Genomic DNA, 57077 nt, shown 5'->3' on the forward strand with positions numbered 1-57077 from the left:
TACAACGTTGATAGGTCAGGTGTGTAAGGGTTGTGAGGCCTTGAGCTAACTGATACTAATTGCCCGTGAGGCTTAACCATACAACACCTAAATAGTTTTGAACTATGGAGTTATTGTGTGAAGACTGACAAAATGAATAAATCATCACGTACATATCGTGTTGAATAAGAGATTAAATGTATTTACGTCGCCTCCGCCATCCAGGGCTCTGGTCGACATTAGTGCATCCATGCACGTCAGCTTTCTAAGATTTTAAACGTAGAGATTGTACATCGTTCCTTGCCATCCATGGCATCACGATATTAGTACATCCTGTACGTTACTTTTTTGTCTAGCGACAATAGCGATGTAGACCCACCTGATCCCATTCCGAACTCAGAAGTGAAATGCATTAGCGCCGATGGTAGTGTGGGAGTTCCCATGTGAGAGTAGGACATTGCTAGGCTTCTAATACTGAAAGCCCGTTACTGATGTGACGGGCTTTTAAACTCTAGAATTTAAAGAATTTACTAAGTTTTTTAAATTCTAAAGTTTTGTTTAGCGACAATAGCGATGTAGACCCACCTGATCCCATTCCGAACTCAGAAGTGAAATGCATTAGCGCCGATGGTAGTGTGGGAGTTCCCATGTGAGAGTAGGACATTGCTAAACGTCTATTTCAACCTAGTAATAGGTTACCCCGTGGAGGGGTTCCCGAGTGGCCAAAGGGATCAGACTGTAAATCTGACGGCTCAGCCTTCGGTGGTTCGAATCCACCTCCCTCCACCATCTTTTCTTTTATGTTCATTATGCCTACTACTGAATTCTTATTTATTCCGCCTTACTCATACTGTAATAAATTCTGAGAAATTTAGTGGTTAATTATATACTCACTAAATTTTAAATAGTAATTTCATTACGTTTAACCTATCCCTAATATGTTCTCTTATCGAAACTACTTGTTCATTTAATTATTCTCTTCAATAACATCATCATATCTTTTTTTTAATTTTTGATATCTAAAATACGATTCAGAATTGACAGATAATTGATTAAATTCTCTTGTTAGGAGTTTTGCTTTGATTACATCTTTATCTCTAATTGTAGAGTGCTCCATCGATACAATAATGGCTTGATAGAGATTTAACTTTATTCCTATATGATAAGGAAATAACGTTAATGCCTGACTTAACTTATCAATTGCTAATTTATATTGGCCTGTTCTATATAAGTTTGTACCAATTTCTAATGCACTTTGTGCTTCTATTTTATTTTTATCTGTTATCGGTTGTTCAATAATCTTAGATATCTCAAGCATTAATTCTGTATCGTCGGGGGTTGACTCAGCTAAAGTGTGAATGAGGTTTTTTCCCATTTCTTTTTTATTAAGTGATATGAGATGTTTTGCTATCGACAATGTTCCTTTTGCAGAGTAATCACGGTCTTCTTTCTTCAGTAATCTTTCAGCCTCATTTAGCGCAGTTAAGGATAATGAAAAATCTTTTACTTTATTATGCAAGCGAGATGTTAATAGCAAAGACATAACTTTAATCTCTGGTTGCTTAAAATCGCGAGTCATTTTTTTTAATGCGTCAAACGCTTTATTGTTTAGCTGCTTGATTTGATATGTAGAAAGTTGATCTGAATATTCTAAAAGCGCTTCAGCAAAGTTTATTGTGTTTTCTGGTTTTCGATGAATAGAGTGATAGGCTAAATCATGTGTATTTTTATAAGCATTAGTTGCTTTTTCAAAATTTTGGTTTGATAAACATTGATCGGCGTATCTCTTTAAGCGAGGAACTGATCGTGGGGAAATACTGATCGCTTTCTCTAATGTTTCTTCTGCTTTAATTGGTTCTTCAAGTAATTGGTAGGTTTTTGCCAACCAGTCATAAGAAGAAAGGTAATGAGGATAATCTTCAATTAAAGCTTTTAGATAATTTTTTGCCGTTAAATAATCTTTGTTAATGATAGCTATTTTACTTAATCCGATAACAGCCCACTGGCAATTTTCTTGATTTTTATAATCTAAATATATCTCTTTAGCTAAATCGTATTGTTCTAGCTCGTAATACTGTCTTGAAATAATACCTAAACATTCGCTTCTATACTGAGGATTCATCTCTGCCATTGAAGTCGATAAGCTAATCACATCATTGTAGTTTTGATTGTCCATAGCATTATAGATTGGTGCCATAGCCTGTTTTTTTAGTAGGCATTTTTCTAGGCGTGAAGAGATCTCACCTAAAGTATACGGTTTTGTAAGGTAATCATCAGGTTTGTGTTCTAAAGCAGCTAACACCATAGATTGTGTAATTTCTGCAGTGATCATTATAATTGTACATTGGCGTGAAATTAGGTTTTTAACTCGGAGTTCTTCTAATATTTGTTGTCCGTTTTTACGGTTTTCACCTAAGTCATAACCTAATAAAATGACTTCGTAATCAATATTTTCACATTTAGAAATAATGTCAGGGGCGTGATGACTTGTATCAATACGTAAGGCATTAATACTTTGAGCAAATTGCTTTAATATTTCTCGAGATTGACGAATGCCATCAATAATTAAAATGTTTTTTTCATAACATACAGCATCAAGCATGAAATACCTTTAATATCATTAAGATAATGACGTGTAACAAATCCATTAGCTTAACTTTACCAGTTATTTGCTCGTAATATAAGTAACAGATTAACGTATATTGCAATATAGAATTAAATCCTTATCGTAGTAAGTAAATTGCCTTAACCACTACTATAATGTAAGCTTCAGCGCCGCAATTGGCGGTATCTAGTGAATTGAGTATATTATGAGTTTTACATCTTTAGGCCTTTCGACAGAAATTCTTACCGCTTTATCTGAAAAAGGTTATGAAAAACCTTCCCCTATTCAAGAACAAGCTATTCCTGCCGTATTGTCTAGAAAAGACGTTATGGCTGCTGCTCAAACTGGTACAGGTAAAACGGCAGGTTTTACCTTACCTATATTAGAGATCTTATCAAAAGGGAATAAAGCTAAGCCTAATCAAGCGCGTAGTTTAATCTTAACACCTACACGTGAGTTAGCTGCTCAAATTGCTGTCAATGTAGATACTTATAGTAAGTACTTATCACTCAGTTCTACAGTAGTATTCGGTGGTGTTAAAATTAATCCTCAAATGATGAGATTACGCCAAGGTGCGGATATAGTGATTGCTACGCCTGGTAGGTTGTTGGATTTATTTAATCAAAAAGCCATCCGGTTTGATCAGCTTGAAGTATTGGTATTAGATGAAGCTGATAGAATGCTTGATATGGGGTTTCTGCGAGATATAAAGAAAATATTGTCATTTTTACCTAAGCAGAGACAAAATCTACTTTTTTCAGCAACATTTTCAGACGATATTCGTGATCTTGCCCGTGGTTTAGTTAATAATCCTGTTGAAATTTCTGTTACGCCTAAAAATTCAGCGGCTGAATCAGTTTCACAATTGGTTTATCCGGTAGACAAAAAGAAAAAACCAGAGCTATTAACGCAGTTAATAAAAGATAATGATTGGCAGCAAGTGCTGGTATTTATGAAAACAAAACATGGTGCTAATAAGTTAACTAAAGTTTTAGAAGGTGCTGGCATTAAGGCTGCGGCAATTCATGGCAATAAAAGCCAAGGGGCACGTACAAAAGCTTTAGCTAACTTTAAAGAAGGTACTATTAGCGTGTTAGTTGCAACAGATATAGCAGCCCGCGGAATTGATATTGACCAACTACCACAAGTGGTTAATTTTGAATTACCTAATGTACCCGAAGATTATGTTCATCGTATAGGTAGAACAGGTCGAGCAGGTGCTAGTGGTCATGCTGTTTCATTAGTATGTGCAGATGAAATAGATTTACTTAACGACATACAACACGTTATGCAGAAATTTATTCCTCGTGAAATTTACGATGGTTTTGCCCCCTTTAACGAATTGCCAGAATCAAGAACGTTAAGACCATTAAAACAACAAAGATCTAAAAAGCCTAAGGCAAGCTTTGAGCATAAAGATGGTCAAAGATCAGCAGATAATGCGCGCGGGCATAAGCCTAAGAGTAAAAACCAAAATCATAAAGTAGGGAATAACCCACAAAGCCGTTCGGCTCGTAAAGCTAATCCACAAAAAGGTGCTTCAAAAGATCCCTATTCAGCATCAAGGTAAATCTATTCTTTGTGATTTGTAGCAAGCCATTTGTCTAAGTTGTTGGCAAAGGCTTGTCGATCATTTTGGCTAATTGGTGGTACTCCACCTGTTTGAATTCCGCTAGATCTTAAGGTATCCATAAAATCTCTCATATTAAGTTTTTGCTTAATATTGTGAGTTGTATACAGCTCACCCCTAGGATTTAAAGCAATACAGCCTTTTTCAACAACTTCTGCTGCTAGTGGTATATCGGCGGTTATCACTAAGTCTTTTAATTCCGCTCTTTTTACTATTTCATCATCAGCTACATCAAAACCAGAATTGACTTGAACAAAATTAATATACTTAGAAGGTGGTGTTTTTAAAAAGTGATTAGCAACAAGTGTTACTTCAATTTTTGCTCGGTCGGCAGCTCTAAAAAGAATATCTTTTATTACAGTAGGACATGCATCAGCATCTACCCAAATCTTCATTTATAATTCCTGTTATTATCATGCGATGCCTCTTTATGGTGCAATAGAAACACATTGATTTTTAATCGTTCAATTTTGTCTGTTTTAAAGCCATTATTAAAGCATTAAATAGGATAATCGCTATTTTGAGGTTATATTAAAGTGGAACGAAAACTGCTTAGTTAAATATATACTATTTATTAGCTATTCATTACAAAGAGAAATAAAGATGAACAAACCACAAAGAGATATCACCTTAAGATTTTTAGCTGAACCACAAGATGTAAATTTTGGTGGTAAAGTTCATGGTGGCGCCGTAATGAAATGGATCGATTTAGCCGCTTACGCATGTGCAGCAGGTTGGAGTGGTCGTTATTGCGTAACAGCTTATGCAGGTGGTATTAAGTTTGTTGCACCTATTCATGTGGGTAGTTTGGTTGAAGTCTCAGCTAAAGTTATTTATACCGGCACATCTTCAATGCACATAGCTATTGAAGTAAATGCTTGTGACCCTAAATCACTTATTCGTCGTAAAACTACGCATTGTATCGTTATTATGGTTGCGGTAGATGAACATGGCCAAAAAATGGGTATACCTGAATATATTCCAGAAACAGAAGAAGATATCGCTCAACACCAAACAGCAATTAAGCTTATGGAAATGAGAAAAAAAATAGGCGATGAAATGGAAATCTTTGCTATTTAACGTTTAAGACATTTTAAAAGGTTAGGAATATGGCTAACGAAGATAATTTACATAAAATAGTAAACCTTAATGACGAAAATAGAGTAACCTACTTTTTAAAAGAAGTACGTGAGAATCAAACTATTTGGATACTAACCGATGAACATGGTTGTGTCATGCTAAATACAGAAGATGAAGATTGCGTGCCTGTTTGGCCTTCAAAAGAAACCGCTGAATTATGGATTAATGGCGAATGGAATACATGTAAAGCGGAAACGATAGGCCTAAATAAATGGTATAGCCGTTGGACTCAAGGTTTGTTAGACGATGAACTTGCTATTGTTGTATTTCCTAACACTAACGAACAAGGTGTTGTGTTATACCCTGATGAGTTAGAAGATGAGTTAAGAAAAAAATAATGAAACCAAATGTTACTTTTTAGTCTGTAGTAACAAAATAAATAAGTTTACTCCCTAGCGTATATTAATTTAAGCTAGGGTAAGGTTCGTTTAATGAGGGATTTAATCAAAATGAAAAAAATATTAACAAGTATCGTTGTTGCATCTTCATTTGTTGTTGCTGCTTCAGCAATGGCAAACACGGCGAAGTCATTAAAACAGGCTGAAAAAGCGGCTCATACACGCCAAGCTGTATTTGGTTTACTAGGTACTAATATGGGGCCACTAGGCGCTATGGCAAAAGGTAAAATGCCATTTGATGCTAAAGCGGTAGAAAAACATGCTTTACGCATTAATCAATTATCATTAATGATTGCCGATTATATGAGTACTAATACATCAGGTTTTAAAGTTAAAACAGAAGCTTCAAATGATGTTTGGACCAAACCTGAATTATTTGAAAAGCGTACAGAAGCATTAGTATCAGCTTCAGCTGACTTATTAAAAGTTGCAAAGTTAGGTAATGAATCTGCTACTAAAAAAGCTATCGGTGAAGTAGGAAAATCTTGTGGCGGCTGTCATGATGATTTTAAAGTCGACTAAATAGTTTTTAAAAATGATAAAAAAGCGCTGCTATTAGAAATAATATCAGCGCTTTTTAGTATCTAAGTTTAAGTTGTCTATTTGATCCGTGAGTTAATAATATTCTTCTATTACGGGAGCATTTATAATAACTAACCAATATACAAAAGCCGCAACAGCTATAGCTGTGATAATCGCAATAATAATTTTTGAATGCTTTATTGCATCTTTTTCAGATACTTCTTCAGAGCTTTTCTTTCCTGTGATCATTGAAGTAACTAATGCTTTCTTTTTAACAATCTTATAAAAAATAATGGCCAGTATATGCAAGGCTATTGCTGCTAAAATTACATTAAAACTATTACGATGGAAAAAGGTAATAACTTTTTCAAGACTGCCAGTAACCTCTCCGTAATATGGGCCAGACGTAAATATGTCGTCATTCATAAATAAACCACTTATCGCTTGTAATAAAATTATTACCAACATAAATACAACCATTAAACTACCTAATGGATTATGTCCTGGATAAGTCACTGATTGTTGTTCGTTTTTATTTTTTATATAGTTTATTAGTTTGTTTGGTGTAGGAATAAAATGTTTAAATTTAGCATGGGTCGTACCTATAAACCCCCACAATATTCTAAACAGCATCAACCCCAGTGCGACATAACCAAAAATAAGATGATAATCGATTAAGTCGTTGTCTTGATCTGAGGTATACCAAGCACCTAATATTGTTAGCACTAATACCCAATGAAAAAGCCTAAGAGGTAAATCCCAAATTAAATATTTTTTTGCCATAATCATTCAACCTTTTTACAGAGGTTACATTATAAAAGGTTCAGTATAAATGGCTATTTATACTGAACTTTAATTGTAAAAATTCGCTACATTACTCAATGTTGAAACTTCTCTGATACAATAGCGACATTAAAAATTTATTGTTGTGAAATTGTATGAGCTTTACCTCTTTAGCGTTAAATCCTGCTTTATTAAAAGCAATTGAAGAGTCTGGTTATGAAAAGCCTACTCCCATTCAACTTGCCGCTATTCCTGTTATTTTAAAACACAATGATGTTATGGCTGGAGCACAAACTGGTACAGGTAAAACCGCGGCTTTTACACTTCCTATTTTGCATCATTTATTATCTCAAAAAACAACGCGTACTGTTAAAGCTCTTGTTTTAACACCTACGCGTGAGTTAGCCCAACAAGTATTTAAAAATATAGAGACCTACGCTAAATATACCGATATTAAATCAGTGCTTGTTTATGGTGGTGTAAGTATTAAACCGCAAACTGATGCTATAAATGCAGGTGCCGACATTATTGTTGCTACACCGGGTCGATTATTAGACCACTTAATTAATGGTTCGCTGACTTTATCTGATTTACAGTACTTAGTGTTTGATGAAGCCGATAGAATGTTAGATATGGGCTTTAAAGATGAAATAACTAATATTTTAAAAAGGGTACCTGCTAAGCGTCAAACTTTACTATTTTCAGCAACCTTTGACGACAGTATTTTTAAGCTAAGTAAAACCTTATTAAATGATCCTCAATTAATCGAAGTGGGTGAACGCAATACAGCAGCAAAAGATATTGAGCAAATTGTATATACCGTAGATGCAGACAGAAAACGCGAGTTAACTTCTTTTTTAATAGGTTCTAAAAATTGGCGACAAGTCCTTATTTTTACACGTACTAAACAAGGTGCAGATGAGCTTGCAAAAGAAATGTGTAAAGATGGGATTAAAACACAATCTATTCATGGCGATAAATCGCAGGGCGCACGAGATAAAGCCCTTGCTGAATTTAAAGAAGGTAAAACAAGAGCCCTTGTTGCGACAGATGTTGCAGCGCGCGGTATTGATATTATCGATTTACAATACGTTATTAATTACGAATTACCTTATGTAGCTGAAGATTATATTCATCGTATTGGTAGAACGGGTAGAGCAGGTAAAGCCGGTTTAGCTTTATCATTAATGAGCCCCGATGAAGACTGGCTGTTAAAGGCTGTGGAAGAAGTTCTTGATACACAATTGTTACCACAGTGGTTGCCGGGCTATGAGCCTGACCTGACTAAGCCCCCAAAAAGTGGCAGAAAAAAACAAAGTTCTCCGTCTAAAAAGAATGCTAGAAAGAAAGCGCTAGGTGTTCAGTCAAATCGTAGGAAACGATAATGTATACAATTATTATGTATTTAACTTTAGTACGCCAATTAAATTAGGGCTGTAGTGATTCATCTTTTAAGTAAAATAGGAATAGTCACATTCCTTTGCTATTTAACACTAAGTTGCGGTGGTGGGGGAAGTGAAGCTACAACTCCTGCAGCACCTACTCCGCCTATTATTGATAAACCCGTTGAGCTTCCCGTAGATCCATTTCAAAACATTCCTCTACAAAGCACTATTAAAAAAGTACAACCCATGACGGGGATTGTACTGTGGGATAATCATGAAGTATGGAGTTCATCAGAAAAAGAAGCAATGAGCAAGGCTATTTCATTAGAGTTTAGCTATATATCTATTAATCAAATAGTTACGGATAAAGGCGTATATAACTGGACCTATCTTGATAATAAACTCGCAAAAATTGCAGCGCGGAATCATCAGGCAATATTTAGGTTGTACTATGCTTATCCAGGACGAGAAACTACCGTACCTAACTATATTAAAAACTTACCTAGTTACAATGAAACTGTAGGAGAGTCAGAAGGATTAACCACATCTTTTCCTGATTGGAGTCATACTGAATTACAAAGGTTTACTCAAGAATTTCATACCAAATTTTCTGAACGTTATGATAATGATAACCGCATAGCGTTCTTACAAGTCGGCTTTGGTTTGTGGGGAGAATATCATATATATGATGGACCTAATATTTTAGGGCAAACCTTTCCTAGTAAAACCTATCAAAAAGTATTTTTAGCGCATCTACAAAAGACTTACGCGAGTTTACCTTGGTCTATATCAATAGATGCCTCAAATATTCAAAATACACCCTTCAATGATGCTAATGTTACGAATATACCTTTTGGTTTATTTGATGATTCATTTATGCACCAAGCGCATTCAGATTATAATGAAAGTGCATGGAGCTTCTTCAATTATAACGAACGATATAAGTCAGTACCTTTTGGTGGTGAATTTAGCTACGTTGAAACCACTGACCAGCGCAATGTACTTAAGCCTAATAGTGGAGCTTATGGTATATCGTACGAAGAGTTTGCCGAAAAATTTCATATTTCATACATGATAGGTAACGACACATATACTAATGGTTCAAATCAAGAACAACCTATAACTCGAATCAAAGAAGCCTCAATGGCTAGTGGATATCAATTTACCATAACGGGTTTTGCTGCTAACACAACACACACTAAAGTAACGATTGAAAACACCGGTATAGCGCCTATTTATTACGATGCTTTTTTGGTTATTAACGGTGTAAGGGCTGAAAAATCATTGAAAGGGTTGTTGCCAAACACTTCAGAAACCTTATCACTTGAAACAAAAGTTGAATTGCCGACGGTGACTATTGTAAGCGAACACCTTTTGCCAAATCAGACGATAGAATTTAACGCGGATTTATAATGAATAACGGTTTAAATTTATTCGTGTTTCTCACCTTCTATTCTCTATTGAAAAAATAACAGGAAAAGAAATACGCAATAGCTATCAAACGTCTATACAGCACCATAATAAAGAAGGTGATTACAACAACATCTACTCAGCATTTTCAGGACGTGGTCTTTTTATAGAAGCCAAACGTTATGCGCGTTGTATGCCATCAAATCAACAAATAGTAACGTTTATTTTAGTGGGGATTCTGGTTATTTCGATGGCTTTAAAGAAATAGGTAAAAATTTGATCTTACTTTGATTGAAACGGGGGCTTATGATAATAATTGGTCCAGATACATATGATTCCAGAACAAAGCATGCAAGCTCATATTGATCTACAAGGTAGTGTTATTATACCTATACATAATGGGGCAAATTTTACCCATTAACTCCATCATAAAAACTCACCAATGGTGCTTGACTAGTTGCACTCATTGTAATTAATCGTTCTCATTACTAACTTATACGTTGCGCTAAGCGATTAAACTTATCCACACAATTGGCGCAAATACAGCTTTTATTTTTTTTATTTGCAGGTACTTGTGCAATTAATGCTGCAGGGATTTTTTTTGTTGTACACCAACAGGGTTCCACTGCGTTAATAGCACAGTAGTTACTTTGTTGGCATAACGGGCATATAAATTCGTTTTTTGTCATTGGTAACTTTTCTTATCATTATACTTGCGGTTAGCGATGTACCGTATTGTATAACACATCATTTATTTATAGCTTTATATAAGTATTATTTTTAACAGAAAGCTTTTTTAGTCAAAAAAAATATACGTAACCATAAATATCTATTTATGGTTACGAAGAAAAAACAATCAATTCAAATCATATTAACACTATAAAATGTAACAACTTATTTAAATCTCCTTATATGTTTTAGGTAACTTAATTCTTTGCTTATTGTGTATTGTTAACAAAAAAAGATTGACAAGTGTGTTGGGGCGGCACTAGAGTGGTATTAGTAGTTAATCTCAAATGATCATGATGGGATTGCCGAACATTTACAAAAACTAGAAGAATTATAAACAGAATATCTACGGGAGATACGATAGTGAAAGCAAGTAAAAAGTTTAAACTTAATGCTGTTTGCTTAGCTGTTTTTTCAGTTTTAGGGGCTAGTGCTAACGCACAAAATGCTGTTGAAGACGAAAAAAAAATAGCTGAAGCAAATGCTGAACAAGAACAGATAGAGGTTATTGAAGTTACTGGTTTACGCGGTAGTTTAATTAAATCAATAAACGATAAAAGGTTTTCATCTAACGTAGTTGATACCATTAATGCTGAAGACATAGGTAAAAGTACCGACCAAAATATTGCTGATGCATTAGGTCGTATTACCGGTGTTTCAATTGTACAAAATCAAGGCGAAGGCTCTCAAATTACCATTCGTGGTGCAACTTCACAACAAAACAATATCACTTTAAATGGCCAACAACTAGCGACAACTGATTTTAGCCAAGCGGTTGATTTAAGTTCTTTTTCTGCGGATGCTCTTTCAAGGCTTGAAGTGGTTAAAACACCGAGTGCAGACCATGATGAAGGTTCATTAGGTGGCAGTGTAAACCTAGTCACTATTAAACCTTTAAATCGTGCTGATAAAGACCCAATTCGTGCACTTGAGGTGCAAGGTCGATACAACGAATTTGCTGATAAAACAGACAGTAAAGTTCAGTTTACGGTTACTGAAACATTTTTAGATGACAGTTTGGGTTTAGCTCTTTCTGCTTATAAAGATTCAAACAGTACACGACGTGATCAATATAGAGTGGGTGACTTTATTGAATCAAGTGCTTATCCAAGTGCTACAGATCAAAATGGCGACGTAATAAGTGACGTTATTGCGATTAAACACGGTAATACCTCTTACTCACTTCATCAAGACGAATCTGAGCGAGCTGGCTTAACTTTAGGGCTGCAATGGATACCAACAGATCAAACCGAAATAACCTACGATCTTACGTATAGTGAACAAGACCGCCATAGAACATTTGATGAAATAAAAACACGTAATAATATCAGCCCTGGTTTAATAGAAGGCGAGCGTAATGTTGCTAACTATGCGACAGAAGAATATGAATCACAATTTACTGACCCATTTGCCAATTGGTTTACTGTTGATACAACGACTAATACTGTAATAAAAGATATCAGTCGTTTTGGTGCTGGTGATATTAGCCGTTCGAACACGGATACTGAAGAAAGTAATTTAAGTACGACCTTAAAGATTGAACACTATATTACTGATGATTTACAAGTGAGTTTATCGTTAGGACACTCTCGTAGTGAAAGTCAAAGTGGTCCAGACAACGCATATACCAATATGCAAAATTTTCACCAAGTTCCAGGTCCATTATTATTCAACGCTGGGCGAGATGTTATTCCTACAGGGTACGATTGTACTACCGGGCAGTGTGAAATTATTACCGGGGACACTTTTGTTGATTTAGGAGAAAACATCTTTGCATATACAGATGAAGAAGGTATTGCTAGATCACAATGGTACGATAATACGAATGTGTTAACGGGCTTTAATCCTGCAGATTTAGACACCTTTCACTTAGGTTTTATTTCGCAAACAGATGTTGCCGTAAAAGATACAATCAACAATGCACAACTTGATTTTGACTGGTCAGTTGAGCTTGGGCCTATTACTAAATTTGAATTTGGTGCTAAGGTCAGTCAACGTGAAAAATTTGTTGATAATCAAAACTATCAATTTACCTCAACTAGCCAAACCATTGTATTAGAAGATTCAGAAACAGGCCAATTAACTGTTATTGATAACGGTGATATTTCTGGTATCCGTGGTAGTTTAATCGCGAGATCTGAAGGTTTAGGTGTTGACGATTTTATGGAAAGTTTAGGTTATGATCAGAATCATATTACAGCTGGCTTAAGTCCTATAGATGTCAGAAAAGCGCTTAGCTTAATTCATGGTAATGATAATGTTGTTAGAGATGTAAACGATACAGAAACTCGCTCAACAGACTTAGATACTAAAGCCGTATATTTTAAAGCTAATTTCGAATTTTTAGATGGCGCTTTAACCGGTGATGTTGGTATGCGCTATGTTGAAACTGAAGTTGAAGCTAAAGGTGCTGCTGGTGCTCAGTGGTGGAGCCATACAGGAACAAACCTTGCTCGCGAATTTAGTTATACCAAACTTGAAGAACTACGCGATAAAAGCTTATCAGCTTGTCCAATTCCAGATCCAAGCGATAACGGTTATGCCAAAAAATTCGGTCGTGTTGATGGTTTAGGTTGGGATACATCTGCAGGACCAGATCCTTCAGGTTGGACTCGTATACCTGATGCAGGGCCATGTCATGATCCTGATTATGCTGATTGGTTCGAAATCGTATCAGCTGATCCAAACGCTGATGCATTCCCAGCAGGTCATGCACGTGAAGGTGAGGAGTTTAATGCTCCAACATGGACAAGTATGTGGCGCTATGCTGATATTAGTGGAACACATTATGATGAGTTTGGAGATCCTAGCTCAACCACAGCACCAGTCACTTGGGATGGTTCAACTCCTACAGCAAATAGTACTGTTGGCTTTATTGCTGATTCAGTTCGTAGTAATCGTGTTTCTTCGTTTGCAGCTTCAGGTACAAATAAATATACCAACTTTTTACCGAGCTTAAATTTAAATTATGCCATTACGGATGATCTTGTAGGGCGCTTTGCCATTTCAAAAACAATGACAAGACCTGAAATTGACCAATTAAGACCGGGTTTTTCTTTAAACCAAGGTGCTTACTGGTCAGGTGAAGATTCAAACGTTGGAAGCAGTATTACGCAGTTTAATACTAAGTTAAAACCTTTAGAATCTAGAAACTTAGATTTATCTTTAGAGTGGTACTTTAATCCTACGTCTATGTTAAGTGTTGCGTTTTATCAAAAAGATATGAGTAACTTTGCGGATACGGAATCTTTCAGAAGTTACGTGCGTGACTTTAGAGAAGATGAAACAGTTGATGCAGATACCATTTATCTTGACGCTGCGGATACAGGCTCGTGTTTATCATTAAATGGTACAGCTGATTTCCCGTTTAACAAAACCTTAGCACCTACATTATCAAGTGATCCAAATTTACTATGTGATGAATACAACGTAGCTAAATACATTAATGGTGATGGCGCTAAAATCAATGGTATTGAGATAGGTTATTCTCAAACTTATGATTTCTTACCTGGCTTTTTAAGTGGTTTAGGTGTTTCGGCTAACTATACCTACCAAGACAGTAAATACGATGCTCAACTATCAGAAGTGACTGGGCTAGCACTACCAGAATACCCTGTTGCAGATACTCCAAAACATTCTTATAACTTTACAACCTTTTGGGAGCAAGATGGCCATCAAATACGTTTAAGTTATCGAGGTACTTCAGACTCTCTTGTTGGTAGAGACTGGAATACCAGCCAAAATGGACGTACATGGAATCAAGGAAGTATTTGGAATGAAGGACGTGATTCATTAGATTTATCAGCGTCTTATAAAGTTAATGATAATGTGACTATAAGTTTGCAGGCTGTGAATTTAACAGATGCAGCATTTAGAACTTATTTCACAAGTAGAACCTTAAGAGTTGATCGTGTAGCAGCAGATAATGCCGCAGGTTATACATACGAACCATACGATGAAGGTAATCCTCTTAATGGTGAAGCAACTAAATCACGAACATACACTAAGTTCAAAGTAGGTACTACTTATCGTTTAGGTGTTCGCGTTAACTTTTAATTCAATTAAATAAGGTATGTAACGGACGTAAGTTATATACCTTTTTAAAAAAATGGTAATTGACTATGAAAATTATACAAAAAACTTTATTAGTAGGTGCTATCACAACAGCACTTGCTGGTTGTGGTGATAAATCGTTCAAACCAGAAGTAAAAACATCAAATGCAGCTCCGGTTGTAGTAGGAAATATTGAAGTTACAGTTAACGAAAAAGACGCTGTTAGTTTTGTTTCTTTGTTAGGTACCGCTTCGGGAGAAAAAACAGGTGCGGGTGTAGTCACTGATGCTGACGGTGATTTTTTATCTATTAAAAATCTAACATCTAATATGGAAAGTACTGTGGGTTTTGAGCTAGAAGGTAACGCGATGTTATTGCGACCTTCTGCATTAGCTGACTCTATAGATACAGGAGAAACTTATTCTATTGTCTTTACTTATGATGTGTCAGACGGTCAAGCGAGCACTCCTCGTACTGCAACGTTTAATGTCGTTGGCGAAGATTTTGCGCCAGAAATTACAGGTGATTTAGTCGGTAATTACACTAAAGATGCAGGTACAGGTACGTTAGATTTATTAGTGAATGTTGTTGATGCTGATGACGAACCCTTAAGGGCATCTAACTTGGTTGCCAGTGCAGATAATCCTTTTGTTTTACCATCATCAATTAATGAAAATAACGAATTAATACTCGATATTGCCAGTATTGCTAGCCAAGTCGCTGATGGTGAAAAAGTGACACTTAATTATACCTATCAAGTGAGTGACCATAGGTTTGATCAAAGCAGAAATTTAACTATTAATATTTTAGGTGTTAAAGATGTTCCTGGTGCACCACTAATTGCTAGTTACTTTTTAAACGATGAGTTAGACGAAACGGCCACAGCAAAAGTTTATGATTTAGTTGCTGATGTCGTTGATCGCGAAGGCGACGCCATGGCGGTTAAAAACGTTAAATTAAATGGTGTTGAAGCGTTAATGTACGGTGCTAAATTAGAAGGTAATAATTTAACCTTCACGCCTACGGCGTTTTTAACCGATATTGCAGCTGGCACCAATATGTCGTTTGAATTTACTTACCAGATTGAAGATGCAAACGGTAATACAGCGGATGGTGAACGTTCATTGGCTATTCTTGTGAATGGCGTAGAGTCTAATATTTTAGTTAATAATGGAGCATCGCAAGATTTTGAAGGACTTCCAGCTGGCGATATGCCGAGCAATATAGGTTGGAGAAAAGTCGCCTATGATGGGCAACTAACAAATCCTGTAATTTCGACTGATGAATCTCATTCAGGCGACAATAGTGTTTTTGTTGAAAAGGGCCTTGGTCTTGAAGTTGATTGGCCTGCTACAGCAGATCGTATTTACTATTATGCTGGTTGGTCAAAAACCGCTATAGCAAGAGACAAAGACTTTATGCATTTTAATGCTTATGGTGGAGAAAGAGCTTGGTGGAAAGATGGCTTAAGACAATGGGTAGCTGACTCAACTAAGTGGACTGAAACGACCAAAGTATTTACAACTTTTGACTGGGATTTAGGCACTATTGTTCCTAATGCTTTATTTCAATCGTTAAACGGTCCAGACTGCTGTACTAATGGTGATGCTTACGTAGATGACTTACGTATTGTGGATATAACGGATATTGATGGCTACGCAAATAACATGCTAACTATGGAAGCGTCGTCATTTGAAGATGGCGTTGTACCTACTAACAATGGTGTTGGCATTATTGGTGTAACTGATACCGTAACAGAAGTTACTAATGGCACGTATGCGTTAACTGTAGATACAACAGGCAATGAATCAGCATCAGAAGTTGTTTTACCTGTTCAAGCTGGCGCTGTTAAATCAGGTGGCCGCTATATGTTGCAATTAGACATACACCCAACGAACGCACCTGCTGATGCGGCTACAGGTTTCGAAGTTAAACTAGAAACAGCATCGGGTGAAATTTATAACTTTTATCCAAGTACATGGAGTAATACAGCCAATAGTGCGGTACGTGTAATGCTTAATACAGATAGTGCAACAGGTACACCTGATTGGGAAAACGAAGATGTATCTGTGCGTCTTCGATTCCAAGTAGCTGGTATTGTCTATCATATCGATAACCTAGCATTGTTTGCTATTCCATAATAAATACAATTGCTATTTATATTAAAAAAGACCTATCAATTATGATGGGTCTTTAACTTTATAGTTATTATACTTATCGAAACAAAGTTGTTGGAGCGTTATTCATGAGTAATATTGTTCAATCAATCGTTATTGTTGGCGGTGGTACTGCGGGTTGGATAACTGCAGGTATCCTCGCTTCAAGGTTTCCAGCGCGTATTGCCAACAAAGAGCTTACTATTACTTTATGCGAATCACCTAATATTCCTACTATTGGTGTGGGCGAAGGTACATGGCCAACAATGGCTTCAACTTTAAAAAGTATGGGCGTATCAGAAAGTGAATTCTTTAAAGAATGTCATGCTTCTTTTAAACAAGGTTCACAATTTATAGGCTGGGATAATAACCAAGGTGAAGGCTATTATTATCATCCTTTTGACGATTTACAGCATTCTGTAGATGGAGTTTTTGCCGAGTATTGGTTGAAAGAATCAATACCTGAAGCTTTTTCTAAACATTTCTCTGTTCAACACGAAATTTGTCAACATCACTTAGCCCCTAAAAGCATTACCGATGCAGAATATAAATCATCTACTAACTACGGCTATCATTTAGACGCGGGTTTATTCTCTAAGTTTTTACAAAAACATTGTGTTGAAAAGTTAGGTGTTAAACACGTTTTAGCTGAGGTTGATAAGGTCAATCAAAGCGAAGATGAAAGTATTACTTCTGTAGCACTTGATAATGGCAAACACCTTGAGGGTGATTTGTTTATAGACTGTACAGGATTTAAATCACTTTTACTGGGGCAAACGCTAGGCGTAAAATTTAAATCAGTAAACGACATTTTGTTTGCCGATACAGCACTTGCCACACAAGTTATGTATAACGATGAAAATAGCCCTATTGCTTCTTGTACTAAATCTACGGCTCAAGACGCAGGTTGGATTTGGGACATAGGTTTACCTACGCGTAGAGGTGTTGGCTATGTATTTTCAAGTAAACATACTTCTACCGAAATCGCTAAAGCCGATTTATTCGCTTACATAGAATCGACCGGCGGAAAAACAGATAACTTAACGGTTAGAGAAATTAATTTTACTTCAGGCCACCGAGAAAAATTTTGGCACAAAAACTGTGTAGCCGTAGGACTTTCCGCTGGATTTTTAGAACCTTTAGAAGCTTCTGCATTAGTATTGGTAGAGTTATCAGCAATGATGATCGCTGAACAATTACCCGTTACAAAAAATGTAATGGAAATTTCAGCACAAAGGTTTAACGACAAATTTAATTATAGATGGGGTAGAGCAATTGATTTTTTAAAGCTTCACTATACGTTAAGTCATCGCACAAGCCCTTTTTGGCAAGACAATAAAAACGAGTCGTCTATTCCTGCGCGTTTACAAGAACTGATGAAATTATGGGAATACAAAATACCTAACGGACACGACTTTGAAGCAACCGGAGAGTTGTTTCAAGCAACAAGTTATCAGTTTGTTTTATATGGTAGTCAATTCCGTACAAAACCGCCGTTTGCATTAGAACCTTTTATTAAAAACTACGTAGCTGATCAGGTAAATTATAATAAGCATAAAGAACATCAGCTGTTGTCTACTTTACCAACGAATCGTGACCTACTAAATAAAATTTATAAATATGGTCTTTCAAAAATTTAACTGCGAGATAGATATGACAAAGAACACCATTGAATTATTAGATTCTGTAAAACATCGTAATGTAAAAGTTGATACATCATTAGTTGATGTTCCTCACAACAAAATGAATACAGCAACTGTTATGGTCGTAGAACTTGTAACGCTTGTGCACGAATATCCTATCTTTATCACTAAAAACCCTAACACTGGACAGTTCTTATTTAGTGCTTTATTAGGCATAGAATCAGGTGAAAACCTTTATATAAAAGATAATGTTTGGCAGGCAAGATACTTACCTTTAGATGTCTTAAGACGCCCATTTCAAGCAATGCTGGCGCAAGAAGATGACTTTTCTGGTGGTCGTATCGCAATTGATATGGCAAATCCTCAGGTTATTAGTAGCGAAGGAGAACGTTTATTTGATCAACAAGGCGAACCTACCGATTACTTAAAAAGAATACAAACAACTTTTGCGCAACTGATGGGCAGTACGGAACAAAATAAAGCGGTTTTAGAGGGCTTATATAAATACAATCTACTCGAATCTATTAACCTCGAGCTTGATTTAGGTGGTCTAAAACCTACAAACATGAATGGTTTATACACCATCAATAAAGACAGCTTAGCTAAACTAAGTGGTGAAGCACTTGAGGATTGTCATCAAAAAGGCCTATTGCAAGTGTGTCATTTAATAATGAGTTCAGGCACTCATGTTGAAAAACTAATCCGTTGGTCAAAAGAGAAACATTTATAGATAGATTCTTACTTAAAATAAAAAAGGCTTCGTAACGCTAATTACGAAGCCTAACATTGTATATTTCAACAATCTAAAATGTTATTCGTTTACGAAATTTTACGCTCAGGCGACGTTCTAACATGCGTTAAATAAAGGGGTAAACCTACTAACAACAAGCCACCCGCTAAATTACCTAAAACTGTAGGAATTTCATTCCACAGTAAGTAATCGTAAACGGTAAAGTCACCACCCATGATCATAGAAAACGGGAATAAAAACATATTTACAATAGAATGCTCAAAACCCATGAAGAAGAACAACATAACCGGCATCCACATAGCCGCCATTTTAGCCCCAGCAGAAGTTGAAATCATCGCACCCACCACGCCCATAGACACCATCCAGTTACACAACATACCGCGAATAAAAATAGTTAACCAACCACCAATACCGTGCTCTTGATAGCCTAAGGTTCTCGACTCACCAATTGAAGCGACTTTAGCGGCAATAGCACCACCATCAGCCGAATAACCATAGGTTAAAATAAACGACATAAAGAAAGCGGTGGTCATTGCGCCGGCAAAGTTACCGACAAAGACTAAGCCCCAATTACGCATAACACCACCAACGGTAACGCCTGGTCGTTTATCAAGTAGCGCTAAAGGCACTAACGTAAATACCCCGGTGAGTAAATCAAACTTCATTAGGTACAACATAATAAAGCCAACAGGGAATAAACAAGCGCCTAAAATAGGGCTGCCAGTTTTAGTTGCTACGGTAATCGCAAAAATAGCGGCTAAGCCAAGAATAGCGCCAGCCATAAAGGCACGAATAATAGTATCTTTAGTCGACATGTAAACTTTTTGTTCACCGGCATCGACCATTTTGGTTACGAATTCACTGGGTTCAATATAAGCCATGATTATTTCTCACTTAATTTAGTTTTATTATTAATGGTTAGTAAGTTTTGTAAGGTAAAAACTTCCCGCTTAAGAGAATTTGAACCCTATCGCCGTTCTCGTTAGGTTCACGCTTTAAGTCCATATTAAAATCGATGGCACTCATGATGCCGTCGCCAAATTCTTCATGAATAAGTTCTTTAAATGTAGTGCCGTATACGCTAATTAATTCGTAAAAACGGTAAATAAGTGGGTCTGTGGGTACTGCTGTTGGTAATGAACCTTTATAAGGAACTACTTGCAGTTGAATGATGGCGTCTTCAGGTAGGTCGAGCACGGCGCCTATTTTTTCAGCTTGCTCCGCTGTTAATGTCATCTGGCCTAGCAAAGCGGCTGTTGTCCATTCTTTACTTAAACCAATTACTTCTGCTAATTCTCCCCACGAAACTTTTTTATAAAGTTTTTGAGTCACAATTAATTCGGTTACTTCGTTGCGTGTCATCGTCATGGTATTTCCTCGCTAAGTTTAAAATATGGGGTGTTTGAATGTTTACCTAGGTGCTTTATTGATGCGTTGCACTTATTTAGAGCAAAAGCTTTTAAATGTTCTTACCTTGGCTGATTTTTTCAAACATAAAACAAACCGTAACCTGATATAGCGATAACTGTGCCATAGCTTTAATTTTTATATTTATTTGATTGTTAAGGGAAAAATTAAAATTCATTAATTCTAAAGTCAACGATATTTCGTTGTTAACGATTTTTCGTGGTTCATGTAACGATAATTCGTTGTTTGGCCTAACAATTGTATGAAGCAATATGAGGCAACATTTTAGGATAAGAAAATGCAGAATAATTTGTTTAACAACGCACCCACAGCCATGTTGTTAATAGACCCAACTAATAACCAAATTTTGCAAGCCAATAGCAAAGCAAAAAAGTTATTTGCGTTAAAGGAGGCTGATTTAGCAAACTACAAAGTCACGCAATTTTTTCATGAATGTTTAGAGCAACTGATACATTTTACTCAGCAGGTACTTATTCAAAAAGATGCATGGTCGAGCGATTTAAGCATTAAAGTGAATAGTGAGATTATCCATTTAGAAATCAACGCAACGCAGGTTGAAGAACATATATTAATGAGTTGCCAAAAAAGTGTAGAAAGCTTTGCTCGTTATCATCAAGCTATTGTTGAATCTAATTACCAATCAGGTTTAGCGCATTGGCGTAAAAACGAAACCGCTTTTGAAGAAATAGAACGACAAAATCAACTCTTATTAACCGCGGTAGGCGATGGTATTTACGGTGTTGACGATCAAGGTAATACAACCTTTGTAAACCTAGCGGCAGAAAAAATAACGGGATGGAAAAGAGAAGATATTATTGGTAAAAAAATGCATGAAGTGATGCACCATACTTATCCCGACGGAAGCCATTACCATGCGCACGATTGTCCTATTTACGCGGCATTTAACGATGGTGAAATACATAGCGTTGATAACGAAGTGTTTTGGTCAAAAGAAGGGAAGCCTATTCCTGTAGAATACACCAGCACGCCAGTAACCGAGCACGGCATATTAATTGGTGCGGTGGTAATTTTTAGAGATATTACCGAGCGTAAACGTATTCAACAAAAACTACTTAATGCTATGGAAGAAGTTGACTCATTAAAGCGTCGACTAGAAATGGAAAATGCCTATTTATTAGAAGAGCTAAATGCCGATTTTAATCATCACCAAATTATTGGGCAAAGTGCTCAAGTGCAGCACATGGTACAACAAATTGAATTAGTTGCACCAACCAATGCGAATGTACTTATTATAGGCGAGTCGGGGACAGGTAAAGAACTTATTGCTAGAGCAATACATGAAGTAAGCGAACGAAAAGCACGGCCACTTATTCGTGTTAACTGCGCGGCTATTCCCGCTGAATTATTTGAAAGTGAATTTTTTGGCCATGTAAAAGGAGCCTTTTCAGGCGCAATATCTGATCGAATAGGACGTTTTGAACTAGCAGACGGAGCCACGATATTTTTAGATGAAGTGGGCGAAATACCGATCCAGTTACAAGGTAAATTACTGCGAGTATTGCAAGAACAACAATACGAAAGAGTTGGCGACTCTCGTACAAGAAATGTTGATGTTCGGGTTATTTCTGCCACCAATCAAGACTTAAGAGCCCTGATAAAAGAAAACAAATTTAGAGAAGATTTATACTATCGGCTGAATGTATTTCCTATTCAATCCCCAGCGTTGCGTGATCGTATCGACGACTTACCGCTACTCGTTAAACATTTTATTAATAAGGTGTGCCGACGTATTAATAAACCACAACCTAAAGTCTCATTAGCGCAAATGCAGTTGTTAGAACAATACACTTGGCCGGGCAATATACGCGAGTTAGAAAATATAATTGAACGACAAATAATTTTAGCTAAAGGCGATAAAATTACCTTCGATATTTTAGCTAAGCAAACTAACAATATTCAGGTGCCATCAAAAACAGTAGCGCCATCAGAACTCATGAGCGCAACACAACATAAAGCATTAGAAAAAAGTAATATTGAAAAAGCGTTACAGCACTGCAAAGGCAAAATTTATGGTAATGACGGCGCGGCAGAATTACTTGGTTTAAAACCAACAACGCTCGCTTCTAAAATTAAGAAGTATGAGATCAGTCGACATAGATTTATGTAAATATTACAAAAAACAATAAATAAAGGTGGTAGAATTTTTATATTATCATTACTTATCAGTGGTTTATCGTGTGGTCTGGTATTTGCAGCTTATTGAATATCGATTCTTAATAAAGGAACATATTCATGGCTATTCATTTTTATTATATTGCCTTAACGCTAATTTTTGCTGTATTGGGTTACTACAGCGCATTTTTCATCTCGTTTATTTTTTATTGGGCAAGTGCTTCGTTTTTTCTTATCTCAACCGCTTATTTAATAAAGCAGCCTAAAATTTTTAGAAAAAACAACGATGGAAGAATTCCTCTCTATATCAATATTCTATTATGGCCTTTTATTTCAGGGGTTTATGTTTATAACGCGGTTGCAAGACGCTTAGATAAAACCGATAAAATGCACAAAATAGATAAAGGTTTATACGTTGCTACTCGGTTAAACACGCAAGACTTTACCTCAGCTAATATCACCAATATTCATGCGATTGTAGACATGACCGCCGAGTTTAGTGCTTTAGATTGGGGGGCTTCAGCATTAGCGCTAGACTACTTAAATGTGCCAACGCTTGATCATCAAACACCTGATCTTGAATCGTTAAGAGAAAGTGTTACATGGATCAATAACCATATTAAGCAAGGGCATAACGTTGTTGTACATTGTGCTTTAGGAAGAGGGCGGTCGGTATTTGTTGCAGCTGCTTATTTGTTAGTTAAATATCCTAAGCTAACGGTAAGAGAAGTGTTAGAAAAAATAACCCAAGTACGCACACAAGCAGGACTAAACCCCTCACAGCTCAAGCAGTTAGTAAAGTACCGTGAAAATGATGAAATAGAAATCTACCCTAACGCATGGTTAATTGTGAACCCTGCTGCAGGCGGCGGAAAATGGAAGAAAAACCAAGATAAGGTTATCAATCAGCTTTATAAACATTTCTTATTAACCATTAAAGAAACCACGTTAGAGCTGTCGGCTAAACAATTAACCCAACAAGCACTATCAAACAACATTAAAACGGTTATTGCGGCCGGTGGCGACGGCACATTAAGAGAAGTTGCGGAGCAAGTAGTGAATAAACCTATTAATTTTGGCTTTTTGCCGATGGGAACAGCCAATGCGTTAGCTCATAATTTATATGGTCATCTTTCTAAAATTAACCCTGTAGAGCTAGCGTTATCGCATTTATGTAGTAAGCAAACCATTAAAATAGATACCGCAATCTGTAATGAAAAAACCGTATTGCTATTAGCTGGCATTGGTTTAGAACACGACATGATCAATTATGCAGACAGAGGTGTAAAAGACGACTTAGGGCAATTTGCTTATTTAAGTGGTTTTTGGAAAGCCTATACACAAGGAAAAACGCATAAGCTTAGCGTTGCATTTGATAATAACTCTTTTGAGGATATTGATACCACGAGCTTTATTGTGGCGAATGCTGCCCCTTTTACGAGTTTGCTTGCTCAAGGTAATGGCACGCCTAACTGCCAAGACGGTTTTCTTGATGTTACTTGGATTAACACAATAGAAAACGGTAGCAATAAACTGATGGGGTTGGGCGAACTTATTTCAGCAGGCTTAAATATAAATAGCTCCAGTAACGCTAATCGTGAATTAACGTCTGTAGATCAAAACATACAAACTCAACGAGTTAAGAAAGTTACCATTAAAAGCGACGAGTTGATTAACTACGTGATTGACGGTGAATTATTTAATAGCGAAGAACTGGTTATTAACATTAATCCTAATGCCTTAACCACGTTTTTAAAACAGTAATAGTATGAACTTATCATAATGAATAACTAACAATTTATTTTGTAAAATTTACTCTATAGGGATATAAAGATAGTTTGAAATAAAATAAATTACTTATACATCAATAGTCTATGTTTAGGCGTAAATGTTGCAACATCCATAATATTATTTTGATCGTAGAGGTAACTATGGATTTATTAAATATGGAGCTATTGAATGTCGATAAATATTGGGAGCTTATTGGAAGCAAACTCAGCCGCTGGTTAGAAACAGGCGTACAACACATACCTAACTTAATTGTTGCGCTTGTTTTTATTATCTTCTTTTCTTTCTTTGTACGTATAGCGGGCAAGGTTATACGTAATGTTTTAAGGCGTACATTCGATTCTCGACAAATAGCTGATTTATTATCCGCTATTATAAAAAGCTGTTTAATCATGCTGGGTATCTTTATTTGCTTAGACTTTATCGGCTTAAAAGGTACCGTAACCTCGTTACTTGCTGGTGCCGGTATTATTGGTCTTGCTATCGGTTTTGCCTTTCAAGATATGACCGAAAACCTTATTGCTGGCATTGTAATGGGTATCAGAAAACCCTTTAAAATGGGCGATGTTATTGAAGCCAATGGTGTATTTGGTAGCGTTCAAACCATTAATTTAAGAAACACACTGGTTGAAACTTTTTCGGGTCAAATCGAAGTTATCCCTAACAAAATACTATTTCGTAATATTTTAACTAACTTTACTATTTTGGGTATACGTAAGGTAGAAGTACCCGTATCTATATCTTATGCCGATGACCCTGATGAAGCGGCTAATGTTATTGTTAGCGCATTAAATAAATGTGATTTTGTTATTAGAAAAAATGAAACCGCTGTTTTCGCTGAAAGCTTTGGCGACAGCGCGATTAATCTGTTAGTTTGGTTCTGGATAGATTACCCCGGCGAACCAGGCTATATGGCGGCTAGGCACGGTGCTATCTCTAGTATTAAAAAATCATTAGAAACAGCTGATATCTTAATTCCATTTCCTATTCGAACACTCGATTTTGGTGCTAAAGGCGGTAAAGAGCTAAGCACAGTATTAACCGAACAGTTTCACACAAAAAATCAAAAAAGCGAATCTTAATCATAATTTCTACATAACTAAGGGGGCAACATGTTAAAAGCTCACAAGAATAATGTTTGTGGTGATGTTTACGTAAAACTTATATACGTAGGTATGTTGTTTTGTTTTTTACTGTTAACCGCATGCTCATCAACCGAATCGATAAAACATAAAAAAAACGTAGCTGTAACTCATAGTGTTCAAACGGCTGAAGTGCAAAAAGGGCCGTACGAAACTGAGGTGATGAATCAACCCAGCGTTGTCAGTTACACAGCTCCTGAAGATCCGTTAAGGTTTATTAACGAACCTATTTTTTCGTTTAACAACGCGGCGTACGAATATGTGCTCAGCCCGATAGCTGCGGGTTATGAAAAAATAATGCCTGAAGTGATTGATCAAGCCATTACTAATTTTTTCTACAATCTGCGCGAACCTCTTTACGCCTTAAATCACTTATTGCAGGGTAACTTTGCAGAAAGTTGGGAAAGCATAAAGCGTATCGTTATTAATAGCACGGTAGGTCTTGCAGGGCTATTTGATGCAGCCGACGACTTAATGGACATAGAAAGAAACAAAACAACCTTTGGTAATACGTTGCAATCTTACGGTGTGGGTTATGGTGCTTATATTGTTTTACCTTTACTTGGGCCGTCAGACTTTAGAGACACAGGTTCATTAACATTCAATTATTTTACTCATCCATTAAATTTTATTAATGATGAAAGTGCCGCTCAGCAATTATTAATAGTTGATGGTGTGCACGAGCAAGTTCCGGTGTTGTCAAATTATCCGAAGGTACTTGAAAACGTTGATAACCGCTATGAATTTGTTCGCAATTTATATATGCAAAACGTGCAACGTGATGGACAAGAAATACGTAAAGAAGCCTTTAGCGTAAACAATAAAGGTGGCAAGTAATGTTTAAATTTTCTTTAAAAACTTCTGCGTATTTTATATGTATCGCTTTTGCCGTAATTACAGTGGCATTAGCTTGGCAAGCGAAAAATTTTGAAATTAACGCCTCGGCAGATACGTTACTCGTTGACGATAATAAACACTTTATTGCGACGCAACTTGCCGACCAGCGTTATGGTTCAGAAGAGTTTATTCTTATTGCTTATCAGCCTAAAATTGAAAGTGTTGTTGACGAAAAAACGTTACAAGCGGTTTCCGAAATAGGTAAAAAAATAGCGAATATAACACGTGTTAAAAAAGTAAATAGCATTGTAAATGTGCCTATTTTTACTGCGGCTAAATCGTTTACTGCTGAGGTAAACACCTTAACGTGGGAAGAGCAAAAATTTCCTAAAAATACGCTTTTACTCAACTTAAAAAATCATCCCCTTTACGAAGATTTATTAATTAATAAAGAGCAAACGGCATTATCGTTACAAGTTGTTTTTAAAGCCGATCTTGAACTCACACGCATTAATAACGACATTATTGATATTAAAAAGCACGTATTAACACGAGAGCTTTCTGAAAAAGAGCGAACTCAGCTTAATCAATTAAAAGATAAAAGCGCTCAACTCAATAAAAAATTAGAAACAAAACGTATTAGCGAAATTGAAGAAATACGTTCAATATTAAAGCCTTACCAAAACACAGGCGACTTTTATTTAGGTGGTAATAACTTACTTACGTACGAACTGATCAAAATAATACAAAACGATTTAGTGCTGTTTGGCTCAGCTATTTTTTGTTTAATTGTAATTATTCTTGCGTATTTATTTCGTCAAGTCAGTTGGGTGTTACTGCCTATCATTGGCTGTGCAACCAGTGTGGTTATTACGGTAGGTTTATTAACGGCGCTGGCGTTTAAAGTTACCGTTATATCGGCCAATGTATTTGCACTCCAAATCATTTTGTCGCTCGCCATGATCATTCACTTAATTGTGCATTACCAAGAGCTCGTAAAAAAGCATCAAGACTGGTCGCATCAAGCACTAGTGATAGCGACAATAAAACAAAAAATTAAACCGTGTTTTTTTGCTGGCTTAACCACCACTATTGGTTTTGGTTCACTTATTTTTAGTGGTGTACAGCCTGTTATTAGTTTTGGTTGGATGATGGTTGTTGCCATGCTGGTTAGTTTTATTGTGAGCTTGGTGTTTTTCCCTGCGTTACTCATCGCCCTTTTTAATAAACAAACCTATGTAGCCGAACACAAAGTGGTTGAAAAAAGCATGCAATGGTTTGCTCGTACGGTTATTCATAAACCTAAGCGTATTGTGGTGAGTTCGGTATTGCTAACGGTTATTGGTTTAGGTGGTTGCTTATTATTAACGGCAGAAAATAGCTTTTTAAATTACTTTGACGAGTCTACCGATGTACGCAAAGAATTAACTTTTATCGACCAGCAATTTGGAGGCTCTACGCCATTCGACCTTTTGTACAATATTCCTGACAACGAAACAAAAACCGACTTAGTTATTTCAGCCGATGCCGTAAAAACCATTACTAACATTCAAAACATGCTGGTAAAAAACGAAGCGATTGGCGCGATAACATCGGTTGCTGACTTTACTAAAATAGCCCAAGTAGTTAATGGTAAACCGTTAACCGAGTACGAGTTAACAGCATTGTATAACAGCTTGTCGCCTGACTTACAAAAAGACCTTTTTGGTGCGTATTTCTCTGAAAGCGATAATCAAGCACGTATTTCAATGCGAGTGCAAGACAGCACCGAAGGATTAAACAGGGCAGACCTACTGGCAAATATTCATAAAGAATTAAACACCTTAGGCGTACAAAAAGATCAATACACACTAACTAGCTTATTTATATTGTACGAAGACATACTATCGCGCTTAGTTAATTCGCAAATTGTTACGTTAGCCATTGTGTACGGTGCAATGGCAATAACGTTAATGATTATATTTTCATCTTTTAAAGTGGCGATTATTGCCTTGATCCCCAACTTTATAACAACAGCCGCAATTATGGGGGTAATGGGGATTTTTGCGATACCACTCGATTTAATGACCATTACTATTGCAGCCGTCGCGATGGGGATCTCGATGGACGATACAATACATTATGTGCATCGTTATTTGGCCGAATTAAACAGCAGTAACAACGACACTATCGACATCGATAACAAACCGAACATTGTACTAAAAACCAATAGCTCGGTAGGTTATGCACTTATCTATACCACCACGGTGATTGTTGTTGGCTTTGGCTCACTGGTATTCTCAAACTTTGTTCCGAGCATGTTGTTTGGCTTACTTACCAGTATCGCCATGATAGTCGCGTTAGTGACCGACATTACTATTTTACCTGTGCTTTTAAAAAAATATGTTAATACGCAATCAGGTAAATAGCGCTTGAAGATGTAAGTACAGCTTAGTTCGGCTCAAGTTATTCATTAAACGCCATTGTTGTAGCAACAATGGCGTTTTTATTTATCTAGTAAATACGAATGTAACTTTTACATTATGGCTTGTAAAAAACGCTATAAATAATAACCTAATACATCACTTAAAATTAAATACACTTTAAAAATCAATATATTACGGTTTGGCATGATAGTCGCAATAGTTAAAGTGAATTAATTTAAAGGAGAATATTATGAAAAACTCAATTCGTTCTATTGTTACAGTAACGTTATTAACTCTTGGTTCAACTGCAGCTTATGCAGACAACACATGGGAAGATAGATCTAAAGATGCATGGTTAGACGGTAAAGCCGAAAGCACTTTACTATTTAACGGTAACTTAAATTCCTTTGATATAAACACAGACGTTCAAAGTGGCGTTGTTATTCTTACTGGTAAGGTTGATAGCGAAGTAGATAAAGCCTTAGCTGGCGAGTTAGTAGAAAGCTTAGAAGGCGTAAAATCAGTAGAAAACAAGCTTACCGTACTAGAGAAAGACAACGGTGAAGACGCGCAAATTTTAGTGTCGTTAACCGATTCGAAAGTTGAAGCGGTTGTTAAAACCAAATTGTTACTAGAGTCGGAAGTAAGCGGTACTAACATCGAAGTAGAAGTTGAAAACGGTGTAGTAACATTAATGGGAGAAGTTGATTCAGACAGTGCCAAAGAATTAGCTGTAGCCATTGCTACTAATACAAAAGACGTTAAGTCGGTTATTAATAAATTAGAAGTTGCACTTAGTTAATTTTTAAACGTTTAGCAAAAGCACACCTCGGTGTGCTTTCTTTTATTTTAGGTTACAACTTAGTACAACTATTCGCGATTAAGCTGATATAATGAGCAAGCGAACATTTTTACATTAAGGAGAATATAAAATGAAACGCCAAGCTCATTTACAAGAGGATTTTTATCAATTGCCATCTACTCAACAAAAACTGCATTTAGTATCAAGCACTGAAACTAAAACAAAGTTAACGCTATTGTTAGTGCACGAGTTTGAGCAGCAGTTAGACCAGTGGGTTGATATTTTTGATAACGATTACACCGTAAAAACAGCGATAGATGCCATAGGTGCCTTAAGAATCGTGCTAGATGAGAAAGTTGACTTAATTATTTCATCTGCACAATTACCCGACATGTCAGGATTAGACGTGTGTAAATTTGTAAAACAACATGTTACCACTCAGCATATTCAAGTTATTTTTGTGAGTGAACATTACAGCGAATTTGAAGAAGAAAAAGCCTTATCTTTAGGCGCTATTGACTACATATCAAGCGACACAAGTTCTAATATTTTATTTAAACGTGTAAAAAATCACATGAAATTAGTAAAACGTAGTAAAGAACTTGAACAGGTTTCTAAAACCGACGCGCTAACGGGTCTAGCCAATAGAATGTCGTTCGACACACAATTAAAAGAAGAATGGCAAGCCGCTATACGAGGCGAAAGTTCAGTGGCGCTTATTATGATTGATATAGACAACTTTAAGTTTTATAACGACGAATTTGGCCACGTAAAAGGTGATGAATGCTTAGCACAAGTGGCACAATGTTTAGCCCGCACTAAACACCGTTCTAAAGACTTTGTGGCTAGATTTGGCGGCGAAGAATTTGTTATGTTATTGCCTTTTACCGACTTAGAAGGCGCGAAAAAAATCGCTAAAAATATTGTTGAGTCAGTGAACAACTTAAATATTCCTCATTCACCGAAAGCGCAGCACCGCAATGTAACCATTAGCGCTGGCGTTACAGCATATTCCCCAACCTATAAAAACAAAACAGGGTTAAGCCTGTCTGACTTTATTAAAAATGCAGATACAAAACTGTATCAAGCCAAAAAATATGGCCGCAATAAATACTGTTTTTAAAGTAACCCATAAAAAATAGTAAACAATAATTAATAGAACACATCTAGAAACCCCCTTTAGCAGATCACCTCATTACATTTAGCATTACCCATTAATTACATGGGTAATGCTGAAACCAATATTATGCCCTCGTAATTATCAGGTAAGTTATTAAGCTTGTTAATTTATCAGAATGAATTTATTGTGATTTCTTGTAGGTTTAACACTAAATACAGCCTCAATGAAAAATTACATTATGTTGTTAGGAGTATAGTCTGTTGGTATTTATGAAAAATATGAAAATACTTGATAATCAAAAATTTAATACACAACCTATTTCTTCTGAGCAAAGCGCTATATTTTTAGGTAATACGAACACAGGTAAAAATATTGATGGTTGTTACTTGGAGCTTTGTATTAAAACAGGTTATAACTATCTTATCTTTATGACGGATGACATTCCTAATGAGGATATGCTTCATATTCACTTCTTGAATGAAAGTTTAGATATTCTTGATTCAGCCACTATTGGAAGCATGTATTCAACGGGGACTTTTCGAGATTACAATATTCAAGGCGAGAATACGGTAACTTTCTATTTTATTGGTGAAACTCAATGGAAAGTTGAAATATTAGAGAATAAGGAATTTACACTTCCACTTATTTCCCAGTCCAAAGGAGTTTCTAGGAAAAATATTTTTTCTCAATATTTTAAAATATATGGCAATCCAAAGTCTGGGGTTTAGCCATCAACTAAGCTTGGTAATTTATCAGATTGAATTTACTGTAATTTCTGGTAGGTTGTTAGATCTTGAAGTGGGCGCTGCATAGGGGTGTTTACATAATAAGCTGTTAGATAATAAAGGAAAGTAACACGTATGGATGATTTGTCCGAAAGAATAAGTAGTATGATTCGTAGTTTCGATGAAGAAACTAACTATTTGTTTATACAGACGATATTTCATGCTTTTAATACTCCTCTTCATGATCCTTGTTGGTGTCAAAGCGGAAAGAAATATATAAAATGTCACAAAAAGAGACATGAATTACGTAAGATAAGCGAAGGAGAAATGAGAAAAGAACTATTAAATATATTTGATAGTAAAAAATATTGTTCAGCTTCATTTGATAATAAAAACTGTAAAATGCCAATAAAAGGTGCGCATACAATCCAGCGAGGAAGAGTATTATCTAGTATAGCTAAGGATGGGCATGTTGGTAGTTTTTATCGAAATAATAGTGGCTTTGAAAACGTGAGGGATATTAAGTTAGGTGTAAAAAAAGAAGCATCTATTTTTTATGGCTTTTGTGATTTTCATGACACTGAGTTATTTAAAGAAATAGAGTTAAATGAATTCATTGCCTCTCCAGAAAATTGTTGGGCAAGTTCCTATCGTGCTATATGTCATGAATATTATCAAAAAAAAGCAGCTAAAAAAGCTGTTACTTGGCAAATTGATAATTTGGATAAAGGGTATAAGTTAAGTGAACAATTGATATTACAAGAACAATTAATGCTATTAAAAAGAGATGTATTTAAGGGATTTGATGATATTTTATCAATTAAAGAAAAATATGAACAGGTAAGGATAAGTTCTAATTATCATATGATTTCATCTTATGTGATTGTAATTAATGAGCCTTTGAGTCTAGCTGTTTGTGGAACAATGTCGCCTTATTACGATATTAATGGAGTGAAGATTCAGAACTTGGGGATATCTAATTACTTGTTTCAACACTTTGCTATATCGACTGTAACAGTGAACGGTAAAGGTGCTTATGTAATATCTTACTTAAAAGAACATAGTGTTATTAAAAACTATTTATCTGATGTTTTTGCTAAAAGTAACGATTTTATTAAGTCTTGGTTGACCAAATCAATTTTTGCATATTCAGAGAATTGTTTTTTTAATTTAGATTGGTGGGAGGAACTTAGTTCGGATAAAAAATTATCTATTTATAATCTTGCAATGTCTGAAAATTATACAAAAAAAATTGATATAGATGATGTAGTGAGTAGTGAAGTGAAAGGAGAGATATCATCTATTGATCTTATTTAACAAATAATTTACTAGTATCAACTTAGAAGTATGACATTAATTCTTTTTAATAGAATAACACTCCTCCAAAAGCTAACGATCAATAATACTTAACGTTAGCTATAAAGCCCCTCCCAATCTCTTCAGCAATGCTCGGGTTAATCACTGCTGTGTAAATCTTTCACGTAGGGTGTGTACATCTTACGTCTGCAATTTCTTATTTTTCCCTATATTTAAAATAATCTCTATATTTTCAAGTGTTTATGTTTTTGTTTTAGTTGGTACAGATATTGAACCTTATTAAGTGAACATTAAACGTTTAGGCGTAACGAGCGGTAACAAGGTATGGCATTTAATACTGACGTGGTTCGTTATTATTCTGAAATATGTACATTTTGTTGTTACCTAAACGTGAGAGATATTAGCTGAGTACATACAGCCTTATGACTTTAAACAAACGACTTGTAGGAGACCACATGAAGATATTTGAAGCATTACGTAATGATCACGATAAACAAAGAGCACTTATAAAATTGTTGCTAGGCACTCATGGTGATTCAGACGTTAGAGCCGAATATTATCAACAACTTAAAGCTGAATTAGAAACCCATGCCGTAGCAGAAGAAAGACATTTTTACGCGCCATTGATGCAATTAGACAATACGGTTGATCTGTCTCGACACGGTGTTGCCGAGCATCATCAAATTGATAAATTTATTGCCGAGTTAGATACGTTAGATATGAGTTCGCCACAATGGTTATTAACGTTTAAGAAGTTGGCTCACAAAGTAGATCACCATTTAGAGGAAGAAGAGCAAGAGTTCTTTCAGCAGGCAGGTAGAGCATTGTCTGATGGTGAAAAGGAAAAACTAGCGGATCATTATCTTACGGAAATGGCGTCTTAATACGTTATTGAACGAGCTTAAAAATACTTAATTTAATCTTAATTACATTCAACAGAAAAGGATAATTAACATGGCACAGTCAAAACAAGAAACTAAACCTGTAATCAAAAAAAACGTAGCACAAGAGCATCCAGTAGCGGATAAGTTACAAGGTACTTTGCATGAGTCGGTAGACACTTTAGCCGAGAAAGTAGGCTCAGCAGAAGACACTTTGCGTGCAACCGCTCAAAGAAGCTCAGCAACGCTGGCGCAAAAGCAAAGTGAATTAAAAGAGAAATGGGATAAATCGGGCGTTAAGCAATATGCTATCGAAAATCCTGTTGCTACCGCGGGGATAGCGTTTACCGTAGGTATGCTGGTGTCGTCACTTTTAAAAAGAAGATAAGCGAGGCGTAAATTAGCATGAGCATTCCAAAACAAGAGCATACCGTTAAAGAACATCACGAAGAACGCATGGAGCAAAGTGCTTCCTTCAAGAAAACCTACGACAGTATTGAAGCTTTATTTGGAAGTAAAATTGCTAGACTAATTGCCTCTAAAAACCTCGTAGTTGCTGAGGCTAAGCTTAGCCTTAGCGCTATTTTGTTATCGTTTGCTATCAGCTTAACGCTTGTTGTTATAGGGGCGGTAATATGGATATTGTTAAATATTGGCTTAGGTTTAGTGGTTTATAAGTTTATTGATTCTATAAGCCTGTCTATCATTTTGTTACTCGTTGTTAATACGTCTTTAGGTTTATGGTTATTTAAGCAGTTAAAAAGCATATGGAAACTCGTTGGTTTTCATTCAACGGTTGCGCAAATTGTAGAAGGTAACTAGCATGAAATTTATTATTAAAGATGAAATAAAAGAGGTAGAAAACGCGAAGCAAATTTACACCGCAGCTTGTGCGTTTGACCAACATACCAGCTTAGTCGCCAAATCAAATATTAATACGTTATTAGCGTCTGAAGAAGGAATAGCCGCGGCTTTTGGTGCAGGTGTTGTTAAAGGAATGGTAAGCGATACAGGTACGTCTTCTCATTCTTCTTTATCTGGTTTAATGCAGTTATTAATGAAGCTGTAGCGTTTTAGTTACCACGAATTTTTAACTCAGCACCATTTTTTATAGTGCTTGCGATATCAATAATTAATAACCCAAAAAGCACCAGTAGGTGCTTTTTGGGTTTTTACATTTAATCAATAAGGTTGAATGAACTGGCGTTGATTTGGTGCTTTAGGCGGCGTTTTTACTTATCAGTAAATTGAGCCAATTATATGTCTGTTAGGCTTTCATCTTCACGAAGGGTTAGTACTTCATAGCCCGTTTGGGTAACTAAAATTGTGTGTTCCCATTGAGCTGAAAGCTTTTTATCATGTGTAACAACTGTCCAACCATCTTTTTTAGTTTTTATTTTTTTTGAACCTTGGTTGATCATGGGTTCAATAGTGAATGTCATGCCTGCTTCTAATACCAAACCTGAATGCGGTTTTCCATAGTGCAGCACTTGAGGATCTTCGTGCATTTCTTTACCAATACCATGACCGCAATATTCTCGAACGACGCTATAGCCAGCCGACTCTGCATGTTTTTGAATTGCATAACCAATATCGCCGAGTGTTGCTTTAGGTTTTACTGCTTTAATACCTTTCCACATAGCCTCGTAAGTCGTTTTAACTAAACGTTTAGCTTCTGGGCTTGCTGCACTTAAAATATACATTTTACTTGAGTCACTGATAAAACCATTTTTTTCTAAGGTGATATCAACATTTAAAATATCTTTTGTTTTCAAAGGGAATTTATCATTGGGAACACCATGGCATACCACATCATTTACAGAGGTATTAAGTGAATACTGATAGCCATATTGCCCTTTACTGGCGGGGCGTGCATTTAATTCATTAACAATGTAACTTTCTACTTTAGTGTCAATTTCTAGTGTTGTTATACCTTCACAAATAAAGTCATCAAGCATTTTAAATACTTGAGCTAAAAGTCTGCCAGACTCTCTCATGAAATTAATTTCTGCATCAGTTTTTATCATGGTTTTATTCATGTAATAACTCTGCAATAGTCAGGTTCTCTTTTAGTAATTGATTTTTAATTATTTCATGAAAGGTGAGTGTTGGGTTTAACTCGGCAAGCATTCCCATTTTGATCCAAAATTCAGCTTGTGAATTAATAGATCTAGACATTACATTACTCGATTTTCTGATTTCATCATGTAATTCGTCAGATATTTTAACTATTCCCATTATGCGTTCCATATATGATTGATATACGAATCATATAATCCATAATAGAAGATGTCAATTCTGACTCCTTGAATATAAAAAAGGGTATAAATAGTTATTAACCTATTTATACCCTTTGTTCTTATGATTTAGCTGTTTTGTGTAGCTATTTTTTAACCACATTTTTGGTTGTTGTTTCTATTTGAGCAACAACACGACGATTTGCTTTATGGTCGGCTGCTGTGTTGCCTTGAGAAAGCAGTTGAGTTTCCCCAAAGCCTACTGCACTTAATCGGTTAGCACTAATGTTGAAGTTATTAATTAATGCATTTTTTACTGAATAAGCACGTTTTTCTGATAAGGCTAAGTTGTAGTCTGCTTCGCCTGTTGCAGAGGTATGGCCTTCAATAACAACATCGGTATTTTTGTATTCTTTCATGAAGTCGGCTAAGCGTTGAATTTCTATCATTGAAGCAGGGCTTAATGCTGCGCTTTCCATAGGAAAATTAACGTTTAATTTAATAGATACACTTTCTTCTGCATATAACGTACAGCCTCTAGAATCTACTTTTACGTTTGTTGGTGTGTCTTTACATAGGTCATTTTTGTCAAACACACCATCTTTATCGCCGTCTAGTTCTTTTTTCACGACAGGTTGAACATTAGCCGTTTTAACGGGCTTGTCTACTTTTGCTGGCGTGCTTTTTTTGGTGTCGCCAAAGGCATATTTATAACCCAATTTGAAACCTTGGTCTGTATAGCCATAATCAACATCGCGATATACAACGGCTTCAGTATAAAATGAAGAACGATCACTTAATTTGAAGTTATAACCAACACCAACATTAAGGGCGTTGTAGCTTTCAGCATTGTTGAAGCGTTTTACACCAGTAAATAGGTACATGTCAGAGTCTTCAGGTGTATAAATAGCGTCAACACCGTAACGATTACCATAAGCTTTATCTGTACCGTTAAAAACATCGTAGCGAGTACGAGCAAGTTCTATTCTTACTTTCCAAAAGTCATTAACGGCTTTTTGTAAGTCAATACCTATTGATTTACCTGCTTCCATTTGTTGCCAGTCTATTGAGCTTTCTTTCGCGGTACTTGATTTAATATAGTCGCCAAAAACACCTAGCTCCCATGTTTTATCAATGGTTTCATCTGCCATTGCCGAAGTACTTATTATTGCTGTTAAAAGAGATATTTTAAAAAATTTCATATGATTTCCTTGTATAAAAAAATTGCAGTTGTTTAGTTAAACAAACGACAAGTTATTAAATGCCCATGTTTTTTGTTTGATAATTTGAGTGCTTCGGTATTACTTAAAACGTGTATTGCACCGATACACTTGCGTAATCTATTTCGCTATCGAGACTGTCTATATTCGACAGAATGCCGATTTCATCTTCGTCAAAATTGAAATCAAAGCGGGTGTAATTGACTTTTAAATCCCATCCTTGAGAAATAGCAAATGATGCTCCAGCTCCGTAGAAAAATTCGTTACCATCTGTTGCGCCATTTCCGGCAGCGCTATTAATATCAGCGTCCCACCATAAGTATCCTCCATTAACAAATAGGGTGATGTAATCGTTAATAGGTAAACCTAAATTTAAGCCTAAGGTGTAACCGTCGAGTTCAGTATTTAAGTTGCTGCCGCCATATTTACCGAAATCAATATAGCCGGCTTCTAGTGATACAACTTCGTTAAGTTGAGAGCCAATGTAAACGTTGTAAGCGTTGTCATCTTCATCAAAATCGTCTTCACCATCTACATTGAGTAATCCATAACCCGCACCAGCGTAAAAACCATGATTATCGATAGGGGAGTCGTCGGCAGCATAAGCCGGAATGAAAAATAGAGATGATAAAACTAAAGAGATAATTGATTTATTCTTCATAAAATTTTCCTTGTACTGATGAATGTTTCATATTGTACAAAGCAAATCATAGGCCAACTAATAAATGCTTAATATTCAGTTGTTTATTGGTTTTAATGTGTTTTGTTTTATAAAGGAAATTGTAAAAAAAACAGGGTATAAGTAAATTTTACACTATGGGTCTGAATATAAGTGTTGTTGAAAGTTGCCTTTGTTGTCTTATGAATAGGCTATTCACCCGGCTTTGGTACATTACTACTGTTTGCATTTTCTGCTGCGGTTATATTGTTTGTTCTTTCTATATCGCTATGTTGGGCGGTTATTCCCGTTTGTTTTTTATGTGGGCTGTATGACAGTGTTGTGAGTAATGGAAAGTGGTCAGATCCTATAGCGGGGAGGCGTTTGATTTTTGATAAAGTGAAGTGTTGGCTATGAAATAAATGATCTAAAGGCCAGCGTGCAAATAGGTATGATGTATGGAAAGTATTAAACATACCTCTGCCAATGCGGGGGTCTAATAAGCCACTTATTTTTCTAAAAAGTCGTGTGGTAGATGACCAAGCAACATCATTTAGGTCTCCTGAAACAACAACAGGCTGTTTGGTTTTAGCAATACTCTCTGCCACCATAATTAACTCAGCATCTCGTTGTGACGAACGTTCATTTTCTGTTGGGCTGGGTGGCGCAGGATGGAGAAAATGAGCGCGTATTTTTACGCCATTTCTCAATGTTATTGATGTATGTATAGATGGTATTTTATTTTCAACAAGGTACTTAATTTCTTGATCAGCTAGCGGCAGTTTAGAAAAAACATGCATGCCATATAAATTATCTAAAGGGCAATTAACGGTGTAAGGCATTTCTTGGGTTAATGTACTAAGGGCTTTTTCCCACCATTTATCTGACTCTAAGGTAACAAGCACATCAGGATTATGAAACTTAACCAATTCAATTAAAGCTCCAGCGTTTCTATTCATCATCAGCACATTGTAGTTAAGGATGGTTAATTGATTTTTGGGGTCGTGTTCTTTTGATGTTTGTACTTCTTTTCGCCAAAAGCGTGTGTAAGGTAACACCCACCATAATTGCCAAATTATTGAGAGCATTGTCAGAGTGAAGTATGTAAAAAATAAGGGAGATGTATTTGGCATAAATAAGACTTGGCTTATTAATAAAATACAGCCACCAATAATAAATTGTAATCGGGGGAAATCAAATATTCTTATAAGCCAATGAGAACAGCGTAATAAAGGGATAATTGTTGCTGCAATAAATAAAAACGTTAGGGCGGTCAGAAGGCTAGGCATTTTATATCCTTGTTCATTTTATTTGGCTGGTTATCTGCTTAATTTATGTTTTTAATAGATAAAATTGGTTAAAAAAAACTATTTACACCCCACATAGCTAGAATGATAACCGTTAAAGCAATCATTGTTTTGGTTTTATGCTTACGGATGAGTTTTTCTGCTTTATCACCCGCGTAATAAACGATTATGGCTAACCCGAAATAACGAATAGATCGGGCAATTGTTGCGGCAATTAAAAAAAGTGTCAGTGAATATTTAGTAGCACCGGCAGCAAGCATAGCGATTTGAAATGGAACAGGAACAATGCCTAAAGTTATTACAAACCAGAAGCCTTGGTTTTCCATTTTTTGCTTAACGCCTTCAAACTGTTCTGGCGTTGAAAAAGTATTAATAATCCAATCACCCACGGCATCAAATAGATAATAACCTAAGGCATAACCAAATAAGGCGCCAATAATACAACCCAGTGTTGCCATAAGTGCAATAAGCCATAGTTTTTCACGGCGTGCTTGCATTAAAGGCACTAAAATAGCTTCTAGCGGAATGGGGACTATAGTTGATTCTAAAAAAGATGCTACGGTAAGGCTACTGAGCATATGTTTAGATTTAATGAATTTTTTGGTCTTTTTTTTAAGCTTTTTTTGAATAGACATAGCCCTTCCTTCATATACCTGTTATCAATAAATAGGCTGAAAACTTTAAAGTTAAGTGTTTTAATTAGGCTTGCGGGTTAGGTGTAAAAAGAGCCCTAATGCAGTTAACAAAAGCGCCGTGGAAGTTATTATGGCTACTGGGTAGTATAGGTTACCTGCGAGATCTAGCTGGCTATATTTTATTACCATAATTAGCCCTTCAAGCGATAAAGCAACACAGACCATACCTATAAATCTAGGCATTGTTCTTCTTAACACTGTGATCGCGTCATCTTCTTTTTTATCTGGCGTATTATTTACATATTCTTTATTAATCACGAGAGCGAGTTCAAATACCGCTAATCCAATGACTCCAGTATTTATACTGTTTAAAAACATTTCCATAATATCGGAGCCGTTCAATATCGCTGTAGATATATTGACAACTAAAGAAATTAAAATGGCTGCAGCTAACCCTAAAAATATAAAGGTGAATAGGGTGGCAAAAGTGTTTTTAATAAGTAGGCTGGCTGAATCGTTCATGAGTTATATTCCTGTTACTGATCAGGTGTTTGGTATGAACAGTGTGTTTTTAATAAAAAACACACTATGACCCAAAGGCGATAGTGTGTGTTTAGGGGAAGCTAAAATTAACAGTCTTGATCTTTAGCTTTTAAGCCTTCTTTTACATCTTCACAAGCATCTTCTACTGCGTTACCAGCATCTGTTGCTGCGTCTTTAATTGAGTCGCCTGCATCTTCTACGGCATTACCTGCGTCAGACATTACTTTGTCAATTTTTTCGCCGGCGTTTTCAGCTTTGTTATCTGTACAAGCGGTTAAGCCCAAAGCTGCAATAATTGTTAATAATAGTAATGATTTGTTTTTGTTAATAGTCATAGTCATTCTCCGTTAAAAAATAAAATGGGTATATACAGTTAATACGTTATTTAAGCTTTGGGTGCTTTACCTCGTATAGCATTGGAAATTAATGAGATAACCAACAATACGACAAAAATAAAAAATATAATTTTTGCTACACCAGCTGCTGCTCCCGCGATTCCACCAAAACCAAAGATAGCCGCAATAATTGCTATAACAAAAAAGGTTAATGCCCAACCTAACATATGTTTCTCCTTTTAGATTTGTTAATGAGTGTCTTCAGGTATAGTAATGCGATACTTGTGCCAATGGTTAAGTTGTTGTTTTGTAGTTGTTTTTATTTTATTGTTGAGGTGATGTGAATATATAGCAGTAAACTTTACAAAGTGAAAATGTATAATTTTCACAATTGAGGTTGATTGGTGAATGAAGGGGGAGTTTTAAGTTATTTGTTTAAGCATAGTTAAGTTAATGGGTTTGAGCAGTGCTTGATCAATCGAGAATTCGGTTAGTACGTCTTGACTGATTGCGTTGCCACTAATAATGGTTATTTTACTGTTAGGTGAGAGTATTCGTAGTTGTTTAGACAAGACTAAACCATTAGCGTCGGGGAGGTTGATGTCTAATAATATTTGGTCGTATTGGTGGTTAGATAGCCCTTCGTTTTGTGTTAAAAGTGTTGTTGCTTCTGCTGCGCTGTGGGCAATACTTGCTTCAATATTTAAATTATTGAGGAGTAAGGCGGTAACTTGAGCGGCGTCTTTATCGTCTTCAATAATTAAAAAGTGTTTTGAGGGCGATGCGGCGTTTTCTGTTGTATTAAATGTATTTTTTGCCGGCTGATTAAGCGGATTTTTTTGCACTCTGGTATTTTTATTACGCGCTAAGCTTTGTGTTAACGATTGATATAGGGCGTGTTTATCTACCGGTTTTGCAACTACGTCGTTAAAACCTAAGCTTTTTAGTTCTTGATGTACACCTTTCATTGTTGCTGCGGTAACGGCAATTATTTGTGTAGTTATGCCCATTTCACGTAGTTTTAAAATAGTACGTTTACCATCTAAAACAGGCATGTGAATATCCATAAGTATGCTGTTAAAGGGGTTGCCTTGTTCTTGAGCTTCTAAAATTTTAGTGATGGCATGTTCGCCATTAACGGCAAAGGATGTTTTTAAACCAAACGATCGGCAAATAAAACCAATAAGATTTCGAATATCTTTTAAGTCGTCAACTATTAATACGTGTCCGGTAATTTGGGGGAAGTTTTCTGTTGTTGCTTGTGAGCGTATTCGGTTAAAAGATAAAGGCGCAACGGTGGTATGAGATATATCGCCTAACTCAAGGGTAATAATAAATTTGCTGCCAACATTTTCTGTTGATTCTACCTCTATTGTTCCGCCCATTTGTTTTAATAGTTCACAACAAATGGCTAAACCTAAGCCGGCTCCTTCTTCGTTACGTGAAACAATATCCTCCACTTGTTCAAAAGGTTTAAATATTGTGGCAAGTAAATGTGTAGGAATGCCAATACCTGTATCGGTAATCGTAAAGTGTAAGGTGTTTTTACTGTTTTTACTGTTGTTACTGTTGTTACGGTCTAACCATATATCGACGGTAACTGAACCTTTGTCGGTAAACTTTATAGCGTTATGGATAAGGTTAATAAACACTTGTCTTAATCGTATTGCATCAGCATTAATGTGTAGCGGTAGTGGTGTTTTAGCATTTATTTTTAGTACGATACCTTTATCTTGAGCGGTTACAGACATTAAGGCGTACAAGTCAATAATAAAGTTGTCTAATGCGATATGGGTGTAGTTGAGTTCAAGCTTATCGGCGGCAATTTTTGAAAGGTCGAGTACGTTATTTAATAAACCTAGTAAATGTTTACCATTGTCTAAAATAGTGCTTAATTCAGCATGAATATGGCTGTTTTCTTTATTGAATAATAAGAGCTCGGTATAGCCCAAAATAGAAGTAAGTGGTGTACGTAGTTCATGGCTAAGGTGAGCAACAAATTTGTCTTTCGATCGACTACGGGTTTCAGCTTTAATACGCTCTAAGCGTTCGTTTTCAATTTCCTTTCGAGACAGCGCATAGCGAATAGCACGATGAAAACGTGTGGTGTTAAGCTCTGATTTTACAACGTAATCAACAGCCCCAGCATCTAGGGCGTCGTTATCAAGTTGATTGTCAGATTGGCCGGTTAACATAATGATAGGTATGGTACAGCCGGCATTAATCGCTTGTTTAAGTACGGCTAAGCCATTAATTGAGCCTAATTGATAATCAAGTAGGCAGATGTCGTGCTTATTTTGTTTAAGTAACTCTAGCGCTTCAACGGAGCTGTCGGTCCATTGAATATCAAACTGGTAAGTTGATACTTGTTGAAGATAATCACTGGTTAATAGGTAATCGTCTTCGTCGTCTTCTACTAGCAATACGCTTTTTATTGGGTTAGTCATAACTGATCATTATCGCCAAGTGGTTACTTAAATTTTTAATTTATTACTTGTCTTCCGACACGGGAAACTCTACAAATTCAATCCAATATTTACCTAATGTTTTCATGAGATCAACTAGGCCTTCAAAATTAACGGGCTTGGTAATGTAGGAAGCCGCACCTAAGTTGTAACCTTTTACTTTATCTTCTTCTTGCTTTGATGTGGTTAATATAACAACAGGAATACCTTTTAGTTCTGGATTACTTTTAATCTCTTTTAAAGCTTCTCGCCCGTCTTTACGCGGCATATTTAAATCAAGCAATATCAAATCTGGCCTAGGTGATAAGGCTTTATCTTGATATTTGCCTTCTCGGTTTAGGTATTCAAGTAGTTCTACACCGTCTTCAACGCTGTAAAGTGTATTAAGTACTCTGCTTTCTATTAAAGCGTCTTGGGTTAATAGCCTGTCGTCTTCATCGTCGTCTGCTATTAAAATAGTTATTGCTTTAGTATTCATATTCATGCTCTTAACTGGTTGTGGTAAACGTGAAATTATGTGGAATTTTTATAGTGAATTCAGTACCTGAATTTATTTCACTTTTTACGGATATATCGCCGCCGTGGCGTTCAACAATTCGTCTACATATTGCTAGACCTATGCCTGTTCCTTTGTATTGGCTACGTGTGTGTAGTCGTTGAAAAGGGATAAAAATTTTGTCTTCAAACTCTTGTGAAAAACCAATGCCATTATCTTTTATGGTGATTTCGTACCATAGGCTGTCTGTTTTTAATATGGGATCAAACGCGTAGCTTTCATTGTAACTAATATGAATAACAGGGGGGATATCGTCTTGTTTAAACTTAATGGCATTGCTTAATAAGTTTAAAAATAATTGATTAAGCTGTGTTATATCGCCATTAATCTCCGGTAAAGGAGTTGTTTGAATGGTGGCTGAACTTTCATCAATGGCAACTTCTAAATCGTCTATTACATCGATTAGCACTTGATCAAGCGATACAACAACAAAGGCTTTGCCTCGCGTATTTATGCGAGAGTATTCTAACAAGTCGCTGATTAAGTTAGACATACGTTCGGCAGCGTTGTACATGCGTTTTAAATAGTCTTGTCCTTTAGGATCTATGCTTGACGAGTAACTTGTCATTAACCGGTCACCAAAAGCTCTGATTTTGCGTAATGGTTCTTGTAGATCGTGCGAGGCGACAAATGCGAAGTCTTCTAGTTCACGGTTACTACGTGCCAGCTCTTCTGCGTATAAGGTAAGTTCTTTGGTGCGTGCTTTTACTTCGTCTGCTAGTTTTATGTTTTGTTGTTCTAAAGAGTTTTTATATTGTTGTTCTGTTTTGTTGTTTACTCTAACTAATACCCACAAACCCAGTAATAGTAAAAAACTGGTAATGGCTGAGATGCTGAAGGTAAATTTAGCTTCTTGTTCAATGAGTTCTAGTTTTTTGTATAGATGGTTGCGGTGTGTAACTTCCGCATCTTGTAGTTCGTCGAAGTGTTTTTTTATTTCATTATAAAAGTTTTTTCCTCGACCTGTCATCACTGCTTTAAGCGCGCTTTTTTCTTTATCATTTAATGCTAAATCAACCGTAAAGCTGAGTTCTATTAACTTTTGTTCAACTAAGCTTAGTAATTCAATTTGTTTGCTTTCTAGGCCAACCATATCTAAGCGAAGTTTTTTAACTTCTTTAATTTGGTTCATTACCTGAGAAATAGCTTCTTGGTAGGGGGCTAAATAGTCTTTATTTTCTGTTAATAAGTAACCACGTTGGCCGGTTTCTGCCGATAGAACTAGAATGTGTAATTTGTCTAAAGACAAAATAACTTCGCCCGTATTGGTTAAGCCTTTTTGGGTTTTTGAAAGTTGGTCGATAGTTTTAATGGCGAGGGTTACATTAATGCTAATAACCCCAATAACGATAATAAAAACTAACGCCCATGAAACTTTTTTATTATCTAATAATTGTTTAATGGTTAACATGTAAAAACCTATTTAATGAGTATTACTTGTTGGATATTTGCTCTAAAAATTGGCTACATTCTTGGCATGAGTCAATAATTTTATTAGCAGCTTCTAGGGCTTTTTCTGGCGGCATTTCGTTTTCAATTACCAATTTAATTAGCTCAGCCTGCATTGATATTCTATTTAGCGGAGCTCGGGCATCGTGAATGAGCTCGTTAATGTTTTTTGATGGTGCTTCGTTGTTTTGATTGGTCATTTCCATACCTTTAATATTAGTCTTTAAAGTCGCCATAAGCATGTAAGCGGTTGTAGAGGGTTTTAGTGCTAATGCCTAACATTTCTGCGGCGAGCGATTTGTTGCCGTTAACATCGGCTAGGGTAACTTTAATTAATTCTTTTTCAACGTCTTCAATAGTTTGCCCAGCAGTTAAGCTATGTTTTTGTTCCGATATTGAAGAGAAGGGAGAACGGAAATCTTTGGGTAATTCAACTGATGCTGATTGCGGATCAGACATAATAAAAGCACGATGAATGGTATGACGTAGTTCGCGTACGTTACCTGGCCAGTCGTAATCAACAAGTCGTTGTAATTGCGTTGCATCCCATTGATGATTTCGATCATATTCGTTATTTAATTCGTTTAGAAAGGTGTTGGCTAATAAGGGGATATCTTCTTTGCGTTCACGCAATGCAGGAATTGAAATAGGAAAAACCGCAAGTCGAAAATAGATATCTTCTCTCAGGCATTTTTTTTCAGCGATTTCAGCAACCGACCGATTAGATGCCGATATTACGCGACAATTCACGTCGATTTCTTTAGCTCCACCTACCGGTGTTACTTTTTTATTTTCGAGTACACGCAATAAGTTAGGTTGCATGTCTATTGGCATTTCGGTGACTTCATCTAAAAATAAAGTGCCATTTCCGGCTCGTTGAAAAACACCTTCTTTTTTCGCTATAGCACCGGTAAATGCGCCTTTTTCATGACCAAATAGTTCGCTAGTGATCAGATCTTTTGAAATAGCACCACAGTTGCTTGCGACTAATTCATATTCACTATTATTCGCTTTGTTGGTCGCGTAATGTATCGCTTGTGCTACCACTTCTTTACCAACACCACTTTCCCCCATAAGCATGACATTAGCTTGAGTTCGTGCGACACGTTCTATCATAGTGTAAAGCTCTTGCATTGCTTTTGATTCGCCAATTAAACAATCAAAATGTTTAGTAGGCATAGATGAGTCATTTTTTTTGCTAGGTTTTTTTTGGGTTTTATGGGATAAGGCTTGCTCTAAATCTTCACGTTGTAATGGTTTAGCTAAATAACCTATTTTGGGGCCGCATAGGCTACTGAGCATACCTTTAACAAGGGGATGCCCTGTGATCAGTGTAATATAAGGTGATTTGTTTGATTTATTGATGTGATCAATTAAATGTAAGCCACTTCCATCAGGTAACATAAAATCTAAAAATATATGGTCAAAATCGTTAAATTCTAATATCTGATATGCCTCTTCTAATGAACTTGCTGTAGAAGTGTCATGACCTAGAAATTCAATAATGTGACAAGCGACGTTGGTAAATTCCTCATCGTCGTCAACCAGTAATATATTTAACACGAGCATCCTTTTTTAGCTTTTAACTTAATGCATTGATTCACTCTATTTGTAGGGTGTTCAATGGCTTTAATACAATAAATATATAATACAGTGTTTAGGAAAAAAACGATCACTTATTCTTTTTGAAAGGTAAAAGTTTATGTCTTTTGCAATAATTTTAGGAGATGGGGTGTTGCATTGGAGGGTAATCGCGGCGTTTTTTTGAAACCACCGCGATTAGCTTAGTTATTTTTACAAGGTTATATCTTCAGGTGCTGATATGTAACCTTGGTAGCCATCAGCTCTTAAAGTAACAAAGTGAGCGAGTTGTTCTTGGTCTTCAATTCCGGTGATGATCACCTCAATTTTTAAGCCTTTAGCAACACTCATTAAAGCACGACATAGTTCGTTGTTTTGATTTAACTTTTCATAAAAGGCAAAAGACTGATCTAGTTTAATATAGTCAGGCTGTAGCTTACGCAAATAATCAAGAGAACCAATTTGACGGCCGCATTGATCTATTCCTATTTTTGCGCCTGCTGCTTTTATAATTTGGGCGATGTAATTACATTGGTCAAAGTTGTTGAGTAGAGCAGACTCAGGTATTTCAAATAAAATACGATCAACATGAGACGATTGTTTAAGAAACTCTCCCAGCCACTGTGCAAAACTCGCATCTAAAAGGCTATCGTGGGTTAAGTTTATTGCTACAGGTTGTTGGGCTAATTTTAAAATATTTTGTTTTTCAATGGTTTCTAGCAAGCACTTGTCGAGTTGACTACCCAGTGATAACAATTCAATAAAGGGCATAAACTCGGCAGCGCTAACGGTTTGATCGTCTATGTTTAGGCGACAATAAATTTCGCGTTGAATAATATCTTTCGCGGGCATGTTGCATATTTTTTGCCACTGGAATACGAAGTGGTTGTTGTTAATGGCATCTTCTAATTTATGACGCCATTGTTCGCGACTATATTTTTGTGTTTGTTGTGTATCGATCCAGTGACTAATTTTATTCTCGCGGTGCGCTTGTTGTAGTGCGTTATCTGTTTGCGACATTAAGTCTGAAGGTTGCATGTTTTCTATACGTTCGCTAATACCTATGTAAAAGTCGGTATTTGGCAAACAGCCAGCTTTGGTAATTTCTTGGTTGATCAGTCGAATAAGCGTTTGCAGGTATTTTTCAATTTGGTGATGCTCGGCTTTGGTGATCAAAAATGCAAATTCGGTATTGGCAATACGGGTAATTATGCTGTCTGCAATTTCAGGTAATTCAGCTTTCATTCTATTAGATAAAGTTCTAATAATTTCATCGCGACCTTGATAACCGTATTTACTGTAAACCTCTTCTAGCCAATCAAATTTAGCTAAAATAAGTCCGCCGTAGCCAGGTTCGTTAAGCCAATTATTCATTTGAGCAGATAGGTATTGGCGATTAGGCAGTTGAGATACTTGATCAATGAGCTTGTCTTCTTTTAGCTCGCTGACTTCTTGATCGAGTGTTGAAAATACTTGCTGTAGCTGAGATGACATTGAGTTAATCGCAATAACAAGTTCTTGTAATTCGGCTGTTTTAGGTAGTTTTATGTCTTGGCCAAATTTTCGTTGTGCTATTTCTCTTGCTTGAACCGCAACGCCATTTAAGGGTTTTAAGATACGGTTTAGTCTGAGTCTTAGTGCAAAAATAGAGACGATAAAAAGAAAAGATAATACCATGATGGTGTCATTCATTATGCGCCATAATTCTTGGTAACCATGGGCGGGATGTGCTTCTATTTCAAGCTTGGCCAGTTGCATCCAACCTGAGGTTATAACACTTTCCTTTTTTTGCACTTTAAACAGGTTTAAGTCAACAAACCATTGGGGCACACCTTCAATAACTATGGGGTTTTCCCATACTTGTTCTTTACCATCAACTAACCATGTTAGGGTCACTTTACGATAAAACCCGCCTTCAAAAATAACATTAACTAGCGTTTCCGCAGATACCATATCGCCTGTTTCTATATGGGGTTGCAGCATTAAACCTAATGAGGTCATGGTGTTATTGAGATCTGAGGCCATTTGCTGGCTCATAAAGTCTTTGGTTTGATTAAACTGGAAGTAAACCAAGCTGGTCATTACTAAGAGAAATAATCCAAACAATAATGAGTTTATTTGTCTAAATAGGGTCATTGCTTTAAAACTCCAGCTTTAGCTTAGGTTGTTTAAGGGTTGAAGTATTTATACGTTGACGTAGATCGCGCCATCTTTTAAGCCGTGATGATGTGCCACTTAGTACACCACGGCCTTTTTCTTTATTAAGCCATAATTGGCTACCATTAAAACTGTATATAGGTACTAGGTCGTTACGTTGCGTTGCTGGCTTTATTCGTCCGTCAATATTATCTAAAATTAATGGAACAGAGCTAGGGGTATCGTAATAGGCTAAAACCATATGATATTGATTAAGGTTTACGGCTTTAACCATGGTGATTTTCATTTTATCGTCAGGAATGCCCAGCTCCAGTAGTGTAAAATATTTCGCAATAGAATAGTCTTCACAATCGCCACCATTTACACCAATAAATTCGACAGGAGTTGCCCAATAATTTTTAACACCCCAGAGTTTTATATCATCAATAAAATGAAATAGATTAAAGAAACTATTAACCTTTTGTAGTCGTTCTATTTCAGATTGATCTGGTGTTGGTGTCATTAGCTTTATCCATGCTTTACCGCGCTTTCCTGCTCGAATTCCGTAACTTTTTTCTAAAGATTGTACTATTTTTTCACCATCTAAGGGTGCTAGAGGAGCCGCATAGAGCATAGATAGCAATAGCATACTAAAGAGTAATACTTGAATTAACTTTGATAACATTGCTGTTAAAAAGCAGCTTATCTTCATATTACTCTCAAAGGGTTACAACGCTTGATTAACGGTATAAATTGTCCATTTCATATCGTCGATACCTTTAACCGCGTTTACTTTTGCCATAATACGACGGTTAATTGCATGTGCTTCAGGCGTGTCTCCCTCTGCTTCTAATCTATCAAAACCATAACCAAAAGAGCTCACGCGGCTTTTATCAATATTAAATTCATTCACTAGTACTTGTACAATGGCGTTTGCTCGGTTTTCTGATAGTGTTTGATTAAGGTCTTTCATACCCACTTTGCTGGTATGTCCTTCGATAATCACGTTAACGTCTTTGTGTTCATTTAAGAAGTCAGCTAATGCTTTAATTTTACTATAAGCCGAGCGAGGCACCTCGTAGGAGTTATTGGCAAATTTGATATCAATATTTAGTGGTTCATTAAGTTGTTTTTTTGTGCCACATCCGTAATTATCAATAGTGGCTCCCAATACGGTATTTGCACATTTATCACGTGCTTTTATTACCCCGTCACTGTCATAATCATCTAAATTTTCTAATTGTTTAACAGGCTCTTCAATAACGACTATTGGTTGAGTAGCACAAGAGGTTATTAACATTAAGGCAAACGATGTAACAAGCAGTTTGAGTGTTCTGTTTAGTGTGATTAGCTTATTCATAATCGTGCTCTCCTTGCCATGCTGTTGAGCGTGTTACTCGTAGTGAATCAAGTAATTGGCCGGTAACATTGAGTAATCTATATTGCGCATTTAATTCATTAAAGTCAGCGTCTAGGTAGTCTTTTCTTGCTTCAAATAACTCATTTTCTGTATCAAGTAAGTCTAATAAATTTCTTTGGCCTAAACTAAATTGATCTTTGTACGCTAACTGCGTTTCTTTGGAGGTAATTATATGTTGTTTAATATATTTTTTTTGTAATGAGAGCATTTCAAATGCGTTCCATGCAAGCTCATAACTTTCAGTTACTTGGCGGTGTGCGCTGTAGTTTATTTCTCTTGCTTCGTTTATTTTATAAGCGGCACTGCGTTCTTGCGCAACATCTTTACCGCCTGAAAAAAAGTTGTACTTTAAGCGTAACATAGCGCTAACTTCATTGCGGTGTCCACCAACATTAGGGCCAAAACGATTTAACCCACTTTCGCCATCAATGTCGTTATATGAATTAGCGCCAAGTTCTAAAGCTAATTCAGGGTAGTAACTGGCTTTAACTGACTTTTTAAACGATTGTGCTGCGTTTATGTCTTGTTGTGCAGATTTAATAACGGGGTGATTTTCAATAGCAAAGTCTAATCCTGTGCTTTTATCTTTAGGTAGCATGTCTGCATCAGGCACTGGAAGCACTAAGTCTTTTGGCAGAGCATTAGTTAATCGAATAAATTGAGCTCTTGCATCTAATTGATTGTTGCGTGCTGCAATTAGGTTTGATTGAGCACGGGCTACTCTTCCTGTAACTTGTGATAAATCAGCTATGCTGCCTAAACCTGAGTCGGTACGCTCTTTTATACGTTCATATATTTCTTGATGAGAGGCTACATTTTTTTCTGCCAAAGCGATCATTTCTTCCGCTTTTAAGTAATTTAAATAGGCTTTTGTTACTTCTAAAGCTAAGTCTTCAGCTGAAGCAATTAATGCCCATTTTTCTGCATTGGCTTCGTGTTTGGTGCGATCTACTTCACTGCTGGTAAACATACCATCAAAGATCACTTGTCTTAAGCTGACACCTAATTCACCTCGTTTTAATTCGGTTTTTCCGTCATCAAAATTAAGGGAGCTTCTACGATTTCCAGGGCTGTCGGTGTATTCATAGCCGTATCCAGCAGTTAAGTCTATTGTAGGTAAATATCCTGCCGATGCGCGATTAACATCTTCTTCTTTCGATTTAAAACGGGCAAAAGATTGGCGAATATCAGGGTGAGAATCTAAAGCATGCGCAACGGCTGATTCTAAACTTTGTGAATTGACTGGGAGAGAACATAATGTAGATAAGCTAATTAAACTTATAATGCCTACTTTGCTCATACTAAACTTGTTTATTTTCATAAATATTCCGTGTTATTAATGATTACCTAGCGTTCACGTAATGCTGATTGTTTTGCTCGTAATATAGGGTTCAATATATAGTCTAATATTGTACGTTTTCCTGTGATCACATCAACATCAGTCATCATTCCTGGAATGATAGGCATGTCTTCGTTATTGCTATTTTTTATACTTGAGGCATCAGTTTTTACTCTGATCAAATAAAAACTGTTACCTTCTTCATCTTGTGTTGTGTCGGCGCTAATATGTACGACTTCTCCAGTTAAACCGCCATATCTTGCAAAATCATAAGCGGTTATTTTAACTACAGCGGGTAACCCAGGATAAATAAAAGCGATATCTCGAGGTTTTATTTTTGCTTCAACCATTAACATGTCTTCGGTTGGTACTATTTCCGCAATAGTTTCCCCTGATTTTACAACACCCCCTAGCGTATTAATATGTATAGTTTTAATGGTACCTACAACGGGGGATACGATTAATGCTTTTGTGACTTTGTCTTGAGCGCCAACTTGCGATTCATTAATTCTAGAAAGTTTATTTTGTAGTTCATTAAGTTGAGCTCTTGCATCAGCACGATATTTTAATGCTGTTTCACGACGGTTTAAGATAGATTCTTGTAAAGAGGATTTTAATTTAGGAGAAAGTAAGCGAATGGCGCTTAATTCACCTTTTAACTCGTTTACACTGCGTTCTAATTTATATAATTCTATTTTAGACACTATGTTTCTTTCTGCTAATGGTCGAGTGAGATCAAGTTCTTTGGTGGCTAAATTATAGCTAATTTCCATGGTTTCTATTTTAGAGTCTAATTCGGCTATTTCTTGTTCTCTTTGTTGTATCTGTTGGCTTTGTATAGCGAGTTGATTGATTAGGTTGTCAAGTCTTCCTGTATATTCATCTTGTTGTCGTTGAACCATAAATTCGGCGTTAAGATTAAGATCTTCCGGATATTGTGGCACTTGTTTTTTTAAGTCTATTTGCAATCGCCAGTCGTCGTTTGTGCCAATAATAATGCTTGAAAGTTCGGCTCTTAAACGAATAATGTTGGCTCTTAAGCTATCAACTTCTTGTTTTTGTTCGGCAAAATCAGAACGGAATCGAGTGTCGTCAATTCTGGCGATAGGCTGACCTTTTGTCACTTGCATTCCTTCTTGTACAAATAGCTTTTGTAATACACCGCCATCTAAACTTTGAATAATTTGTAGTTGAGACGAAGGTATTACTTTTCCTGAACCTGAGGTAACTTGTTCTAATGCCGCAAAATTTGCCCAAACAATAAAGCTAAAGAGTAGCCCCGCCATTGCCCAAATAGTTAATCGATGCAAACTAGGTACTTCAGTTAATAGTGCGCCGTATACATCGTCTGCCATATCTAAATCTTGTTGGCTTACTTTCTTCAAAGTGAAACCTCCTGATTTATTTTTCCGCCGTTAAGTTGTTGCAACACTGTATCTTTAGGCCCATCAATGACTAATTTACCTTTTTCTAAAATAATAATACGGTCAACTAAATGTAGCAGTTCCATTTTATGGGTAATGAGTAGTAATGTTTTGTCTTTCGCGGTTGCTGCTATAGATTGAATAAATTGTTTTTCTGCTCGAGCATCAAGGCTTGCGGTGGGTTCGTCTAACAATAATATTTGTGGTGCATTTAAAATAGCTCTGGCTAAGGCTATTGATTGGCGTTGCCCACGAGATAAAGCAATACCGTTTTCGCCTACTTGACGATCAAGCCCTTGAGATTCATTGTCAGTAAAGCTACTGACTCCTGAAAGTTGTACTGCTCTGATCAGCTGATATTCGGTCACTTGTCGTGTACCAAATAATATATTGTCGCGAACGGTGCCATGAAAAAGAGTGATGTCTTGAGGTAAATAACCAAAATTTCTACGTAAGTCACTTGGATGAATTTGCTGATGGTTTAAACCATCGAAACGTATACTTCCCGATGTAGCTTGGTAAAGGCCTAATAATAATTTAGCTAAAGTGGTTTTACCTGAGCCATTGCGACCCACTATGGCAATTTTTTCACCTTGTTTAATGTTAATCGATAATTGTTGTAATGCTTGATGATCAGTATCAGGGTATTTGAATGCTATATTTTCTGCTGATATATTTCCTGACAGTTTTGTACGGCTAGGTAGATGAGCTTTATCTTCAAATTCACCTTCTTGATCCATTAAGGTGGTGAGCTGCCTTAGTGCGCTGATGGTTTGATTAGAACGTGTCATTAAGCCTGCGAGTTTTGCTATAGGGGAGATTGCTCTACCTGTTAACATTACTGCGGCAATAATTCCCCCCATAGATATCAGGTTATCTGAAACACGATATACACCTAAAACAACGACTGCTACAACAGATATTTGTAAAATAAAGCTGGCAAAATTAACAACTGAATTTGTGATGATTTTTGATTTAAGTAACCAGGTTGATGTATGCCCGATCATTTGTTGCCATGCGTTTTGTACTACACCTTCTGCGCCATTGGCTTTAATGGATTCTAAAGCGCTAAGACATTCAACTAAATGACCGTGGCGTAATCCCGAAAACTTATTACTTTCTTCAATGGCTGCTCGTAATTTAGGTTGTTTTATAATGGTATAACCAATAATTAATATGGTGGCAATAATAGGGAAGAGCACAAGGTCTCCAGCAACTAACCATATACAAAACATAAATAAAAAGGCGAAAGGTAAGTCAACCAAAGCGGTGATAGTGGCGGATGATAAAAATTCTCTGACATTGTCAAATTCACTGAGTTGTTTAGCCATTCCTCCTACACTTGGCGAGCGTTTTTCGAGGGGGATACCAATGACTTTTGCAAAAAGTTTAGATGAGACTTCAATATCAATTTTTTTACCAGCTACATCAATAAGGTAGCCACGTAATTGTTTTAATATAAAGTCAAATATATAGGCTATTCCTGCACCAATGGCGAGTACCCAAAGTGATTCAAAAGCTAAGTTTGGTACAACTTTGTCGTAAATATTCATTACAAAAAGTGGTGAAACTAAAGCAAATATATTCACCATAATAGAGGCTATGATCACATCGCGATATATTGGAGCTGCACCTTTTATATGCTGTAATAACCAATGCTCTGTAGAGTCGTTGATATGAACATCGAAATTTCGGTCGCCACGATATTGTTGTTTAATCAAAAACAAATAACCAACAAAATTGGACTCTAATTCTTCAATGGTAAGTCGTTCTTCTCCGCCTGTTTCAGGTAAGGTAACAATCGCTTTATTTTCTTCAATATTGAGTTCTTGTAAAACGCAGGATTTTTTATCCTTTAGCATTAAAATACAAGGTAACAACATAGAGGGTAATTCGTTTAAACCTTTGCGTACTAATTTTGCACTGAGTCCTGCTCTTGATGCTGCTTGCGGAAGTAGCTCTGGTGTCATGTTGTTACTGGAAAGGGGAAGCCCTGCAACAAGTGCTTCAGCAGAGCATGGGTTGCCAAAGTGCTCGGTGAGTAGTACTAAGCTGTCAAGCAGTGGATCAGAATTCAACCGTTGAGAAGCATTGATAGTCCATTGCGATGAAGATTTAGCAGAGGATTGCACTGAATTTATATTCCTTAAAACATAACAACCAGCAATAGAGTAAATACATTACTGTATTGCTGGTTTTGATGGTAATTACATAACGCGAGTAGCTGTAATTTAACTATAAAATATCACTCGAATCTAGATCTGCAAGTGGAATCGTTGTGGGTACAGAATTATCACTGATGATAACAGCACCGTCAGCCAATAAGTCATTGGTTATACTTTGCTGTTCGGATTTTTCTAATACAATTTGTTCTATTGATTCAATCTGTTCGTCTACTAAATTGGGCTCTGTTGGTATTTCATCATCTTCATGGCCAAATTGTAAAAATTGCTCGATGCTGTTTGAATTTTCATCGCTGACTAAGTCACTTAAATCAAGTGCATTTATATGCATTGTTGTCTCTTCTGGTGAATCAAGTGTGTCGATAGCACTTACTTTTTGTAAGTTGGAAGTATCAATAGTCGTAGACTTATTAAAAGAAACTCCTGAAAAATCATTGGCATCATTAATAAATAAAGGGCTAGGTGCTGGCGTAGGTACAGGATCTGGCACATCGATATGAATGGTTAGTGTAGTTGTATCTGAGTCAGGTTTAACCGTATCGCCATCTTGAATGGTATAAGTAATAACATCAGTAACATCATTTAAAGGAAGCAACATACCACTTTTACTGGTATAGATGTAAGCACCATTATCTTTAACGGTGAAAGTGCCGTACTCAGCAACAATATCATAAGATGTATTAAGAGAATCAAATACATAATCTTGGCCGTTATAGCTTACGTGAGTTAAGGTTATTACCCCATCAGCTGATGTGTCGCTAACATCACCTGAACTTCCTAGTATAATTAAGTTTCCTTTGATTCTGCTTACAGTGGCAGTTCCATTATTACTTTCCGTCAATGTAATGAAATTACTATCGGCGTTTGCAGTAGGTGCTGTATGAGAAACTTCAATGCTCACAGTTGCTGTGTCGGTGTCAGTACCATCACTGAGTGTATAATCAAAACTTGGATGTATTACTGAACCACCCGTAAATCCACTATTTTGGTAGGTAAAGTTACCTTGTGCGTTAATACGTAAAATTCCATCCTGAATGGCTATGGTTGCATAGCCATCTACGGGATCAAATATTAAATTATTTCCATTAACTTGTGTTATTGATAATGCCGCTCCATCACCACCGTCTGAATCAACTTTGCCATCGCCATCATTGTGTGTGATCACATTGCCAGAAACCATTTGGCCTTCATCAACAGAAAAGCTATCGTCTGTTGCAATAGGTGGAATATTTTCAGGTGTCACCTCAATATTGAGTGTAGATGTATCGGTATTCACGCCATCAGAAATCGTATAAAGCACTTCAGGTACAGGGCCGTTGTAGTCAGCTGTCGGTACAAACGTGAAGGTTCCATCAGGGTTAATGGTTAATTCACCTTCCGCTAATGTTGCGGTTGTGCCCAGTGGATCGACAGTGAACGTATTACCGCCTACCGTAAATTCAGTAATAACGGGCGTGCCGTCAGTACTTGCAGCATTGGTGAGCAAGTTACCTGAAAGCGTGCTATCTTCTGGCACAGATAGGGTTTCATTATCATCCGTTAAATCCGATTCAGGTGTCACCTCGATATTCAAGGTAGACGTATCGGTATTCACACCATCGGAAATGGTATAAACCACTTCAGGAACTGGACCGTTGTAGTCAGCCGTTGGCACAAAGGTAAAGGTTCCATTAGGGTTAATGGTTAGCTCACCTTCAGCAAGGGTAGCGGTTGTGCCCAATGGATCGACGGTAAAAGTATTGCCGCCCACGGTAAATTCCGTAATAACGGGCGTGCCGTCGGTGCTTGCGGCATTCGTTAATAGATTGCCTGAAAGCGAACCATCTT

50 protein-coding genes, 1 tRNA gene, 2 rRNA genes and 1 pseudogene are annotated in these 57077 nt (G+C 36.5%); 27 read left to right on the forward strand and 27 right to left on the reverse strand.

Annotation, left to right across the window (positions count from 1 at the left end; all coding sequences use genetic code 11):
- Positions 1–330: 330 nt before the first annotated feature.
- The 3 genes from rrf (B0X80_RS18710) (at position 331) to B0X80_RS18720 (ending at position 768) form a co-directional block, all read left to right on the forward strand.
- Positions 331–445 (forward strand): 5S ribosomal RNA (gene rrf, locus B0X80_RS18710).
- Between the two features lie 91 nt (positions 446–536).
- Positions 537–651 (forward strand): 5S ribosomal RNA (gene rrf / locus B0X80_RS18715).
- A 32-nt stretch (positions 652–683) separates the two neighbouring features.
- Positions 684–768, forward strand: a tRNA-Tyr gene (locus B0X80_RS18720).
- Positions 769–946: 178 nt separating this feature from the next.
- On the opposite strand, the gene B0X80_RS18725 is transcribed toward B0X80_RS18720, so the two are convergent.
- Positions 947–2581, reverse strand: a complete 1635-nt coding sequence (locus B0X80_RS18725) for a tetratricopeptide repeat-containing response regulator (RefSeq protein WP_077343080.1) — start codon at positions 2579–2581, stop codon at positions 947–949.
- A gap of 208 nt (positions 2582–2789) precedes the next feature.
- Between B0X80_RS18725 and B0X80_RS18730 the strand changes: the two genes are divergently transcribed.
- Positions 2790–4154, forward strand: coding sequence for a DEAD/DEAH box helicase (locus B0X80_RS18730; protein ID WP_077343082.1), 1365 nt, complete (start codon positions 2790–2792; stop codon positions 4152–4154).
- Positions 4155–4156: 2 nt separating this feature from the next.
- On the opposite strand, the gene B0X80_RS18735 is transcribed toward B0X80_RS18730, so the two are convergent.
- Positions 4157–4609 carry a YaiI/YqxD family protein gene (locus B0X80_RS18735; RefSeq protein ID WP_077343084.1) on the reverse strand — a complete coding sequence of 151 codons (453 nt, stop codon included), beginning with the start codon at positions 4607–4609 and terminating at the stop codon, positions 4157–4159.
- Positions 4610–4817: 208 nt separating this feature from the next.
- Here B0X80_RS18735 and B0X80_RS18740 point away from each other — a divergent pair, with 208 nt between their 5' ends.
- From B0X80_RS18740 to B0X80_RS18750, 3 genes are all read left to right on the forward strand, one after another.
- Positions 4818–5294, forward strand: a complete 477-nt coding sequence (locus B0X80_RS18740; protein WP_076420717.1) for an acyl-CoA thioesterase — start codon at positions 4818–4820, stop codon at positions 5292–5294.
- Positions 5295–5323: 29 nt separating this feature from the next.
- Positions 5324–5692 (forward strand): DUF2750 domain-containing protein, encoded by a 369-nt coding sequence (locus B0X80_RS18745; protein ID WP_077343086.1) that lies wholly within the window; start codon positions 5324–5326, stop codon positions 5690–5692.
- Between the two features lie 111 nt (positions 5693–5803).
- Positions 5804–6274: a c-type cytochrome gene (locus B0X80_RS18750; RefSeq protein WP_077343156.1), complete on the forward strand. Its 471-nt coding sequence runs from the start codon at positions 5804–5806 to the stop codon at positions 6272–6274.
- A 93-nt stretch (positions 6275–6367) separates the two neighbouring features.
- Here the strand turns inward: B0X80_RS18750 and B0X80_RS18755 are convergent, their stop codons facing one another.
- Complete coding sequence (locus tag B0X80_RS18755) at positions 6368–7057, reverse strand: cytochrome b/b6 domain-containing protein (protein WP_077343088.1); 690 nt, start codon at positions 7055–7057, stop codon at positions 6368–6370.
- A gap of 155 nt (positions 7058–7212) precedes the next feature.
- Here B0X80_RS18755 and B0X80_RS18760 point away from each other — a divergent pair, with 155 nt between their 5' ends.
- From B0X80_RS18760 to B0X80_RS20605, 3 genes and pseudogenes are all read left to right on the forward strand, one after another.
- Positions 7213–8442, forward strand: a complete 1230-nt coding sequence (locus B0X80_RS18760; protein ID WP_077343090.1) for a DEAD/DEAH box helicase — start codon at positions 7213–7215, stop codon at positions 8440–8442.
- Between the two features lie 54 nt (positions 8443–8496).
- A complete protein-coding gene (locus B0X80_RS18765; RefSeq protein ID WP_077343092.1) occupies positions 8497–9855 on the forward strand; it encodes a hypothetical protein in 1359 nt (452 codons plus the stop codon).
- Between the two features lie 142 nt (positions 9856–9997).
- A pseudogene (locus tag B0X80_RS20605) lies at positions 9998–10255 on the forward strand (MBL fold metallo-hydrolase); the annotation flags it as partial.
- A gap of 85 nt (positions 10256–10340) precedes the next feature.
- On the opposite strand, the gene B0X80_RS18770 reads toward B0X80_RS20605, so the two are convergent.
- Entirely contained in the window at positions 10341–10541 is a 201-nt protein-coding gene (locus B0X80_RS18770; protein WP_077343094.1) for a cysteine-rich CWC family protein, read from the reverse strand.
- A 403-nt stretch (positions 10542–10944) separates the two neighbouring features.
- Here B0X80_RS18770 and B0X80_RS18775 point away from each other — a divergent pair, with 403 nt between their 5' ends.
- The 4 genes from B0X80_RS18775 to B0X80_RS18790 all read left to right on the forward strand — a co-directional run bounded on the left by B0X80_RS18775 (position 10945) and on the right by B0X80_RS18790 (position 19163).
- Entirely contained in the window at positions 10945–14637 is a 3693-nt protein-coding gene (locus tag B0X80_RS18775) for a TonB-dependent receptor domain-containing protein (RefSeq protein WP_245825500.1), read from the forward strand.
- Positions 14638–14702: 65 nt separating this feature from the next.
- Positions 14703–16775, forward strand: coding sequence for an Ig-like domain-containing protein (locus tag B0X80_RS18780; RefSeq protein WP_077343098.1), 2073 nt, complete (start codon positions 14703–14705; stop codon positions 16773–16775).
- 104 nt (positions 16776–16879) lie between these two features.
- Positions 16880–18430 (forward strand): tryptophan halogenase family protein, encoded by a 1551-nt coding sequence (locus tag B0X80_RS18785; protein WP_077343100.1) that lies wholly within the window; start codon positions 16880–16882, stop codon positions 18428–18430.
- A gap of 13 nt (positions 18431–18443) precedes the next feature.
- Positions 18444–19163, forward strand: coding sequence for a SapC family protein (locus B0X80_RS18790; RefSeq protein ID WP_077343158.1), 720 nt, complete (start codon positions 18444–18446; stop codon positions 19161–19163).
- An 89-nt stretch (positions 19164–19252) separates the two neighbouring features.
- On the opposite strand, the gene B0X80_RS18795 is transcribed toward B0X80_RS18790, so the two are convergent.
- Both B0X80_RS18795 and cynS read right to left on the reverse strand, forming a co-directional pair.
- Entirely contained in the window at positions 19253–20065 is an 813-nt protein-coding gene (locus tag B0X80_RS18795) for a formate/nitrite transporter family protein (RefSeq protein ID WP_077343102.1), read from the reverse strand.
- A 37-nt stretch (positions 20066–20102) separates the two neighbouring features.
- The gene (cynS, locus tag B0X80_RS18800; RefSeq protein WP_217697172.1) at positions 20103–20552 is read right to left on the reverse strand and encodes a cyanase; all 450 of its coding nucleotides are present in this window, start codon (positions 20550–20552) and stop codon (positions 20103–20105) included.
- Positions 20553–20889: 337 nt separating this feature from the next.
- Here cynS and B0X80_RS18805 point away from each other — a divergent pair, with 337 nt between their 5' ends.
- The 13 genes from B0X80_RS18805 to B0X80_RS18865 all read left to right on the forward strand — a co-directional run bounded on the left by B0X80_RS18805 (position 20890) and on the right by B0X80_RS18865 (position 34831).
- Complete coding sequence (locus tag B0X80_RS18805; protein ID WP_077343104.1) at positions 20890–22740, forward strand: sigma 54-interacting transcriptional regulator; 1851 nt, start codon at positions 20890–20892, stop codon at positions 22738–22740.
- A gap of 125 nt (positions 22741–22865) precedes the next feature.
- Complete coding sequence (locus B0X80_RS18810; RefSeq protein ID WP_077343106.1) at positions 22866–24509, forward strand: diacylglycerol kinase family protein; 1644 nt, start codon at positions 22866–22868, stop codon at positions 24507–24509.
- A 182-nt stretch (positions 24510–24691) separates the two neighbouring features.
- Entirely contained in the window at positions 24692–25615 is a 924-nt protein-coding gene (locus B0X80_RS18815; protein WP_077343162.1) for a mechanosensitive ion channel family protein, read from the forward strand.
- Positions 25616–25645: 30 nt separating this feature from the next.
- Positions 25646–26512, forward strand: a complete 867-nt coding sequence (locus B0X80_RS18820) for an MlaA family lipoprotein (RefSeq protein WP_077343108.1) — start codon at positions 25646–25648, stop codon at positions 26510–26512.
- Positions 26512–28920: an efflux RND transporter permease subunit gene (locus B0X80_RS18825; protein ID WP_077343110.1), complete on the forward strand. Its 2409-nt coding sequence runs from the start codon at positions 26512–26514 to the stop codon at positions 28918–28920. The genes B0X80_RS18820 and B0X80_RS18825 overlap by 1 nt, the downstream gene beginning before the upstream one ends.
- Before the next feature lie 247 nt (positions 28921–29167).
- Positions 29168–29719, forward strand: coding sequence for a BON domain-containing protein (locus B0X80_RS18830; protein ID WP_076420688.1), 552 nt, complete (start codon positions 29168–29170; stop codon positions 29717–29719).
- 130 nt (positions 29720–29849) lie between these two features.
- A complete protein-coding gene (locus tag B0X80_RS18835; RefSeq protein ID WP_077343112.1) occupies positions 29850–30842 on the forward strand; it encodes a GGDEF domain-containing protein in 993 nt (330 codons plus the stop codon).
- Positions 30843–31117: 275 nt separating this feature from the next.
- Positions 31118–31567, forward strand: a complete 450-nt coding sequence (locus B0X80_RS18840) for a hypothetical protein (protein WP_077343164.1) — start codon at positions 31118–31120, stop codon at positions 31565–31567.
- Positions 31568–31699: 132 nt separating this feature from the next.
- Positions 31700–32881: an SEC-C domain-containing protein gene (locus tag B0X80_RS18845; RefSeq protein ID WP_139345353.1), complete on the forward strand. Its 1182-nt coding sequence runs from the start codon at positions 31700–31702 to the stop codon at positions 32879–32881.
- Between the two features lie 455 nt (positions 32882–33336).
- Positions 33337–33765, forward strand: a complete 429-nt coding sequence (locus tag B0X80_RS18850) for a hemerythrin domain-containing protein (RefSeq protein WP_077343114.1) — start codon at positions 33337–33339, stop codon at positions 33763–33765.
- Between the two features lie 70 nt (positions 33766–33835).
- Positions 33836–34150 carry a DUF883 C-terminal domain-containing protein gene (locus B0X80_RS18855; RefSeq protein ID WP_077343116.1) on the forward strand — a complete coding sequence of 105 codons (315 nt, stop codon included), beginning with the start codon at positions 33836–33838 and terminating at the stop codon, positions 34148–34150.
- Between the two features lie 17 nt (positions 34151–34167).
- Entirely contained in the window at positions 34168–34584 is a 417-nt protein-coding gene (locus tag B0X80_RS18860) for a hypothetical protein (RefSeq protein WP_077343118.1), read from the forward strand.
- 1 nt (position 34585) lies between these two features.
- Positions 34586–34831, forward strand: coding sequence for a hypothetical protein (locus tag B0X80_RS18865; RefSeq protein WP_077343120.1), 246 nt, complete (start codon positions 34586–34588; stop codon positions 34829–34831).
- Between the two features lie 187 nt (positions 34832–35018).
- On the opposite strand, the gene map is transcribed toward B0X80_RS18865, so the two are convergent.
- From map to B0X80_RS20485, 21 genes are all read right to left on the reverse strand, one after another.
- Complete coding sequence (map, locus tag B0X80_RS18870) at positions 35019–35801, reverse strand: type I methionyl aminopeptidase (RefSeq protein WP_077343122.1); 783 nt, start codon at positions 35799–35801, stop codon at positions 35019–35021.
- A complete protein-coding gene (locus tag B0X80_RS18875; protein ID WP_077343124.1) occupies positions 35794–36000 on the reverse strand; it encodes a ParD-like family protein in 207 nt (68 codons plus the stop codon). Before B0X80_RS18875 ends, map begins: the two co-directional genes overlap by 8 nt.
- 145 nt (positions 36001–36145) lie before the next feature.
- The gene (locus B0X80_RS18880; protein ID WP_077343126.1) at positions 36146–37201 is read right to left on the reverse strand and encodes an OmpA family protein; all 1056 of its coding nucleotides are present in this window, start codon (positions 37199–37201) and stop codon (positions 36146–36148) included.
- A 103-nt stretch (positions 37202–37304) separates the two neighbouring features.
- A complete protein-coding gene (locus B0X80_RS18885) occupies positions 37305–37880 on the reverse strand; it encodes a porin family protein (protein WP_077343128.1) in 576 nt (191 codons plus the stop codon).
- A gap of 209 nt (positions 37881–38089) precedes the next feature.
- Positions 38090–39166 (reverse strand): endonuclease/exonuclease/phosphatase family protein, encoded by a 1077-nt coding sequence (locus B0X80_RS18890; RefSeq protein ID WP_077343130.1) that lies wholly within the window; start codon positions 39164–39166, stop codon positions 38090–38092.
- Positions 39167–39234: 68 nt separating this feature from the next.
- The gene (locus B0X80_RS18895) at positions 39235–39819 is read right to left on the reverse strand and encodes a YqaA family protein (RefSeq protein WP_077343132.1); all 585 of its coding nucleotides are present in this window, start codon (positions 39817–39819) and stop codon (positions 39235–39237) included.
- 60 nt (positions 39820–39879) lie between these two features.
- Positions 39880–40341: a hypothetical protein gene (locus B0X80_RS18900; RefSeq protein WP_077343134.1), complete on the reverse strand. Its 462-nt coding sequence runs from the start codon at positions 40339–40341 to the stop codon at positions 39880–39882.
- 107 nt (positions 40342–40448) lie between these two features.
- Positions 40449–40697: a hypothetical protein gene (locus tag B0X80_RS18905; RefSeq protein ID WP_077343136.1), complete on the reverse strand. Its 249-nt coding sequence runs from the start codon at positions 40695–40697 to the stop codon at positions 40449–40451.
- A 50-nt stretch (positions 40698–40747) separates the two neighbouring features.
- Entirely contained in the window at positions 40748–40924 is a 177-nt protein-coding gene (locus B0X80_RS18910; protein WP_076420663.1) for a DUF1328 family protein, read from the reverse strand.
- A gap of 195 nt (positions 40925–41119) precedes the next feature.
- Positions 41120–43144, reverse strand: a complete 2025-nt coding sequence (locus tag B0X80_RS18915) for a response regulator (RefSeq protein ID WP_077343138.1) — start codon at positions 43142–43144, stop codon at positions 41120–41122.
- Between the two features lie 43 nt (positions 43145–43187).
- On the reverse strand, positions 43188–43646 hold the full coding sequence (locus tag B0X80_RS18920) for a response regulator (protein ID WP_077343140.1): 459 nt from the start codon (positions 43644–43646) through the stop codon (positions 43188–43190).
- A 4-nt stretch (positions 43647–43650) separates the two neighbouring features.
- On the reverse strand, positions 43651–45129 hold the full coding sequence (locus B0X80_RS18925; RefSeq protein WP_077343142.1) for a sensor histidine kinase: 1479 nt from the start codon (positions 45127–45129) through the stop codon (positions 43651–43653).
- 22 nt (positions 45130–45151) lie between these two features.
- The gene (locus tag B0X80_RS18930; protein WP_077343144.1) at positions 45152–45367 is read right to left on the reverse strand and encodes a histidine kinase; all 216 of its coding nucleotides are present in this window, start codon (positions 45365–45367) and stop codon (positions 45152–45154) included.
- 16 nt (positions 45368–45383) lie between these two features.
- Positions 45384–46730 carry a sigma-54-dependent transcriptional regulator gene (locus B0X80_RS18935; RefSeq protein ID WP_077343146.1) on the reverse strand — a complete coding sequence of 449 codons (1347 nt, stop codon included), beginning with the start codon at positions 46728–46730 and terminating at the stop codon, positions 45384–45386.
- A 231-nt stretch (positions 46731–46961) separates the two neighbouring features.
- Positions 46962–48884 (reverse strand): bifunctional diguanylate cyclase/phosphodiesterase, encoded by a 1923-nt coding sequence (locus B0X80_RS18940; protein WP_077343148.1) that lies wholly within the window; start codon positions 48882–48884, stop codon positions 46962–46964.
- A gap of 4 nt (positions 48885–48888) precedes the next feature.
- Complete coding sequence (locus tag B0X80_RS18945; protein WP_077343150.1) at positions 48889–49596, reverse strand: transglutaminase-like cysteine peptidase; 708 nt, start codon at positions 49594–49596, stop codon at positions 48889–48891.
- 15 nt (positions 49597–49611) lie between these two features.
- The gene (locus tag B0X80_RS18950) at positions 49612–50244 is read right to left on the reverse strand and encodes an OmpA family protein (RefSeq protein ID WP_077343152.1); all 633 of its coding nucleotides are present in this window, start codon (positions 50242–50244) and stop codon (positions 49612–49614) included.
- On the reverse strand, positions 50237–51625 hold the full coding sequence (locus B0X80_RS18955; RefSeq protein WP_089024923.1) for a TolC family outer membrane protein: 1389 nt from the start codon (positions 51623–51625) through the stop codon (positions 50237–50239). The genes B0X80_RS18950 and B0X80_RS18955 overlap by 8 nt, the downstream gene beginning before the upstream one ends.
- A 26-nt stretch (positions 51626–51651) precedes the next feature.
- A complete protein-coding gene (locus B0X80_RS18960) occupies positions 51652–52998 on the reverse strand; it encodes an HlyD family type I secretion periplasmic adaptor subunit (RefSeq protein WP_077343170.1) in 1347 nt (448 codons plus the stop codon).
- 26 nt (positions 52999–53024) lie between these two features.
- Positions 53025–55199 (reverse strand): type I secretion system permease/ATPase, encoded by a 2175-nt coding sequence (locus B0X80_RS18965; protein WP_077343154.1) that lies wholly within the window; start codon positions 55197–55199, stop codon positions 53025–53027.
- Between the two features lie 103 nt (positions 55200–55302).
- The coding region (locus B0X80_RS20485; RefSeq protein WP_175623992.1) for an Ig-like domain-containing protein at positions 55303–57077 on the reverse strand (1775 nt) is incomplete at its 5' end.

Origin of the sequence: Pseudocolwellia agarivorans (genome assembly GCF_002000085.1) — a bacterium.
Taxonomy (GTDB): Bacteria; Pseudomonadota; Gammaproteobacteria; order Enterobacterales; family Alteromonadaceae; genus Pseudocolwellia; species Pseudocolwellia agarivorans.

What these genes read in the sequence shown, in the direction of transcription:
- B0X80_RS18790 (WP_077343158.1), top strand. Translation starts at nt 18,444, where the DNA reads ATGACAAAGAACACCATTGAATTATTAGATTCTGTAAAACATCGTAAT.
- B0X80_RS18880 (WP_077343126.1), bottom strand. Translation starts at nt 37,201, where the DNA reads ATGAAATTTTTTAAAATATCTCTTTTAACAGCAATAATAAGTACTTCG.
- B0X80_RS18845 (WP_139345353.1), top strand. Translation starts at nt 31,700, where the DNA reads ATGGATGATTTGTCCGAAAGAATAAGTAGTATGATTCGTAGTTTCGAT.
- B0X80_RS18885 (WP_077343128.1), bottom strand. Translation starts at nt 37,880, where the DNA reads ATGAAGAATAAATCAATTATCTCTTTAGTTTTATCATCTCTATTTTTC.
- B0X80_RS18910 (WP_076420663.1), bottom strand. Translation starts at nt 40,924, where the DNA reads ATGTTAGGTTGGGCATTAACCTTTTTTGTTATAGCAATTATTGCGGCT.
- B0X80_RS18865 (WP_077343120.1), top strand. Translation starts at nt 34,586, where the DNA reads ATGAAATTTATTATTAAAGATGAAATAAAAGAGGTAGAAAACGCGAAG.
- B0X80_RS18745 (WP_077343086.1), top strand. Translation starts at nt 5,324, where the DNA reads ATGGCTAACGAAGATAATTTACATAAAATAGTAAACCTTAATGACGAA.
- B0X80_RS18945 (WP_077343150.1), bottom strand. Translation starts at nt 49,596, where the DNA reads ATGAAGATAAGCTGCTTTTTAACAGCAATGTTATCAAAGTTAATTCAA.
- B0X80_RS18860 (WP_077343118.1), top strand. Translation starts at nt 34,168, where the DNA reads ATGAGCATTCCAAAACAAGAGCATACCGTTAAAGAACATCACGAAGAA.
- B0X80_RS18895 (WP_077343132.1), bottom strand. Translation starts at nt 39,819, where the DNA reads ATGTCTATTCAAAAAAAGCTTAAAAAAAAGACCAAAAAATTCATTAAA.
- B0X80_RS18950 (WP_077343152.1), bottom strand. Translation starts at nt 50,244, where the DNA reads ATGAATAAGCTAATCACACTAAACAGAACACTCAAACTGCTTGTTACA.
- B0X80_RS18830 (WP_076420688.1), top strand. Translation starts at nt 29,168, where the DNA reads ATGAAAAACTCAATTCGTTCTATTGTTACAGTAACGTTATTAACTCTT.
- B0X80_RS18825 (WP_077343110.1), top strand. Translation starts at nt 26,512, where the DNA reads ATGTTTAAATTTTCTTTAAAAACTTCTGCGTATTTTATATGTATCGCT.
- B0X80_RS18955 (WP_089024923.1), bottom strand. Translation starts at nt 51,625, where the DNA reads ATGAAAATAAACAAGTTTAGTATGAGCAAAGTAGGCATTATAAGTTTA.
- B0X80_RS18725 (WP_077343080.1), bottom strand. Translation starts at nt 2,581, where the DNA reads ATGCTTGATGCTGTATGTTATGAAAAAAACATTTTAATTATTGATGGC.
- B0X80_RS18905 (WP_077343136.1), bottom strand. Translation starts at nt 40,697, where the DNA reads ATGACTATTAACAAAAACAAATCATTACTATTATTAACAATTATTGCA.
- B0X80_RS18890 (WP_077343130.1), bottom strand. Translation starts at nt 39,166, where the DNA reads ATGCCTAGCCTTCTGACCGCCCTAACGTTTTTATTTATTGCAGCAACA.
- B0X80_RS18760 (WP_077343090.1), top strand. Translation starts at nt 7,213, where the DNA reads ATGAGCTTTACCTCTTTAGCGTTAAATCCTGCTTTATTAAAAGCAATT.
- B0X80_RS18735 (WP_077343084.1), bottom strand. Translation starts at nt 4,609, where the DNA reads ATGAAGATTTGGGTAGATGCTGATGCATGTCCTACTGTAATAAAAGAT.
- B0X80_RS18850 (WP_077343114.1), top strand. Translation starts at nt 33,337, where the DNA reads ATGAAGATATTTGAAGCATTACGTAATGATCACGATAAACAAAGAGCA.
- B0X80_RS18820 (WP_077343108.1), top strand. Translation starts at nt 25,646, where the DNA reads ATGTTAAAAGCTCACAAGAATAATGTTTGTGGTGATGTTTACGTAAAA.
- B0X80_RS18740 (WP_076420717.1), top strand. Translation starts at nt 4,818, where the DNA reads ATGAACAAACCACAAAGAGATATCACCTTAAGATTTTTAGCTGAACCA.
- B0X80_RS18835 (WP_077343112.1), top strand. Translation starts at nt 29,850, where the DNA reads ATGAAACGCCAAGCTCATTTACAAGAGGATTTTTATCAATTGCCATCT.
- B0X80_RS18900 (WP_077343134.1), bottom strand. Translation starts at nt 40,341, where the DNA reads ATGAACGATTCAGCCAGCCTACTTATTAAAAACACTTTTGCCACCCTA.
- B0X80_RS18810 (WP_077343106.1), top strand. Translation starts at nt 22,866, where the DNA reads ATGGCTATTCATTTTTATTATATTGCCTTAACGCTAATTTTTGCTGTA.
- B0X80_RS18815 (WP_077343162.1), top strand. Translation starts at nt 24,692, where the DNA reads ATGGAGCTATTGAATGTCGATAAATATTGGGAGCTTATTGGAAGCAAA.
- B0X80_RS18940 (WP_077343148.1), bottom strand. Translation starts at nt 48,884, where the DNA reads ATGACCCTATTTAGACAAATAAACTCATTATTGTTTGGATTATTTCTC.
- B0X80_RS18920 (WP_077343140.1), bottom strand. Translation starts at nt 43,646, where the DNA reads ATGAATATGAATACTAAAGCAATAACTATTTTAATAGCAGACGACGAT.
- B0X80_RS18755 (WP_077343088.1), bottom strand. Translation starts at nt 7,057, where the DNA reads ATGGCAAAAAAATATTTAATTTGGGATTTACCTCTTAGGCTTTTTCAT.
- B0X80_RS18750 (WP_077343156.1), top strand. Translation starts at nt 5,804, where the DNA reads ATGAAAAAAATATTAACAAGTATCGTTGTTGCATCTTCATTTGTTGTT.
- B0X80_RS18930 (WP_077343144.1), bottom strand. Translation starts at nt 45,367, where the DNA reads ATGACCAATCAAAACAACGAAGCACCATCAAAAAACATTAACGAGCTC.
- cynS (WP_217697172.1), bottom strand. Translation starts at nt 20,552, where the DNA reads ATGACGATGACACGCAACGAAGTAACCGAATTAATTGTGACTCAAAAA.
- B0X80_RS18875 (WP_077343124.1), bottom strand. Translation starts at nt 36,000, where the DNA reads ATGGGAATAGTTAAAATATCTGACGAATTACATGATGAAATCAGAAAA.
- B0X80_RS18805 (WP_077343104.1), top strand. Translation starts at nt 20,890, where the DNA reads ATGCAGAATAATTTGTTTAACAACGCACCCACAGCCATGTTGTTAATA.
- B0X80_RS18795 (WP_077343102.1), bottom strand. Translation starts at nt 20,065, where the DNA reads ATGGCTTATATTGAACCCAGTGAATTCGTAACCAAAATGGTCGATGCC.
- B0X80_RS18960 (WP_077343170.1), bottom strand. Translation starts at nt 52,998, where the DNA reads ATGGCAGACGATGTATACGGCGCACTATTAACTGAAGTACCTAGTTTG.
- B0X80_RS18840 (WP_077343164.1), top strand. Translation starts at nt 31,118, where the DNA reads ATGAAAATACTTGATAATCAAAAATTTAATACACAACCTATTTCTTCT.
- B0X80_RS18770 (WP_077343094.1), bottom strand. Translation starts at nt 10,541, where the DNA reads ATGACAAAAAACGAATTTATATGCCCGTTATGCCAACAAAGTAACTAC.
- B0X80_RS18780 (WP_077343098.1), top strand. Translation starts at nt 14,703, where the DNA reads ATGAAAATTATACAAAAAACTTTATTAGTAGGTGCTATCACAACAGCA.
- B0X80_RS18785 (WP_077343100.1), top strand. Translation starts at nt 16,880, where the DNA reads ATGAGTAATATTGTTCAATCAATCGTTATTGTTGGCGGTGGTACTGCG.
- B0X80_RS18855 (WP_077343116.1), top strand. Translation starts at nt 33,836, where the DNA reads ATGGCACAGTCAAAACAAGAAACTAAACCTGTAATCAAAAAAAACGTA.
- map (WP_077343122.1), bottom strand. Translation starts at nt 35,801, where the DNA reads ATGAATAAAACCATGATAAAAACTGATGCAGAAATTAATTTCATGAGA.
- B0X80_RS18730 (WP_077343082.1), top strand. Translation starts at nt 2,790, where the DNA reads ATGAGTTTTACATCTTTAGGCCTTTCGACAGAAATTCTTACCGCTTTA.
- B0X80_RS18915 (WP_077343138.1), bottom strand. Translation starts at nt 43,144, where the DNA reads ATGACTAACCCAATAAAAAGCGTATTGCTAGTAGAAGACGACGAAGAC.
- B0X80_RS18925 (WP_077343142.1), bottom strand. Translation starts at nt 45,129, where the DNA reads ATGTTAACCATTAAACAATTATTAGATAATAAAAAAGTTTCATGGGCG.